Source organism: Paenibacillus sp. YAF4_2 (assembly GCF_052113225.1).
Taxonomy (GTDB): domain Bacteria; phylum Bacillota; class Bacilli; order Paenibacillales; family Paenibacillaceae; genus Pristimantibacillus.
The window spans coordinates 1-57671 of record NZ_JBFRCT010000010.1 but is presented as its reverse complement, the minus strand read 5'-3'; the positions used below and the strand labels follow the sequence as shown (position 1 = coordinate 57671).

Sequence of the window (57671 nt, the reverse complement as noted above, 5' to 3'; positions counted from 1 at the left end):
AAGGAGTCCATGAGCCACCGCCCCAAAAGCAACAATCTGGATCCCCAATTCCCTTGCAGTCGGTATAATCTCTTTTTCAATGCCTCGGTTAAAAAGCGAGTACTCGGACTCCACCAAGCTGATCGGATACGTCGCATGCGCTCTTCTCAACGTCTCTGCATCGACCTGGCTGACTCCAATTTCCTTGACATAGCCGGCCTTAACCAGTTCTGAAATGGCACCAATCGTTTCTTCGACAGGGATACCCAAATCGATTCTTGCGGGCTGATAAAGGTCAATATAGTCGAGATTGAGTCGTTTGAGCGAATAAGCAAGATAGTTCTTCACATGTTTGGGGGAGACGTCCAGTCCGTAAAGGGAGCCGTCAAGCGTGTTTAATGCTCCAAACTTTAGCGATATAAAATAGTCATCCCTTTTGTATCCCTTCAGCGCATCCGCGATGACCATCTCGCTTCGGCCTGCACCATAAAAATCCGCCGTGTTGAGATGATTGATTCCACTCTCGAAAGCGGCATGAATGGCGGCAATGCCTGCACTTTTGACAGCCTCATTGACATTTGACATATGACCGCAGCCGAGTCCAATTCTGGATAGCTCCAGTCCATTTCGTTGATTCTTCATTATCACAACCTCCTGACTATTATTTCGCTAAATGTGTAGCCGTCTACACATTTGTTTAAAAAAGAAAAACCTATGGCACATACATTACTCCAACAGCTGTTTTTCGACGTTTTCAAAAGCACGGGTCAGCAGAGAGGCAAACATGGCTTTTTCGGCATCAGACATCCCTTGCGTGATCAATTCTTCCGATTTCGAGAAGGCATCGCTTCTCCCGTTAATAAATTGTCTGGCTTTGGCCGTGACATCAATACGGAGGTTGCGTCCGTCGGTATGGTTGCTGCTGCGCGTGATAAATCCGGATTTTTCTAGACCGTTCAACAAATTTGTCACGGACGGACCGCTTAGAGCCATTGTTTGCTCAAGATACTTGCGGTTAATCTCGATTTGCTCCTCTAAGGATTGATGAATATGCGACAGAAGAATCGCTTGCGAGCTATTCAAGCCGTGTTCCTTCAGAAGCTGGTCGATGATCTCCCGAACCCTTTGCGCGATGACTTTAATGTATAGACTGTAGGGGTACTTGTCGAAAATGCTTGGCATAGGTTTCTCCTCAAAATCATGTAGATGTCTACACTATATGTTCGATTATCCGTTCTGTCAATGATGAGTTTCCAATTTTATACATTACTTGTGATATGGTTCACCGCGGTTAATCTTCACCGCGCGATACACTTGCTCGAGCAGCACCAGCCGCATCAGCTGATGCGGCAGTGTCATGCGCCCGAAGCTGAGCTTCTGCTGGGCGCGCTGCAGCACCGCGGGAGCTAGTCCCGTGCTCCCGCCAATAACAAATGCCACGTGGCTCTTGCCATACGTGGCCAGCTTATCGAGCTGGTCCGCGAGATCCTCGCTGGACCAGAGCTCGCCGCCAATCGCGAGCGCCACGACGTGGGCGTCCGGCTTCAGCTGCGCTAGAAGCCGCTCCCCCTCCCGCTCGCGCACCTGCGCTTCCTCCGCCGGACTCATCGTTTCCGGCGCTTTCTCATCGGGCACTTCCGTGAGTGTAAGCTTCACGTACGGCCCAAGCCGCTTGGCATATTCCGCTATGCCCTGCACCAAATATTTTTCCTTCAGCTTACCAACTGCCGCTATCTGTATATGCATGATTGTTCATCCCTTATGTAAGTTCAATTTCCCTTCAGCATAACAAAACTCACCCAAATGTGGAAAGGTCCTAGCCGATCAAATAAAAAAAGGCTGGCAACTCTCACCGGATATTCCGGTAGAGAGATGTCATCCTTCTTAGCGTTCACACGCAGCTATACCACTAGGAACTCAGCGGCTGCGTCTCCGCACAGATCACAGCTGCGCGGCGGATCCCAGTCCGCAAATTCCGTTTCCTTCAAGTCTACAATATCCGGTGCATCCTCATACTCGTCCACAAATTTATCAATCGCCAGTTCCACATGTTGTTTGCATACACAATACATTCGTAGTTCGCTTCCTCTTCAATGTTGTTTATTATAACTAGCATAGCAAACTAGCCAGCCGATGTGAAGCATCTTGTCCGATTCTCCCTTTCATTTCCTTCTGTGATCCATCCCGCTATAATAAATAACAAATCATTAATACCTTATTGAAAAAGGAGTATTTCCCTTGCTTATTGCACTTGTTCTTTTCCTGCTTGCCGGCCTTGCTGAGATCGGCGGTGGTTACCTTGTATGGCTATGGCTGCGTGAAGCGAAGCCAATCTGGTATGGCATTGTCGGCGGCATCATTCTGCTTGCCTACGGTATTATCCCAACCCTGCAAAGCTTTCCCTCCTTTGGCCGAGTTTACGCAGCTTACGGTGGTGTTTTTATCATCTTGGCCGTCCTATGGGGATGGCTCATCGACAAAAAAGCACCCGACCTCTATGACTGGATCGGTGCCGCCGTTTGTATCATTGGTGTAGCGATTATGCTTTACGCTCCTCGGAGCAGCTAGCCATCCCGCTACCAATAAGACCCCGGGACGGTCTTATCCGTTCTTTTCCCATGCCTGCGATGCCCAATAAGACCCCCAGAGGGTCTTATTACTTCCGCCGTTACCCGCCTTACCCGTCTACCAGGCAAAAAAAAGCCGCACGGTCAGTTATTCTGCCCGTGCGGCCTCACTTACTCGATTATGTTATGGCTGGGTCACCCGAATACTTCCGCTATCCGTGCGGACTTTGATCACTTCACTTGAAGTTCCTTTTGGATCCGGGGCATGCTTGGAGCCCGAATCGGATTTCAAGTCGTACGAGCCGCCAAACGCAGCCGGTACCTCAATTTTCACACTACCCGAATCACTCTTCACTTCAGCGCCAGACGTGTCGTCCTTCACAATCCGGATGGACCCGGAATCCGACCTCACTTCAGCAGCACCGCTCAGATGATCTACCGTAATACTGCCGGAGTCAGAAGATGCCTTCAGCTTTGCACGAACCGTTCCTGCGTGGATGCTTCCAGAATCCGAAGTCATGGACAGGTCGCTGCCTTCGAAGCTGTCGATCTTGATACTGCCCGAATCCGACTTCGCAGACAGCGTATTGCCTAGGAAACCGCTCAGCCTGATGCTGCCCGAGTCAGATTCTATCTCGCTATCCAATGCAGCTGCATCGTTCACTTTAATCGAACCCGAATCGCTGATGAGCTTGAACGATTCAAGCGATTTCTTCGTTTCCTCTGTCAGTGATACCGTCACAACCTGCTTATCGTTAAGGGAAGAGAAATCGAAAAATCCAATATGCCACTTCTCTTTCAAGTTGAGATTCAGCCGTCCATCTTCCGCTCTCGCATTCTTGATCTGATCGATAATCTCCTGCTTCGCTCTTCCTTCAAAGTGGATCGAATTGCTGCCATCCGTACTTGGAACAAAGTTAATCTCAAAACCCAGGCTGTCAGCCGAAATATGGAGTTCCTTAAGTTCATCCAGCTTCAGTGTATGTTCGTAATCCTTGCTTTTTGAACCTCCGAATTGATACTGGAATAACGCCATAATTCCGATCGCCACAAGAATCAGTCCAATCGTATTTCTTACCCATCCTCTATTCATAAGTGTTCTCTCCCTCTCTAAACCTCTCTGCTCCGTTTATCTTACCTTCAGTTTACAGCAGCATGGGATTACCATAAACCTTCCAGAGGATGGTTCGCGGGTTAGACTTTAGTCGGGGGCGGGCTACTTTTTGCATAGAAAAAAGCTGCACCAACAGTTTCCTGCCAGCACAGCCCTTCAGCCTCTATTCATCCTTCGTCTTCTCCTCAAGCTTGAACGATGTTGTCTTCAGCTTTCCGTCATGGTAGAAGGTTACTTTTATGTCGTCACCAATATGTTTTTGATCGTACAGATACTTACGAAGCTCCATTGTGCTGCCGATACTCTGCTCATCCAGCTTCACAATGACATCGTTAAGCGCTAGTCCCGCTTCCTTCGCTGGCCCAACCGCCTCGAGTACGATTACTCCATCAAGCACCTCATCAGGCAGCTTCAAATCTGGTAGATCCTGTACTTCAGCCGAATCCTCATCCGTTGAACCTGCACCTGTACCATCCTTCGTATCGCCGCCCTCTGGCTGATCTGTCATTTGCTGCTGGGCGAAATACTGCTCCAGATCAACCGTGTAAACACCAAGATAAGGACGGGATACATATCCCTTCTTCATCAGGCTGTCTACAATCGGCATCGCATTGTCAATCGGGATGGCGAAACCTAATCCTTCTACGCCAACCTCGGCTATCTTCATACTGTTTATGCCTACGACCTTGCCATCCATATCAATAAGCGGTCCACCACTATTGCCTTCGTTAATCGATACATTTACCTGAATCACTTCCTGCTGCCAGTCATACACGCCATCCTCGTTCAAGGACACCGGCACGATCCGATGCGTCTTACTCACGATGCCCATTGCCAGCGAGTCGCCAAGTCCAAGGGGATTACCGATCGCAAGTACGAATTCAGCTGGCTGCAGCTTCGACGATTTGCCGATCTCGGCTGCCGTCTTAATGTCCTTGCCATCCATCTCGAGCACCGCCAGATCTGTTATCTGGTCGCTGCCGACAATCTTCGCTTCCCGCTTCTCACCATTCACCAGCAGCACCTTCACAGACTCTGCATTCGCGATCACATGATGATTTGTGATGATGTACGCTTTACCATTCTCGAGCTTGAAAATGACACCAGAACCAACGCCCACTTCCTGCTTCGATCCCTGCACCTGGCCGTCATTCCCACTGCCTGTCCCATCCTGGCTGCTTCCCGTATCCGGCATTAGCCCATAGGGTACAGTCTGTTCATTAATGACACTGACAACGGCTGGACGAACCTTAGCCGAAGCTTGAATCGTTCTTTGCTCCAGTGATGTACTGCCCGAAGCCGATACGCTTGCCGGATGAGAGCCTGGTCCAAAGCCTCCCCCGCCAAAGACAAGCACGAACAGAAGTACGGCTGCCACAGCGCTAGTGAAAGAAGCCACGAACGCGACACGGACATTGGACCAGCTCCGCATATCTTTTTTATTAGAGAAGGCAAACTCATCTCTCGAAGAAGTGGTACGAACGCGCCTTGATACTTTTGTCGAATAGAAATCGTCATCAAACAATCCCATCGTTACCGCTCCTTTCGATGCTTGCCTTTGAAATTCAACAAGACTATTTTTTCATATTAAGAATGTTTTCGGAAGATTTGACTAAAATAATAATAGATTCCCTTTGCACTCCTCCATCATAACGAATAAGGAGCGAACCGTATCTATGAAAACAAAACCATTCTCCCCCTGGGAGCAAGTCCAATTAGCAGCCAAATTGGCTGATTTGAAGGAAGACCACTATCGCACCGTCCTCACCCTCAGCGCTATGCTTGAGCTTCTTGTGGACAAGGGCCTGCTTACCCGAGAAGAGCTGAATGCCAAAGCCGACGAGCTGGATAATCAGCTGGACTCATTTATTTCCGCCTCACTTCATCCCATGCAGTAGGTCTGTCATGGTAAGTCGCACGCAGCGGGTTTTCATCATTTTTGAAAAAGATTCCGTTATCTTCCAACACATTCCTCACCGTCAGCATCGCAAGATCCATCAAGTTATGATCGAGACTCAGATGGGCTAGATACACCCTCTTCGTCCGGTCCGTCAGAAGCTCGCATAACGCTTCACCAGCGGCGACATTCGACAAATGTCCGACATCGCTTAAGATCCGGCGCTTAATGTTCCACGGGTAACGTCCCATGCGGAGCATCTCCGTATCATGGTTCGACTCCAGGACAAGCACATCGGAATCGATAATTTCCCGCCTTACTTTATCACTCATATAACCAAGGTCGGTTGCAAGACTCAGCTTCTCTCCATTATCCACGAACGTATAGCCAACCGGCTCCGCCGCGTCATGAGAGATCGGAAAAGAACGTACTTCCATCGTGCCAAAGCTCAGCATCTCACCGGTCTCCATAATAACCCGCTTCTCTGGAGCAATCGTACCCACATGACGTTCCATACCGCCCCATGTTCCAACATTAGCGAAGATCGGCAGCTCGTACTTTCGTGCGAAGGCGCCAAGCCCTTTAATATGGTCCGAATGCTCATGTGTAACGAACAACGCATCCAGCTGATGACCAGCTACACCTTGCTCTCGCATAAGCTCATCTAGTCTTTTCATGCTTAGGCCGGCATCCACCAGCACCATTTTATCCCCGTTGCTTACAATCGTCGCATTGCCTGTAGATCCGCTTCCCAGCACCGTAAACGTAAGTCCCATCATTCTTCCCTTCCCCTGCTCCCATGAACACAAACCTCTATTTCAACCTGCACATCCGCGCCCTATACTAACGAACGTGGTCCTGCTGTACGTCTTCCTTCACCTGTGCGACTTCCCCGTTAATCGCATGGATATAATACTCGTTCCCGTCTTCCAGCAGCACCCGGTAATAAGGCGCTGATACTTGCGTTTCTGTATCAAACACTTGACCATGGTAACCAAGCTGAATGTCGGTAATTACTGCACCGTCCGGCAGGTTCCGCTCAATGAACGGCGCCATCGCCTTCGAGGCCGGCAGCACCATCTGTACCTTGGCTTCGCCTGGTCCGGTCAGATCGATCCGAACTTGACGAAATCCGGTTATTTTCTGATTGCTGTAGTACAGCTCCAGCTTTACATCGAACATCGGACGGTTATCGGCCATGCGATAGAGTACGAACACACCGTCTCTTGTCATCGCCGGGTCAAACTTATATTTATCGAGGTCAATAATCTGGCTGCCCAGCGTCTTGATCAAATCCTTCTCGGAGAAAATAATCCGGCTGTCCACCGGCGTATCCAGCTCCGTCTCCGGCAGCTCCTCAAAAGGGCCGCTGCGCAGCATATACGTCAAATCCCGCAGCTTTGGTGTCTCGACCGGCAGATTCGCGGACAGTTCGATTCCCTTCTGCTTCATAAAGGCGTATGTCTCGGTCGGCAGCTCCGCCGTATTCTTATTGGCATTGAGCTGCTCGCCGACGTTCGACCACACTTGATAGCCGAGCAATACGTTAAGCAGCAGAAACGATATAATAAGCACGCTTTTCGCCCTGCCCCAATCCACCTGATCTTTCGCCTCCGCTCGTGCAGACTTATTCCTTGCTACCCTTATCTGGTGCTATTGAATCCTGTAATTGATTCGAGCCCTCGAACAAGCTGTTGCTGTTACCATCCTTGGATGCTGTCTCTTGAGCCTTGGAATCAACCTCGTCCGTACCTGTCTCTTCCCCCGTATCAGACGTATTCCCTAAGTCAGTCAGGTTCTTCGCTTCTTGCGGGACAAAGCCAGTTGGATACGCCTCGGTCAGTATCTCCTGCGTACCATCCTCGAGCTGAACCGCCCAAACGGGGATAAACTTCAGTTCATTGTTCTCGAGCGGCACCGCCTTCAATGCAGGGAACAGACGAACAACCTCTGAACGACGGTCATAGTGTTCAAGCGTATTACGCAGCTGGGCTCCGCCCGGCAGCCATCTTGCTTCTCTTGATTTGGATTTCTCCGCAAGCGTAATCAAGGATCGGCTGTATTCCGTCACCACACCTTGCTGCAGCGTCAGCCGTATACTGCCATATTCGAAGTCTTTTGTTTCAATAATCGGTAAGTTATCTACATACTGCTGGAACTCTGCATATTTGCCAGTCTTGCTCTCTACGTTCATCACTGGATTGATGAAACGGTGTATACCGTCCCATCCGCCGTGATCGTTGATGAACTCAATCGAAGCGAACACGTTCTCACTGAGCAGATTCTCCTCACTTTGCGAGGCGGCCGGATTCGTATAGATCATCCACATGCCCTTCTGCTCAATCTGCAGACCACGTTTACCGTCCGTAAAAATCTGCGAGCCGCTTCGGTCATAAAGCGCCTTCGTAGTCGCCGGATCAAAGTACATCTGCTGCATCAGCTCGGAGGAGTAAATCTCATAAGGGAACACCATCTGCACGGATTGAATTGGCTGCTTCGGCAAATAAATGCCGTCCGTCGTCATCTGGTACTTCGGCTGATACTCACCAAAGCCAACATAGTCCTGAACATCGCGAACCGTGAGATCGGCCTGTGTCGATTCATATACCTTCTGCCCATCGCTGCTAAAGAAGAATGTTCTGACCTCCTCTGAATCGGTCGCCTTGAAGATCCAGATCCGGTCAATCATTTCACCTAGGAAGAGCAAATCTCCCTGCACCTTAAGCAGCTTCTTCAGCAGCTCTACCGGAATGCCATTCTGGAAGCGCAGCTCCACGCCAATATCGTTCTTCCGCACTTCATCCCAATTGAGTATATTAGCCGGATTCCGTTGGAAACCTTTAAATTCACGCCCCTGGATACGATCCTTCAAAATCATATTGTAAAACGTTGTTCCGGGGTATAACACGGTATGTTCGTTGCCGCCAAAGTGGAGGACGATCTCTTCTGGGAAAATAACATTTTCCACGCTTGTCTTTTTGCCCAGTGGATCCGCATTAACATAATCCTGATCCGTCTTAACCGTTGCGCCAAGACCTGGCATGCTGTAAGCGAGAATATACGATTGGATCAAGCTGAGAGTAACCAGCATAACGAGCAAGAGCGTCTTCGCTTTCTCCATCATGCGGTCTCACCTTCCTCTTGCAGCACAGGCAGCGTGAACGTCACCGTCGTGCCTTCGTTCAGCTCGGACTTCAGAGATATCGTGCCGCCATGCGCTTTAACGATTTCCCGGGCAATGGATAAGCCTAGGCCAGTGCCGCCCATATTACGTGATCGAGCCTTGTCCACCCGGTAAAAACGATCGAAAATACGGGATAAATCTTTTTTCGGAATACCAATACCTGTGTCCTTCACGCTGATCGCAATCGTACCGGCATCCTGCTTATGGGCGCTGAACTCAATCGCTCCACCTTCGAGTGTATATTTAATCGCATTGGATATTAAATTATCCAGCACTTGGTCTATCTGGTCGCGGTCAAGCCATGCCGACTTCAAATCGCGGTCGACAACAATCATCGCCCGAATGTTCTTCTGCCGCAGCTGGAAGGAGAATCGGTCCGTCACCTCATCCAGCATCTCATGGATGTTGGTCTTCCGCCGCCGGAGCGGCGCTTGGTTAGAATCAAGACGAGACAGATGCAGCAGATCGGTTACGAGCCTGATCATCCGTTCGGTCTCATTGCGGATAACCCCAACGAATCGCTCCGACAGCTCCCGCTCATCAAGTGCACCGTCGTTAAGCGCTTCGGCATAACTCTTAATCGTGGTGAGCGGCGTGCGCAGCTCATGCGAGACATTCGCAACGAACTGGCGGCGTGACTGCTCCAGCTTTTCCTGCTCGGTAACGTCTTGAAGCACCGCAATCGTCCCTGTAATCCCTTTGTCACGGCGGTGAATAGGCGTGAACGTCACGCGGAGGATGCCCTCCGCATCATCGTCACCTGGTTCTTCATCATCCTCGCGCGATAAGATGACGGTCTGCTCCCGCCCCTGCTGCAGCTCCTGGTACTTCTGCTCCGGCATGCCAAGCAGATCAGGCAGATTGCAGCCTTCGCAGGTGCGAACATCCAGCATCTCGAGTGATCGCCGGTTCCAGACGATCACCTTGCCATTCTCATCAGCCGCAATCACACCGTCGCTCATGTTCGACAGAATGGAGGCGAGCTTCTCATTCTCTTCCTCATTGACCGAGAGCGCCTCTTTCAGCCGAATGGTCATATCATTAAAGGCTAGACTAAGCCTGCCAATCTCATCATCACCAAGAACAGGCACCTGAAGATCAAACTTCCCATCCGCCACTGCGGCCGCCTGCCTCGTCAGCCCTTGAATTGGACTCGTAATGGTATGGGCCAGCAGAATGCCGAGAATACCGGTCAGGCCAAGCGCGATAAGCGTACCGGAGAAGAAAATCTGGTTAACTCTGTTCACTGTATCGTACAAGCTGTCCATTGATGCGACCATGTAGACCGCACCAACGACCTTATCGTTATCGTTATAAGTGACAGGAAGAGCGATAATTTTTTTGCGGATGCCGTTCTCATCAATAATCTCTTCTTCATTATCCGAAATACCGGTTAACGCGCGGCTTACCGCAAGTGACGTATTCTTCTTCCCAATATAGGATTCGGGCACCTGCAGCGATGTCGCGACGACACGTCCGTTCCCATCCAGCACCTGCACCTCCGTGCCGCTGATGCTGAATAGGTTACGGACGACAAGGCTCAGATTCTCTGTGCTCTCCGTATTGGCTTCACTGTCGCTTGTTGGCTTAACTGATAAATTAGGCGCTGCCAGCTTGGAGAGAATATCCGCCTGCTCCTTCATATTGGTCGTAAAGTTATCCGTTAGTGATGCTTTTACCGTACTGATGAAGTAAACGCCAATCAGCTGCATCGCGACCAGAATGAGCAGAAGATAAATAATAACCAGCTTTACTTGAATGGTGCGAAAAAACCGCCGACCGCTCATGCGTAGCCGAACCCTCCCGACTTCGGATTACGCATCATATAACCAAGGCCGCGGCGGGTCATAATATATTCGGGACGGCTCGGATCATCTTCGATCTTCTCCCGCAGCCGGCGAATGGTCACATCAACCGTACGCACATCACCGAAATATTCAAAGCCCCATACCGCTTGCAGCAAATGCTCGCGTGTCATTACTTTGCCGCTGTTGCGTGCCATGTAATAGACAAGCTCATACTCGCGATGCGTGAGGTCAAGCGGTTCATTGTCCTTATACACCACATACATATCCGTATCAATAAATAGATTAAACAGCTTAAGGCCCTGCTTTTCTTCCGCGGCACCTTGGCTGCCATCAGCAGAAGCGTTATCCGCAGAAGCAGCAGCTGCTTCTGTTGATTTCTGCTGCCGGCGCAGATGCGCTTTCACCCTTGCAAGCAGCTCGCGTGTGCTGAACGGCTTCGTGACATAATCATCGGCACCAAGCTCGAGGCCTAGCACCTTATCAATCTCTGTATCTTTGGCTGTAAGCATAATGATCGGCATATGCAGACGCGTCCGTACTTCACGGCATACGTCCATGCCATCTTTTACAGGCAGCATTAAATCGAGCAAAATCAAATCTGGCTGCTCTTCGAACGCAAGGCGTACCGCCTCACCACCGTCGAACGCACAGATTACCTGATGCCCTTCTTTTTCTAAGTTGAATTTCAATATATCTGCAATGGGCTGTTCGTCGTCGACCACTAATATTTTCCCGTGCATCGTTACACCCGCCTGTCACTCGTCCTATTTTTACTCTTTTATTTTACCATAGTCGGTTTGCAAGTTCCCAATTAAAGTTCGTTCAGCCACACTCCAATAATACTCATAATTGGAGAAGTCCAGTTATATAAGAAAGGAGGCTGTCCTCTAACGGACAGCCTCCTTGGAAAATATATATATTATAAGTACTTTAACGGATTTTGCAAAACACCGTTTTTCGTAATTTCAAAATGCAAATGCACGCCAGTCGATTCACCAGTGCTGCCCATAATGCCGAGCTGATCACCTTTTTCGACAATCTGGCCTTTCTTCACGCTAATGGACTTCAGATGTCCATATAACGTTTTGTAACCATTCTTATGATTCACAATAATACAATTGCCGTAACCGGTTTTCTGACCAACGAATTCAATGACTCCGTTATCAGCTGCCATAATCGTGCGGCCGCCCGTCATATCGATGCCCTTATGCATCCGGCCCCAACGCTGGCCAAACTTACTTGAAAGCGACCACCCGGATACCGGTGAGGCAAAGTGTCCTGTACCTTCGCCGAGAATAACCTTTGTTCCTCTCAGAACAACCTCTGCTACCGGCTTCACAACAACTTGACTGTCCACGAGCTCTTCCGTCATCACCTTACCGTTCTGCTTCACAATCCGGTATGTAAGAGTCTTCTTCCCGCTCTGGCCTTCTGTCAGCACCTTCGATTCTCCAAGCTTCATCGAATCGCTCTTCCGAATTTCTACTGGTGCATCATAAGAGATCGTCTCTGTTGAACGCTCTTCTGTCTTTACCGTCAGTCCCGGCTGAAGCACGGTCAGATCAAGAACATCGCCCTCTTTGATCATGTCCTGCTCAATCCAGCCGTTGTTATCATAAATAACCTGCTCGGAAATTTTGAACTTATCGGCAATACAGCCGATGCAGTCGCCTTTTTGCACCGTATATTTGGTTGGCTTGTAGTCGCCCTTCACCAGCTTCAGGTACAATTCATTCGCGTCCATAATTTTGCTAGGGTCCGTCGCGACTTCTTCCGTCTTGACTTCCTCAACGAATTTCACACCCGTTATCTTGTTGCCGCTATTCGTCTTCTTCTCGGCCGTTGACTTGGAGGTAGACGTTTTCGAATAGGACAAGGTGGATACTTCCGTAGACTTCTTGTTTGCAGCTAACTGTGGAGCATATTTGCTCTGCACCCTTGTCAGAATCGTATCGGCCGTTTCCTGGTCCTTCACGATGCCAACAACCTTACCGTCAATAACAAGCTCCACGCCTTCCGCATGCGACGTCAGCAAGCCCTTCAGTGCTGCTAATGTCTCTTCCGTCTCCGGCTCTGCTTTAAAGCCGCTTTCACCGCTGTAAGTAATCTCACCTGCATCCAAAACCATGTTAAGCTTCGGATTGGTTTGCTTCACTTCTTCGGTCTGTTCCTTGATCAACTGATCGACTTCCGCCGGATCGCTGACCGAGCCAACCACTTTACCATCTTTATATACGTTGTAATAATCGACTGTATTCGCTTGTACGTATCCGGTTCCACCGATACCGGCTGCTGCGAGGATTACCAGCACCCCTGCTGTTAGCATGACAGGCTTTCTCTTCCATACCGCAGTATGGGACTTCTCGCCTGGGGATGGAGGCTGCTTCTTGCCTTTCGAGTCTTGCGGATCGGTAGGCCGAAAGAACTGAACTGCTAGGTTCAAAGTCTTCCGAAATCGATCCTTGGGGCTGAAAACGGTCATGATAGTCTCCTTTTCGCACTTTTCCTGCATGAAATTACGGGTTCCGACATGAAAAAAGACGAATGTCCTGTCGGATCACTCGCCTTACTTTAACATATGCTTAATAAACGCGGCAACCATTCTTGTCAAGAGTCAATATTAATATTTTTTCAGAATTCCCATCATTTGTTCATATTGATCACGATCGAGGTACTGCGCCATTAGCTGCTGAACCTGCGTAAGCTCCTCATCTGTCAGTCCGTTTTCCATGTATCCAGAGATCGTCTGCATAGCCTCTTGCGGCAGCTTGCTTATTAATAATCCAAACAATTGATCCTTATCCGCATCACTCATTTGACCCTTTACTGCATTCATATCCTCGGTTGTAATGGCTGTTTCCGAACCATCGATCGATGGAGCCTCATCATCATCCGTCTGGGCACTGCCTTCCGTTGTGCCTTCTGTTGTCCCCGTACTCGATTGCCCGCTTGCACCGCCTTCAGCCTTCGTACCACCGCCAACACCAATATCCGTAAGCGGCGGATTAGATGGCTGGTCGCCAAAGGCATCCACCGCAACCTTATCACCATTCCCGGACTCGTCCGTGCCGGTTTTCTCAGTATCGTCCTTCTGGACCGGCTCAGCGCCCCACAGCTTGCCCCATACACCGGACATGGCCATTGGCTGTACCTCCAGCGGCAAATTATACTGTTTCAGCAGCGTCTCTACATAACTACTAACGATATAACCAGTTGTCCATATGGAGAGAAAGCTGACGATGAGTCCCGCCGCTACGATTTTTGCTATCCATACGGCCGCTTTTAACCACATTGTGCTCATCCCTTTCCTTCTTCTATCTACCATTATGGTCAAAGAATAGGGTTAGCATTCCTATGAAACAATCTGATACATTCTTAGAATGAAAACAAAAGAGGATAGCCCCCGGCAATTTGCCTTGGGCTATCCTCTTTATCCATATATTCTATTTGTAGATTGCACGAACCGGATTTGTTTGCTCACGGTTACGCCCTACCGAGAAGATTGCAATTGGAATACCTGTCAGCTCGGATACGCGGTTCAGGTAGTTCAGCGTGTTAACCGGCAAATCTTCCAGCGTCTTCGCTCCTGTAATATCCTCGCTCCAGCCTGGCATTTCTTCATATACTGCTTCGCATTCCGCCAGCATTTTCAGGCTTGCTGGGTAATGCTCAATGACTTCGCCGCGATATTTGTAAGCTGTACAGATTTTCACTGTATCAATACCGCTCAATACGTCAAGGGAGTTAAGGGAAAGACCTGTAATACCGCTGACACGGCGAGCATGGCGGACAACAACACTGTCAAACCAGCCAACACGACGCGGACGGCCAGTTACTGTACCGTACTCATGACCTTTATCACGGATCAAATCGCCGATTTCATTAATTTGCTCTGTAGGGAACGGGCCGTCGCCTACACGAGTTGTATAAGCTTTCGCTACTCCGATAACCTGTTGGATCTTGGATGGACCTACCCCAGATCCGATACATACGCCGCCAGCCGAAGGGTTGGAGGAAGTAACAAATGGATAAGTACCTTGGTCGATGTCAAGCATAACGCCTTGTGCGCCTTCGAACAGCACCTTTTTGTTTGCATCGATTGCATCGTTCAGAACAACCGAAGTGTCCGTTACGTAAGGACGAAGCGTCTCCGCATAGCCTAAGTATTCGGAAATAATCGCGTCAGCATCAAGCGGCTCTCCGCCGTATACTTGTTGGATTACTTGATTTTTCTCTGCCACCTGACGGCGAGTCTTTTCTTCGAACTCTTCTGCATCCAGAAGGTCGGCGATACGAATCCCGTTACGAGCGGCTTTGTCCATGTAGCATGGGCCGATACCTTTACGTGTTGTACCAATTTTGTTATCGCCTTTACGGTCTTCTTCAAGGCCGTCCAGCACGAGATGATAAGGCATAATGACATGGGCGCGGTCACTGATTTTCAGGTTTTCGCTCGAGAAGCCATTGTCATGAATATAGTTAATTTCGTCAATCAGCGCTTGAGGATTAATAACCATCCCGTTACCGATGACGCAAGTTTTATTTTGATTAAAAATACCCGATGGAATCATCGTCAATTTGTACTTTTTGTTGTCAATGAGAATAGTGTGTCCGGCATTGTTACCACCTTGGTAACGAGCGACGACGTCGGCCCCATCCGCCAAGTAATCGGTAATTTTGCCTTTCCCTTCGTCTCCCCACTGCGTACCGACAACAACAACCGTAGACATAATCATACCCCCGTCCGGTGATTTTGCACACCGAAAATTACCGTCTTATCATTCGCCGAATCCGTGTTTCTTACTCAGAAACAGTCGAATTCAACGCAAAAGACAGCAATAACAGTGTAGCAGTCCCGTATAGAGAAGTCAAACAAAAAACGAACAATTGCACAGTCGCCCATACAATTGTTCGGATATGATACATAAGTTATGATGCCTGCGATGGGTCTTCATGCGTGCGGTCTAAGCTTACGAATTTATTAAAGTTTTTCAAGAATACAAGCTCAACCGTACCTACCGGACCATTACGCTGTTTGGCAAGTATGATCTCGATAATGTTCTTCTTCTCGGATTCCTTATCATAGTAATCATCACGATACAAGAATCCAACGATATCGGCATCCTGCTCGATCGAACCCGATTCCCGAAGGTCAGACATCATCGGACGCTTGTCCTGACGCTGCTCGACACCACGGCTGAGCTGCGACAGTGCAATAACCGGCACTTCAAGCTCACGGGCAATTTGTTTCAGTGTACGAGAAATTTCTGATACTTCCTGCTGACGGTTCTCACCCGCTTTGCCGCGGCCTTGAATGAGCTGCAAGTAATCGATCAGAATCATACCGAGGCCTTTTTCTTTCTTCAGACGGCGGCATTTCGCACGGATATCGGCAACCGTAATACCTGGCGTATCATCGATAAAGATTTGAGCTTCTGACAAGGCGCCAATCGCCATCGTCAGCTTCTCCCAGTCATCTCCCTCAAGCTGACCAGTCCGCATCCGCGTCGCATCTACGTTCGACTCCGCACACACCATACGTTGAACCAGCTGAGCCGCGGACATCTCGAGTGAGAAGATTGCGACAGTCTCGCGGGCACGTACGCCTACGTTTTGCGCAATGTTCAGAGCAAAGGCTGTTTTACCTACGGAAGGACGTGCCGCTATGATGATCAAGTCACTTCGCTGGAAGCCGGCCGTCATTTTGTCCAAATCAACGAAGCCCGAAGGAATACCCGTGGTCCCCGCTCCCTTTGTATTGTAGAGCGTCTCGACCTTCTCAAATACCTCCATTAACACATCACGGATCGAGATAAAGCCGCTGCTTGAGCGACGGTTCGAAATTTCAAGGATTTTTCTCTCGGCATCACTTAGAAGAATGCCGACTTCATCCTCGTTAGCATAGCCGTCGGACACAATATTCGTTGCCGTCCGGATAAGCCGACGCAGCATCGATTTCTCTTCCACGATCTGTGCGTAGTAATCGACGTTCGCCGCCGTTGGCACCGCACTTGCCATTCTAGCCAAGTACGACACACCGCCGATTTCCTCAATCAGCTGCTTGTCCTGCAAATGGGCAGTTAACGTGATGAGATCGACGGGCTGTCCGCTTTCACCGAGATCAACCATTGCTTCATAAATATGTTGATGAGGAACGCTATAAAAGTCTTCGCTGCGCAGCCGCTCCATCGCGGTGATCAGCGCCTCCGACTGAAGCAGGATCGCGCCGATAACGGCTTGCTCCGCCTCCAAGTTTTGCGGCGGCACCCGATCAAACATCAGCTCTGTACTATTCATGCTCATGCTTATGTGATCCTCCCCAAGTGTAAACGGCTGTCCCTTCCTACAGGGGACAGCATTCGTTTCGCGAATGAAATATAAGCATAATATAAAGAAAAACTTATACTTCCTTATATATAAAAAAGAATTACTTCGTACTCATCGAATCCGAATCCATTAAGCTACAACGATCAGTGTAGCAGTTGCGAGCCACCGAAAGCTATGGTAACTGTCGGCAGTATCTCTTTATACAACAATAGCGATGCTGAACACATCGCCATTGCTTCATTGTATGATTACGTTACTTGTTAGATCTAAACTACTACTCTTCCGTAACATGAACATTCAGCTTCGCCTTCACATCAACATGCAGCTTAGCCGGCACCAGCGTTACGCCAAGGGTACGAATTGCATCCTCAAGCTCGATTTTCCGCTTGTCGATTTTAACGCCTGCTTGCGCAGCCAGCGCTTCCGCGATTTGCTTGCTAGTGATAGCACCGAACAATCGTCCGCCTTCGCCAGCTTTAGCTTTAATTACGATCTTCAGTTCTTCCAGGCGCTTGCCCAGTTCAACTGCATCCGCTTTTTCCTTCTCTTTGCGTTTCACTTCCGAAGCGTTCTGAACTTCGAGTGTCTTCAAGTTGCCGTCGGATGCCAGCTTGGCAAGTCCTTGCGGCAGTAGAAAATTACGTACATAACCTTCAGACAGTTCCTTCACATCGCCCTTTTTACCTTGGCCCTTTACATCTTTTAAGAAAATCACTTTCATTCAAATAACCCCTCTTCCGCTTCAATTTGTGCTAATACGTCCTTCAGCTTCACCGCTACTTCTTGAACGGTGCCCTCCAGCTGGGCCGCCGCGTTCGTCAAATGACCGCCGCCGCCCATTCGTTCCATCACAACCTGTACATTCATATGCCCGAGCGAGCGGGCACTAATGCCGATTAACCCGTCAGGCCTTTCCCCAATGACGAACGAAGCATATATATCCGTCATATTAAGCAGCGTATCAGCCGATTGCGCGATGAGGAGCTGTGCCACCTTCTGGCCCGGCTCCGTGACCGCAATCGCCACATGTTCATAGAACACTTCCGCATGCTTGATAATTTCTGCCTTACGTACATACTCCTCAAGATCTTCCTTCAGCATCCGCTGAATCATCATCGAATCAGCGCCGTTGCGCCGTAGGAACGAAGCCGCGTCAAACGTACGGGCGCCGGTCCTCAGCGAGAAGTTCTTCGTATCCACCGTAATCCCCGCAAGCAGCGCTGTTGCTTCACGTACATCGAGCAGCACACGATCGTGAATATACTGGAGCAGCTCAGTCACAAGCTCACAGGTAGATGAAGCGTATGGCTCCATGTAGACCAGAATCGCGTTCGAGATAAACTCCTCACCGCGGCGGTGATGGTCAATCACCACAATTTTATTCGTCTGTGCAAGGATGCGAGGCTCCTTCACCATCGATGCTTTATGTGTATCGACAACAACCGCTAGCGTGCGGCCATCCGTTATACCAAGCGCTTGCTCCGGTGTAATAAACCTTTTCGCAAACTTCTCATCCTCACGCAGCAGCTCCATCATTTTCTGAATCGCAGGATTAATGCCTTCCAACACGATAAAAGCTTCCTTGCCAAACATCTGCGCGGCCTTCAGCACGCCAATCGCAGCACCAATCGCATCCATGTCCGGCATTTTGTGGCCCATAATAACCACATTACCGCTCTCGCGAATCAAGTCGCGAAGCGCATGTGCCACTACACGAGCACGCACGCGGGTACGTTTCTCTACCGCATTCGTCTTGCCGCCGTAGAATGACTGTCTGCCGCCTACCTTCACAGAAGCCTGATCGCCGCCGCGTCCAAGTGCGATATCGAGACTGGACTGTGCCCATTGGCCAAGCTCTACAATGCTTTCTGCTCCAGCAGCGAAGCCGATACTGAGCGTAATCGGGATCTTCTGGTCACCGGTCATCTCCCGCACTTCATCCAGAATAACAAACCGGGATTGCTCCAGCTGCCTCAGTGTCTTCTGATCCGTAATAAGCAGGAACCTGTCCGAGGTGACCCGCTTCAGATACAGCTGATAACGCTGCGCCCATTCGGTAATTTCGGTCGTCACCTTCGACTGAAGCGAGCTTCGCTGATGGTCGTCCATCCCTTGCGTTACTTCCTCAAGGCTGTCGATCATCACTACGCCCATCGCAAGCTTTTCCTCGTCGTACCGTTTGTTTAGCTGCCACAGCAGCGTAATGTCCTGAACGTACAGAATCCGTTCCTTTTGCTTGAAGATCAGCTGATAGACATGTCCGCCTACCGCAGCTTCAACGGTCCCTTCCTTGTCTTTCACCTGTTGAAGGGCCGGGAACAGCTCTGTCAGCGGCATCCCGATCACGGATTCCTGTCCCATGATTTGCGAGATAAAGGGATTATGCCATTCCACTGCCCGATCTTCATTATACAAAATAACGCCAAACGGAAGCTCACCGATGACGTCATTTCCGACCTTTTTAACCCGGTAGGATAACGTCCCGAGATACGACTTCAAATCTTTGCGGAAGGCCCGCTCCGCGAGCACCGTATAAATGGCCGCAGCAATCGTTAGAAGAAGCGCGATTAGCCCAAGCACCCACCAATACCAGGTGAGCACAACGGTCATGAGAACCATTAATGCGATAGACCAGACCTGATGCATGCCATGCCATCGCGTGACAAGAAACTTCGGCATTTCCTATTCGCCCCTATAGCTTATGATGATTTCGAAAACGACTTACGGATCGGAAAAGCAGCATCGAGTACGCCAATCAAGCTAAGCGGCGGGAACAACAGAAGCGGTATAGCGATAATAACCGGAACCGCCTTGTTCCATTTACGCTGATGCGCAATGTAGAAGAAAAATCCGATCGCTTGAATCGTGAACGCATACCGCATAAGCGGTACCAAATTCATAAGCGCTACGGAGTAGAAGGAACTGCTGTCGCTGGATACGAACATATTCAGAATGTACACGATCAAATAATAGAAGACCATGATTCTTGGAAGCATCCAGTCTTTTGCTTGTGGCATCTTCGGAATATCTTCATTAGAAGCCGCAAGCACTTTGCGGGCGAAATATTGCGTAATGACGGCATACACGAAGGAGATCAGAATGATCGCCTGCGGAATCGAATGGATCATCATTCGAATGAGAGATTCCGTATAATCGCTGTCCCATTCCTTCGGGAGCACGCCCTCCGAGCTCAGGTCACTCACTAATGTACGAACAAATTCACCAATTTGATCAATAAAAGATTGATTCAATACCCCCTCGAAAATAAGGAGCTCTGCCAGCAGACAGAATAAAATCGTCAGTGTTGTACGCCTTAATATACGAGGCGCTGACGCCCGTTTCCGATACATCTGTCCCATCATCATGGCGGGGATTAAGAAAAATAACGCGATAATTAGAACAGACGGCCCTAGAATAACAGCCGCTATAATCCATACCGGTACAAGATGCAGTAAAAAGGACCGTGTCGACAGCGTCGTGTACAAAACAACATAAGGCACCATCAGCAGCATCATCGTAAGTATGTTAAATCCAGGTACTGCCAATGACAAAATAAGAAGCAGAGACGCACCGCTCCATAGAACTGCTTTCATACTGGGCTTACCTTTCAAGCCGTTCACCTCTTGCATACATAATCAATTTACAAACATTCCACATCCCATTATATCATAAAAGCAAAATAGAACACGAACATCCTTTAGTCCGGTACCCATCGCACTTACTTCAAGCCTTGCAGGATCGATAACGGTACAAACATCCGGCTGCCAATTGAAATAAGCGCCGTCTTCTTGCCCGCAGCTTCAAGCTGATAGCCTCGTTCCAGCATAAGCTGTCCCTCAGCAGGAGGAACCTCCGCACCGCTGATTGCGGGTGGCGTTTGATTGCTGCGCGTTGCTGTAACAACATGCGTGGCTTTATTCCAAGCCAGCTTGAAGCCATTCTGCTCCAAAGAGTGGACATCTACGTATGGGGTTCCTTTGTAATCGACAATAGCATATTGGCGGATCCCCCAGCTCCGTTTATCCGCCCCTCCATTAACCCGTACAAACTTGCTTCGAATCGGCTGACCGATATGAACCGATTTATTCAGCTTCCCCTTATCCATGGCAAGCTGTCCTCCGACCAGTACATAACGAATACCGCCTGACAACTGTTCAGGATGCTCAACGGTTGATCGGTCTGTAATCGTCTTGTAGTCAAAGATGACGATATCGGCATCCATTCCTTTGGCTATACGGCCTTTCTTGCGTAAAGCAGGGGCCTGCTTCTCGAGCCGCTGTGCAGGCATCAAGCTTATCTTCGTAAGAGCCTCCATCAAAGATACGACCCGCTTCTCTCTTGCGTACAACCCAATCGTCCTGGCAAAGGTGCCGGAAGCACGCGGGTGATTGTTATTGCCCGGTTCCAGAATCGCATCACTGCCAATCATGACGAATGGTGCCTTCAAGGCATCTACCACATCCTGCTCCGGAATCGCATAAGCAACGGCTAGCTTCCCCTCAGCCCGGTAACGCCCGAACGTCTCTTCGGTAAGACGATTATCCGTACCCGCAATTTGCAGATCCTTAAACGTGATTCGGAACCTCGATTGCCAGCCTTCATCAAACCTGGCCGAGTTCAGGAACGTTCCCCAGTAATCGTAAGGGTAGACGCAGGACGTTATGTCTAATCCCTGTTTGCGCGCAGCATCCAGCAAGGCTAATGACTGCTTCATCGAAAAAGTACCGCCCGTACTGTTAAGATGATCGATATGAACGGCCGCTCCTGTTTTCTTCGCATAACCGATCAATTCCTTAAGCGCATCTAAATTCGTACCCGGCTCCTCCATATCGGAGTAACGGGCATGGAAGTAGACAGGTACGTTATAGTCATATGCCAGCTTCATAAGCGGGAGAATCTCGTCTGCTGTTATCCCCGGTACATATTCGAGGCTGAACGAAATGCCTAATGCTCCGTTATTGAGCGCCTGCTCGGCCTGCTTGACAAGCTGAGCAATCTGCTCGGGAAGTGCACTGTCATAGCGGCTGAGCTGATAACGATTACGGGCCTGTGTGTAAAAGAACGATGCCCCGAAATGAACAGGTAGCTGCTTCTTTTCAAAATACCCGTACCACTCCTCCGGTGTTGAGGTACCCCCATGCATCGCAATATTCGTTGTTACTCCATCTGCGATTTTGTTCCAAATACCAAGTGGATTCGGATCGTAGGAGAGATTATCGATAAAACCAGGAGCCACAACAAGCCCAGAAGCATCTACAACTCGTTTACCCTTCAGCGGCTTTGGTGTAACAATGGCAATTTGACCACCGCTAATACCTACGTTCCAGCCCTTTTTGTCCAGGTTCGTTTCCGGATTCATGACCCTGCCTCCGGCGATAACCGTATCATAGACCTTCTCCAGCTCCACTCGATTGACTACTTGTGAGGCCTCCAGGCTCGCCATGGCTTGGTACCATCCAGGGCAGCAGGCAATAACAGCGATAATTAATAAAACAAAAAGACGGTACCGTTTACGGTTTCCGTCTTTTTGGTGCTCATTCCTATTCATAAGCGCCTCCTGATGTTAACCCTGTATACGGCTTTATTTTCACCTAAACTGTCTGAAAATATAGCCATCTACCGATAAGAACCATGAGAAGCTGATTTGTCCTATTCTAGTTGCTGCAAGGTTTACGCTTCAATAGCAAGCGATGGTGATCCCGGAATAAAAGTCTGGCAATAATCAATAATTTCACTTCTACGGACGATTCCAATGAAATGTCCCCGGTCATCTACAACAGGAACAAAGTTCTGTACTTTCGACAGTGCAATAAGATCCTTCATATCGGCATCGATCCGAACCGAACGGTTCTTCATCCGCAGCGGTACATCTATTAGAGATATCTTATGGGCATTCTCGAATGTTACACCTGGTGTATTCTTCATGTACCAGAGCAAATCACCTTCCGTTACCGTGCCGGCGTAGCCGCCTTCTTCATTAATAATCGGGACCGCCGAGTAGCGGTGATGCTCCATCTTCTCTAGGGTTTGCCTGAGCGTTGCATCTTGCGTTACCGTTACAACCTCCTGCTTAGGCAGCAGAAAAAACGCAATATTCATCCGTCATTCAACTCCAATCTTTCTTTTGGTTGGACCGTGAGCTGTTACTCCACTACTGTAGATTCAATAACTAAGCTGCAGGTTCCTTGTTTTTTGATTAAAAATACGTTTGACATATAACTTTTCGGACATGAATACAATCTTCTCGAGAGTCGATATAGAAAGGATGAGATTCGTTCATGTCCAGCGCTTCCTTCGAACCTGATCGTTCCTCAACAGGAATAGACCCGAAAGTAGCAGCACTGCTTGCTTATTTCCTTGGCTTTATTACCGGTATTATATTCTTGGTCGTGGAAAAACAGAGCCGCTTTGTAAAATTCCACGCGCTGCAGTCCATCGCTGTTTCAGTCGTATTTATCGTGCTTAATCTCATTCTAGGCTTCATTCCCATTATCGGCTGGCTTCTTGGTCTTATTGTGACCCCCGTAGGCTTTATTCTATGGATAGCCCTGATGCTTCTTGCCCTGCAGGGCAAGCGCTTCAAGCTGCCGTATATCGGCGACTGGGCAGAACAGCAATCAAGCAGGTTCTAAAGCGTCTGGGCAGTTTACCATATCGGTTGCTGCCTTTTTATACTTCCTATGTGTAGTGACCGTTTACGGGTTCAGGAACAAGGTAGCATGACAATACCGTTTGGCCAGCGAATGAAAGTAGGATGTCCTTATCGATATAGCTGCAATGAACAGGATATGGCGCAGCGCTTCGGTCTGCTCATCACTTAGATGGGGCAGTACCTTCAGGAACGGTTCAGAAGCTTCGTGAAGCATTTGCTCCATAACAGCCTCTTTGTCCCGCCTAGCTGAATCTGGACGAGCCATATCAAGCAGCCGGTAGCCGCTTGCCGCAAGCTCTTCAAACATGGTGGTGTAGGAATTGTACAGCTCCAGCGGACCGATCAGGTCATCGGTCTCATCCTCCGGTTTATTGAACAGCCGATCAAACAGCTTGCGAATAGAGCCGAAATCGAGACTCGACTTCAAATCATCGATAATAAACAGCAGCGCCGTTTGATTAAGCGAATATTTTTTACCGATTTTCGGGCAGTCGAAATATGGCCTGAAATCTCTTTTTACCCAATTTTGCATCGATGTAATCGACATTTGTGAAAATTCTATTAATCCGCCAAGCGCGGATATTTCCTGCAAAGAGAATCCTTTGACCTCTCGCCCTTTAATCAGCTTCACCAAGACTGGTGGAAGCTTCGTCGACAGGAACGCCGGCAAGGACGACCCCGTTTCATACGCATCAAGATGCGACTTTTTCCAGGCCTGCTGCAGAACTTGAAGCGGTTCACAGCAGTTTTGGCCATGCAGCGCGAGCAGCAGATCCGCCATCTCTTTGCGAGTAAGCGTAAAAGCTTCCATGCCGCTTACCTCCTCATCTAACCATGTAGCCTAATTACAAGCTCAACTGAACTTATCATACGCCCCTGTAGACAGCCTTGTAAAGACGAGGTATTTGCCAATAATGTCATGATAGCACCGTATTTTTCGGCATAATGGGGGGTATCGCCCCCGTAACGTAAAATAGCAAGTTTGCAACTGTTAGCTGAAGTTCGTTATAGTAGATCATAGGAACTTATAATATTTCATAAAGGATTGTGAAGAACCGAAATGGACAGTAGTATAGGATTTAATTTGTTTATGATTGCTGTATTAATTGTATTAACCGCCTTCTTCGTTGCAACGGAGTTCGCGATAATCCGCCTTCGTGCCAGCCGCGTCGATCAGCTCGTGCTCGAAGGAAAGAAAAACGCACTTTCCGTACAACGGGTGACAAGCAACCTTGACGCGTATTTGTCCGCTTGTCAGCTTGGTATTACGATTACCGCCCTCGGACTTGGTTGGCTAGGCGAGCCTACCGTTGAACGAATTATTCATCCGTTATTCGAGAATTTGGGCGTAAACAGCGATTTGAACCATATTATTTCCTTTGTTATAGCATTCGTTGCCGTTACATTCCTGCATGTTGTCATGGGTGAACTTGCCCCGAAGACATGGGCAATTCAGAAGGCTGAATTTATCAGCTTTGCCGTTGCCAAACCCATTATCTACTTCCACAAGATCATGTACCCTTTCATCTGGGTGCTGAACGGCTCTGCTACTTCCCTGATCCGTATGTTCGGACTCAAGGCCGTAAAAGATCATGAAGAGGCGCATAGTGAAGAAGAAATTCAGATTATTCTTAACGACAGTTACCAAAGCGGTAAAATCAATAACACCGAATATGGTTATGTGAGCCGGATCTTCGCCTTCGACGAAATGCTTGCGAAAGAAATCATGGTTCCACGTACCGATATGATTTGCTTATATACGAACAACTCATTAATTGACAATATGGATATTATCCGCAAAGAGCAGTATACCCGCTTCCCTGTTGCAACCGGCAGCAAAGACAATATCGTCGGCATGATCAACACGAAGCAGCTGTTCCTTGAGTTTCAGGAGAACAAGGAGTTTAACTTCCAGAAGCTCGTTCACCCAGTCCTTACCGTATCTGAGGTTTTGCCGGTTAAGACCTTGCTTAAGCGCATGCAGCAAGAACGTGTTCACATCGCTATCTTGATGGATGAGTACGGCGGTACATCTGGTATGATTACAATTGAAGATATCCTGGAAGAGATCGTTGGTGAGATCCGCGACGAATTCGACGAGGACGAACGGAAAGAAATCGAGAAGCTGGCTGATAACTGCTACCTGCTGGATGGCAAAGTATCGCTTGATCATATTACCGAACTTACCGGAGTTAACCTCGAGCAGGATGACGTCGACACGGTTGGCGGCTGGCTGTTCACTGAATTCCAAGATCCGAAGCCTGGCAAAGAGCTGCAGTATGAAAATCTGCGATTCATTATTCGTGAGATTGGTAAGCACCGCATTAAGAAGGTTGAATTGATTATTGAAGTTGAAGCAGATAGTGAAAGCAATCATGAAGCCGAAGTTGAAACGGCGTAATCATATAACACACAAAAGGCAGCCAAGAGGCTGCCTTTTGTTATGCCCGCTCCCGCTCATTGAAAGTAAGCTTGAGCAGCGGCGGTGTTATTAGCGTTGTCAGAATCACAACCAATACAACCGATGTGAAATATTGCTGCAGCAATAAGCCTGACTCCAACCCCGCTGCTGCAATAATGAGTGCCACTTCCCCGCGTGACACCATTCCTGCCCCAATCGCAATGGAACCACGTCGATCGAAGCCCGTCATACGCGCCCCTAGTCCACCACCTAACAGCTTGGTGATTGAAGCTACAAGGGTTACCAGCACAATGAAGAGAAGCTGCTCGCCTACCCCATCGAATGTAATATGAAGACCAATGCTGACGAAAAACACAGGTGCAAATAACGTATAGGCAATCGGCTCGATCTTCGATTCCACTTCATGCTTATAAGCAGTCTGCGATACCGCTATACCTGCAGCAAAGGCACCGATAATACCTGCGATGCCCATCTCCTCCGCAAAATAGGAAAAGGCAAAACAGATGATTAACCCCCCGCTCATGACCGCCTCTGTCACACGCAGCGGAGCGAACCATTTTAGGAAACGAGGCACTAATAGCCATCCTGCTGCAACAACTATGATAAAGAACAGCAGCTTCTTACCGATAAGTAGCCCAATCGATACATCTTGAGCAGGAACAAGAACGCTCATCATAACCGCCAGCAAGACGACTACGATGACATCATCTACAACTGCGGCACCTAGAATGGTCGTCCCCTCACGCGTCTGCAGCTTATTCATTTCCTTCAAGGTTTGCACCGAGATACTGACTGAAGTGGCGCAAAGCAGCAGCCCAAGGAATAATGCTTGATTATTCGACAAGCCAAACGCTGCGGCAATCGCATAACCGCCCACAAAGGGTAATATGATACCGCCAACAGCAACAGCAAACGAAGCCTTCCAATTGCTCCTCAGCTGCTCCAGATCGGTCTCAAGACCTGCTATAAACATGAGCAGCAATACACCAATTTCCGAGAAATGTCCGATAAAATCATCCGGCTGTATCCAGCCCAGTACAGCTGGGCCAATAATAATACCTGCGAGCAGCTTACCAAGTACAGCTGGCTGCCCCAATCGCACAGACAAGGCTCCCGCAACCTTGGTAGCGATCAATATAATGGCCAAATACAAAATGAATACCATTGTTACATGACGCCCCTTCCTTCTTGCATTTAAAAGCATAACAAAAGGAGCCTGCAACTATGCAGGCTCCCGAAAATAGACAGAAGGAGCCCGCTGTGGCAGGCTCCTCCAGGTAAAGCTTATTTAACTATTAATACGAGTGAACCAGCGAATGGTTCCTTTTCTCGAATAAACGATTACTTCAAGAACGAGAACAGACCATTAACATGAGTCAGATAACGAACGTTACTTGCTTCTTTCATCAATGTAGCTGCTGTACCTTTCAGTTTCAGCTGGCTAGCACCAATTGTACCGATTGCGTCTTTACGGCCAAGGCTCGCAAGAACACCGGAGTTAACGAACTCGAACGATTTCATCGGGATACCCTTACCCGATGCGAACAGGTTGTAACCGATGCACTCGCCCATTTGCCATGCGATTTGCGCACTTGGCGGGTAAGGACGGCCTTCTGGACCCATTACAAACGCGTTGTCGCCAGCAAGGAAGATATCCGAGTGGGAAGTCGATTGCAGGAATTCAGTAACCGAAGCACGGCCACGGTTCACTTCAATACCACAGTTCGCAACAACTGGGTTACCTGTAACACCGCCTGTCCAAACGAAAGTATTCGTTTCGATCGAGCTGCCGTCTTTCAGCATAACTGTGTTGCCTTGAACTTCGGTAACCGCAACACCCATAATCAGGTTAACGCCGCGGTCCGTCAAGCTGGATTTTGCACGCTCAAGCAGGTCAGCTGGGAAGCCCATCAGAATTGTTGGACCAGCTTCAATGTTGTACAGCGAGATTTCGCTGCGGTCTACACCGTGCTCTGCACACCATTTTGGTAGCATATCAACGATCTCGCCGATCAGCTCGATACCTGTCAGGCCGCCGCCGCCAACAACGATTGTTGCGTCTGCTTTGTTTTTGGATTGCGCATAAGCTGCGATGCGGTTTTGGATATGAGTGCTAACTGCCTTCGCTTCTTCAACTGATTTCAGCGTCAGACTGTTCTCTTCGAGACCAGGGATGCCAAAGAATGCTGTTTCGCCGCCCAGTGCGACTACCAGTTGATCATATTTCACTGTGCCGCTGCCAGCCAGTTTAACTTGTTTTTTCTCTGGATCGATGTTCTCAACTGTATCAATAACCAGATTAACCGATTTGCCTTTAAGCAGTTTATCCAAAGGAAGTGCTACGTTTCCTTCATTTACGCCGCTTACAGCCAGACGATGCAATTCCGTAATAATTTGGTGGTAAGGCGTTTTGTTAATTACCGTGATTTCTGCTTCTTCAGCAGAAATATATTTACGAGCCGTTAGTGCGCTCAACAGACCGCCGTAACCGCCGCCAAGAATTAAAATTTGCTTAGCCATGTTTACCCTCCGCTCTTGTATGATTCGAATTATACGTTCTTACGCTCAGCCAATACGTTCAGGAACGATTGAGCGAAACGAAGCGTTGCTTGTACTTGTGGATCCTTCAGCATTTTCAACATGCCAAAGAGACCAATTGTCGAGTTATCGGCTTGTGCACGATCGCCAGCTTCAACAGCTGCGTTAGCAATACCTTTAGTTTTATCAATGATTGGTTGAACGAATTCGCCAAAGCCATGAACCATGTCGTTCATCAGCACTTTGTCGTTTGCTACTGTAGTAGCTACATCATAAGCTTTAGTCATAAGAGTCACCAGTTCTGCCAGTTTAGGCAGGTGGTTCACCAGTTGAGTCAGCGATTGCTGAATTTCTGGTTGCAGCAGTTGCTCGAGAACGTCCAGTTCACGTACAGAGCCGGATTCTTCAGGTAATTTCGTTACGGTTTCAGACATACGAATGCATCCCTCTTTCCATCAGTAATCGATCAAATGATTTACTTGCATAAGTCGATATTCCACAACTGTAAATTTAAAGTGAAATTATTCACAATGAGGCTCTAACATCATCGCCGACTTGTATGCACGAACTACATCTTATTGTATTCCTCTTGCGCCAAATGATCAATTCCTATTTTTATGAAAACGCGAAAAAAGCCCATCAAGACGTTAGTCTCAATGGGCTTCTTACTACTTACTACTCAGTTGTGTACGGCAGCAATGCTACAGTACGTGCACGTTTGATAGCAACCGTCAGCAGACGTTGGTATTTCGCGCTAGTTCCAGTTACACGACGTGGCAAAATTTTGCCGCGCTCGCTGATAAACTTTTTGAGCAGATCAGTATCTTTATAGTCAATGTGAGCAATTTTGTTCACAGTGAAGAAACATACTTTACGGCGTTTGTTGCGTCCGCCTTTGCGGCCGCCGAATTTGCGTTCTGGACGCTCTCCGTCTCCGCCTTCTCTTTGCTTGAAGCTCATTCGAACCCATCCTTTCGATTAAAATGGCAAGTCATCTTCTGATATATCGATCGGTCGACCGTCATCCGAGAACGGATCACGACTGTTGTTGTTGTTACGTGGAGTACTAGGCCGGCTTCCGCCGCCGCCACCGTTACCGCCGCCATAAGGAGCGTTACCGCCGCCGCCGCTTAAAGAACCTCCGCTGTTGTTGTTGCTTCCGGCATAACTGCCACTTTCTTGCGGAGCTCCGCCTTCACGGTTAGATTCCAAGAAGCGAACGTTATCGGCAATAACTTCCGTCACATAGACGCGTTTACCTTCGTTGTTCTCGTAGTTACGCACCTGAATGCGTCCTTCTACCGCTGTTAAGCGACCTTTACGCAAGTAATTGGCGCATGTCTCAGCCAACTGCCGCCAAGTTACGACCGGAATGAAATCCGCTTCGCGCTCGCCCTGACCGCTCGTAAACGGCCGGTCTACTGCTATCGTAAATTGCGTAACTGCTACACCTGCTGGTGTATAACGCAATTCGGGGTCTCTTGTTAATCTGCCAATCAGTATTACACGATTCAACATCGCCTCTGCCTCCCAATCGAACATCTAGCGTGGATTAAGCAACGTCTCTGACGATCAAGCTACGGATAACTTCATCCGTAATTTTCATGATGCGGTCAAGTTCATTAACAACTTCTGTCGTTGCATTGAAATGAACCAGAACGTAGTAACCATCACGAATCTTATTGATCTCATACGCAAGACGACGTTTACCAATCACATCTTGCTTCGTGACTTCCCCGCCATTGTTAATGATGCCACTGAATTTGTCGACGATGGCTTGAACGTTTTCTTGCTCAACATCCGGACGAATGATGTACATCACTTCATATTTGCGCATTGTGTTTCACCTCCTTTTGGACTAACGGCCCCTTTAAGGGGCAAGGAGCGAGATTATTACTCGCATCTACACAGTATAGCAAATTGCCTATACCTTGACAAGTCATCCGGTCCTCCCGATTTCTGCCTTTCATGACCCTGCCCTATCCGGTTCATAATAAGAATCGGACAAGGAGGTGAACGAATATGGGTGAATGGACATTGTTTTCTCCCGGCGATCACGCGCCAAACGACGGCACCTATATAGAATCAGGCGTCAATTCCTACCACATGGGTATTAACAACCCAAAGAAGGTTGAGCTCAAACGTGGACAGCGATTCCCAGAGACATCAAACCATGAACGTAAATGGAAACGGATGGCTCACTAATTTTATTATTAGAGCTCGAATAAGAACTTTCAACTTCGGACATTCTAATTATCGACGGTGAAGAGAGGTGTGGTTCCATTGAACCTTTGTGGTGCAAGGGCTACTAGAGAATTTAACTACTCATTCACAAAAGAAGCGAGGCGTTGTGCTAAAGACACATTACTGTAAGTAGTCACGATCGGATAAGCGATGAAGCCTTAGTGGAATTGTGTACCGATCTGTGAGGATTACAACCTGGTTTTCTGCCGTATTGATGTGTGAATTCATCGAAACTTACAACACCGTCGGAAGAGGGACTCGCGAGAGTCCCTCTTTTAATGTTTAAGGGTCCGCTCCTTGCTAGCCAGTAGCCTTCCTACATACACTCCGCTTGCTGCCGCCTGAGATAAAGAATGAGTGGTGCCTGAGCAATCCCCTATCACATATAGTCCTCTGACCTTTGTCTCGAACCTGTCGTTTGTCTCAATGGCTGGTGAATACAGCTTCCCATCGATTGCATATAGAATCGTATCTTGGTCGATTGGCTCCTCGAGCAGCTTTTCCAGCGCTTCTAGGAATGCTAAAGTCACTGCAATATAACGTTTCGGAACCTCTTGCCTAAGATCTGCAAATTCCGCTTCCAGTGTTGGCCTGATTGTTCCACTGCTTGGTTCGTTATCCGCCATACTGCCTTCCCGAAGAGAGCCCAGTCTTTGAGCGGAAATTCGATTGCGATCACAATTAATTCGGCCGACTGTGTCGCGTAAATAGGCGTCAGCCTCTTCCAAAGTTGCAAATCGATTCGGAATAAACAGAGTGAAATTAAGGTTTGAAGAACCCTCTTCCTTTTCCCGGTAATTTTGTCCGTCTGGCATCGCCAGCCCCTCCTGGAGCTTTAATACAACCCTGCCCCGAGGATTCATACAATAGGTAGTGGCTGTATAATCTTCGCCTTCAAAGCTGAGCTTAGTCTCGAAGGATCGCTTCAATAAGCTATCCAGCTGGTTACCACGCATTTCAATTCGGAGTCCCAGATCTACTCTGGCCTCTCCCCGTCCAATCCCAAGAGACTGGCATTGCCTGGACAACCAGTCGTTCCCGCTTCTCCCGGTTGCGATAATAACCTGCTCCGAGTCAATAATGATTCCATCAGGTAACATAACAGCAAATCCACCGCCACCCTTCGGTGTGATGCTTGAAGGCTCCTCTTCATATTGCATGTCAATTCGGGTCTTTAGATAGTCATAAAGCTCATTTAAGACATGCTTTGATAATTTCGTCCCTAGGTGCCTGGTTTTGGTCGATAGAATCCCAAAGCCGGCCTCTGCCGCTCGGCTTGCAAGTTCAGGATCATAGGTATGATAAAGCTCGGCCGCACTTCCTCCGTGCCTGCATAATATAGCATCTACATCTTCCATTAGCTGCAGAGCAGCGTCATAGCCTGTTTTCCGCTCCAGCTCTCCACCAAAGTCATTCGTGAAGTTATACTTGCCTTCTGACAAGCCTAAACCGCCAAAGCCTATATAGCTGTCGCTTCGCTCCTCTAATTTCTTGCCCTTATCAAGCATCAATATCCGCAGTCCGCTGGCGGCAAGCTCATACGCAGCAAAGATTCCGCTGACACCTGCTCCGATAATAATCACATCATAACGAGTCATTGTATCACCCTAATATGTTAACTTATTTTTATTATTTTGGTTAACATATTATCATATCTGCTCCTCTTTTGAATAGAAAAGAACATAAAAAAAGCCCCTACGTTTATCGTAGGAGCCTCTTTACTATGTAACCGCCGTAGCGTTGTTTACGTTGTATGGCGGAGAAGGTGGGATTCGAACCCACGCACGCTTTGACACGCCTAGCTGATTTCGAGTCAGCCCCCTTGGGCCTCTTGGGTACCTCTCCGCGAGTGTCAAGCAAAAACTATATTATCACATGACTTGTCCCAATGCAACAGTTTCAAGAAAATATTTTCAGGCCTGCTCATTCTGTCCTGAATCAGCAGTTGATCGCAGCACTTTCTTCATGTTCTTCTCAAATTTGGCTCGCGGGATTAGGACACTATGCTTGCACCCTACGCATTTGATACGAATATCCATCCCCATTCGAATAATCTCCATTTCGTTGGAGCCACAGGGATGCTGCTTCTTCATTTGAACGATATCGCCAAGCTCGAATTGTTTACGCTCCATTCGGATCGCTGCCCCTTTCATTGCGATGATACGTTACCATTCGTGGATACGGGATGTCAATCCCATGATCGTCCAGCACTTTTTTAATGTACGCATTAAGTGATCTTGCGACTACCCCATTCATATTCGGCAGGCATTCTGCCGTAATACGCACCTTGACCTCTGTAGAGAGCATGGTCTGGATACCAAGCACGTCTGGACGTTTCACAAGGTTATCATCCTCAAACCGCTCCAATTCCCTGCGGATGATCATAATCGCACGTTCCGCATCTTCTTCATACCCAATAGATACATCGATAAAGGCTATGGAGTTATGCATGGAGAAGTTGGTTACCTCATTTATCATTCCGTTCGGAATAATATGTACCTCTCCTGTCCAGCTATGGATCCGTGTTGCCCGAAGGCCGATGACCTCAACCGTCCCTTTGAAAGTCCCGGTTTGAATGACATCGCCTACAGCAAATTGATCTTCAAATATGATAAAGAATCCTGTAATAATATCTTTCACCAAGCTTTGTGCGCCAAAGCCAATAGCCAGACCAATAACTCCTGCCCCAGCTAGAAGAGGCGCAAGCTGGACGCCAAACTCATCAAGTACAAGCATTCCGATAATGAAATAGCCAGCGTATGAGATAATATTTTTGATCAACTTGCCGACAGTGGTCATTCTTCTTGTCTGCATAACCAGTCGGCTCTCATTCCGGTTTAATACGACCCGATCAATCGTTTTGTTCGCGAGCCATATACTAACCTGCCCAATGATGATAATAACCGCAATGCGAAAGAGTGATTGTCCAAAACCTTCCCAAGTTGTCTCGTTTGTTAGCCATGCTGCAAAATCATCAAAGTAGGCTTGAATATTCATTGTCTCTTACCTCGCTTACAGTATGACTTCTTCATACCCTGCTGCAGCCGGCTTAAAGACTCCCCGGATCGCTACGTCTTCCGTTTCAATTACATGCTTTACCGTATGCAGATCCTCTTCTGGAAAATGAATCGATAACGCGCAGCCCGCTGTAATTTCTTTTGGCGTCGGGCATATATCGATCTCAATCTCTGCATATTCCAGCAGCATTTCTGCGCGAAGCGCTTGCTGCGTCGAATCGAAAGCGATTAACATCGCGTATTTCTCCTCTCCCTCACCTTAAACAACGAAACTATTGGCTTCGCAACGTATAAAATGGTTGTCCTATCCATATACTAGTATCATATTGGCATTTACGGAGGGGATTCTATGAAACTATCATTTTTGAAGGATGTACCATTGAAGGTGCCTCACACGGAAGCGAATGCTGTAGGCCAGATCGTTAATCGGTTATCTCTGATGCTTGATGAAATGTCTGCAGGACGACCGATTGTCATTGTCTGCGTCGGAACGGACCGCTCTACCGGTGATTCCCTTGGCCCTCTGATCGGCACGACACTTTCCAAATACCAGAGTCCTCACTTTTCCCTATACGGCACTCTAGAAGAGCCTGTACATGCCATGAACCTCGAAGAAATACTCCATCAGATCAATCGCACCTATCACAGACCTTTTGTCATCGGTATTGACGCCTGTCTTGGACAAGTGGCAAGCATCGGATCCATTCAAGTCGGTACAGGTCCTGTAAGGCCAGGTGCTGGTGTGAACAAAGAACTTCCGCCTGTAGGTGATATCCATATTACCGGCATCGTAAATGTCGGCGGCTTTATGGAATATTTCGTCCTCCAGAATACCCGTCTTCACCTCGTTATGAAGATGGCAGATATCATTGCTTCGAGCTTATTCTCCTCCATCATGAACAGCATTCATGTTTCTTCCCGATCCAGAGAACAGGCAGCCGCTTTGGAACATCCCAATACCAATTAAACTATTTTGCTTCGGCAATCGCCTTGCGCTCTTCTGGTGTAAGCGTATAGTTCGAATCACCTTTGTTTATTGGCTTGGCATACACATACGTGTTGTCCCTGCTATGCAATCCCGAGATCACAACCCCATCCTGCGATGCATTCACGACTGCAATTGAGAAGCTTAGATCACTACCCTGATCAGAGAATGCATTGTAGCGAAGTACACCTACACGTCCCTTTTCCTGTTGTTGCACATCCTTCACTTGTTCCAGCTGTTTTTGAAGTTTTTCGCTTTGCAGCTCTTGTGCTGTAATTGACTGCTTCAGATCGATAATAACGTCCTCTAAATTCGTGATTCCTGTGTTGCCCATCACTTCCACATACTGCTTTCTAAGCTTCTTCATTCTTCTGCTAACGATTGAAACTCTAATAAATAACACGATGACCAGCAATGCCAGTACAACCGTAACCCCGTTCATCGGGTTATTTGTCCACTCATCCATTCGAACTTCCGCCCCCAGAAAATTATGCTAAGAGTATTGCTTCCGTATTTCTTTCACTGCTGTAACAAGGGCATCCGCTTCTTGCTCTGTTGTAAAACAACCTACACTCGCTCGTACTGCGCCTGTTCCTGTCGTTCCTGCGCAGGCATGGGCCAGAGGTGAGCAGTGGAAACCTGCCCGCACCGCGATTTGATAATGCTGATCGAGAATAAAAGACATCTCCGACGGATCGATTCCTTGAGCAACAAATGCGACGATTCCTGTTCTCTCTTCGCCTAATTTCGGCCCAAGAATTCTAACTCCATTAATCGGCAAAAGCCCTTCCATGATTCGTTGGGTTAACGCCCATTCCTTAGTATGGATGTTATGTACCGTCTCATGCAGGACATATTGGACACCCGCTTTCAGCCCTGCTAGGCCGGGTGTATTTTGCGTTCCCGCCTCATACCTATCCGGACGTACGTCAGGCTGCTCAGGAGCCTCAGATTGGCTTCCTGTCCCGCCATGCAACTGTGGCACGAGATCTAAGTTAGGGTGGATGTACAAGCCTCCTGTGCCTTGTGGACCAAGCAGACCTTTATGCCCTGGGAATGCCAGCATATCGATGCCCATTGCCTCAACATCGATATCCAATATACCAGCGCTCTGAGCAGCATCAACCAACAGCTTAATCCCTCTGTTTCTCGCAAGTTCACCAATCTGTGCAACCGGCGCGATCGTACCGAGCAGATTCGAGCTATGATTAACAATAATTAATGAAGTTTGTGCATTTATGGCTTCTGCAATTCGATCAACTTCAACATGCCCTTCTTCATCTGACTCTACATAGGTTACATGGATACCTAGTGCATGCTTCAAATACTCAAGAGGCCGTCTCACCGAATTATGTTCAACTGAAGTCGCAATAACATGATCACCGGTTTTGACCCAGCCTTTTATAGCCATATTCAGTGCTGCAGTCGTATTTGAAGTAAATGCTATATCATTCGGATTCTTAATCCGAAACAATTTGCTCAACTGCTTCCTTGTATCAAACAATACACGGCTTGCTTGGACCGCCATCCGGTGGCTGCCGCGCCCTGGATTAGCTGCTTCGTGAAGCATCGCATACTGCATCGCTTCGATTACGCTTGGTGGTTTAGGCCATGAGGTGGCCGCATGATCCAAGTAAATAATTTCTTCCATTATTTTTCTCCTCCTTTCTTTACTCCCCTATTTCCAAATCTAAGAATTGATAGGTTCTCCTGTTATAAATCTACTTAGATTGTCCCGGAATAAAACGTTCTACGCTGCAAAATAACAGTGATTAAAGACATAACAATAGCATACCTTAGTTTAATCTTTCGTTTCAAAGATTACAACTTTGGTATGCTAGATTTATACATGTGTTAAGCCATATTTTGGAGGATCTCGAGAAGCCGTTCCAGATCTTGTTTATTGTAATATTGGAGCTCGATTTTCCCTTTTTCTTTTTGCTGTTTAATTTTAACAGTTGTTTTAAATCGGTCTCTCAAAGACTCTTCCAGACTTTCAATATAAGGGTCACGCTTCTTCGATTTAGCTTTCGCTTTTGTCGCTTCCGCAGCCTCTTTTACTTCAAGCTTCTGGATCGCTTCCTCGAGATCACGAACACTCCATCCCAGGCTGACCGTCCGATCGGCCATTTCCTTTTGGACAACTGCATCTTTAATACCGACCAATGCTCTGGCATGCCCCATCGATATTGTTCCACGTGAAACATTGTCTTTAATCTCTGTCGGCAAAGCGAGAAGACGCAAGAAGTTAGCAATATGTGAACGCGATTTGCCAACCTTCATGGATAGTTCTTCCTGGGTTAGCTTGAACTTATCCATCAAACCTTGATAAGCCATTGCTGTTTCAATTGCATTTAAATCCTCACGCTGCAGGTTCTCAATTAAAGCAATCTCCATAACCTGTTGATCAGAGAACGATCGAACGACTGCTGGAACCGTTGGATTACCGCAAAGCTGAGAAGCACGGAAACGTCTTTCCCCTGCAATAATCTCATAGCCTTTCAGTACGGTACGAACGATAATCGGCTGAATGACGCCATGTTGTTTAATCGATTCTGCTAATTCCCTAATGGAATCATCGTCAAAGGTCTTACGTGGTTGATACGGGTTTGGACGTAATTGCGTCAATTGAATCTCAATAACTTTATCGTCTTCGCTTACCGAAAGCGATGGAATAAGCGCATCAAGTCCTCTACCTAGCCGCTTGCTCATACATGATCACTTCCTTAGCAAGTTCAAGATATACTTCAGCACCTTTAGATCTTGGGTCATACGTAATAATAGCCTCACCATGTGATGGAGCCTCACTCAAACGAACATTACGTGGAATAATCGTTTGGTACACCTTTTGTTGGAAATATTTCTTAACTTCTTCGATAACTTGAATACCAAGATTCGTCCGAGCATCAAGCATCGTTAATAGAACACCCTCAATTTGAAGGCTTGTATTAAGATGTTTTTGAACGAGTCTTACTGTATTTAAAAGCTGGCTTAAACCTTCCAGCGCGTAATATTCGCATTGAATAGGGATGATCACCGAATCAGCTGCAGTCAGCGAATTAATCGTCAACAGACCAAGCGATGGCGGACAATCAATTAGAATGTAATCAAATTGATCCTTCACCAAGTGCAATGCCTTCTTCAAACGAAGCTCCCGCGAGATCGTTGGTACCATCTCAATCTCCGCACCCGCTAATTGAATAGTAGCTGGAATGATTTTAAGCCCTTCAATCTTCGTTTCAAACATCGCATCCTTTGGATGGACATCATTAATCAGAATATCGTAAATACAATTATTTACATCCGCTTTGTTAATACCAATACCACTTGTTGTGTTGCCCTGAGGATCTATATCGACTAACAGCACTCGTTTCCCGAGTGTTGCAAGACATGCCCCTAAGTTCACTGACGTTGTTGTTTTACCAACACCGCCCTTTTGGTTGGCTATTGCAATAATCTTAGACAAACTTGTTCACCTCTATGTCTCCAAACTTTTATTCCCATGATGACGATTACGCTAACGGTGAAACGTACCGATATAAACGGTTTTGCCGCCCTCATAGAGGACGGCCCAGAGAAGTACTATTACGTTGATCATAAATGACTACGCAAAGCTAACTTTTCGGTATATGAATAGTAATTTCATAGAAATCGCCAAGATCTTTTTCGTCTGCCTTAATTTCCATTCCCGTGCTCGAAACCATTTGTACAGCTTGGCGAATAGTGTTAAAGGCCAGTCGAGTGTTTTTCGGCATAGCAAAACGTTTGGTTTGCTTTGGTTTAGGTTCTTCCTTCAGGGAGGCAATACGATTCTCCGTCTGTTTGACGTTTAATTCCTTCGTAATGATCTCTTCAAGCACCTGATTCTGCAGTTCTTCCGTATCCAGCGACAACAGTGCTCTAGCATGACGCTCTGATATTTTCCGACCTGCAAGCGCATTCTTAACCGTTTCGTTTAACCCGAGCAAACGCAGTTTATTTGCAATTGTGGATTGGCTTTTGCCTAAACGTTGAGCTAAACTTTCCTGCGTCAACTCATGAAGCTCAATCAGCTTTTGGTAGGCAATCGCTTCCTCAATAGCCGTCAGATTCTCACGCTGAAGATTCTCGATCAGTGCAATGGATGCCGTCTGCGAATCATTAAATTCGCGAATAATAGCCGGAATAGTTTCGAAACCAAGCTTCGTAACCGCACGCCAGCGGCGCTCCCCTGCGATAATCTCATATCTGCCATTTCTAGCGCGAACGACAATAGGCTGAATAATACCATGCGTTTTGATCGTTTGGCACAACTCATCGATACGTTCATCATCGAAGATTGTCCTTGGTTGGAACGGACTCGTATCAATATCTTGAATTGGAATTTGCCGAATCTCTTCTTGACCGCTCCGCTGATCACTTAAACCGAACAACCGGGAAAATGATTCTTTCATATTATCTACTCTACCACCCGATCAAGAAACCAGTTGCCGTAAAACGGGTTGGTTTCCAAGATGTGCTGCTATGCATTAACGGCAATTGGTTTTCTTACCGCTACTACCATTTTATCTTTATTCCGTATTACAGACAACCTCGTTTAATAGACTGATCGCGATACCCAGTCTTAACCTTCTATACTATGTGCCGGGTCTCATCTATAAATCTAATATTTCGACTTCAAGTAGACAATTTCCTGCTTGATCTTTTTATAATTTCCTATGTACACAAATAGCTCTCCGTATGTTTCACGTGAAACATACGGAGAGCTATAATCATTTAAATAAGTGGTTCTTTAAGAGGTGTCCCCGCTTTGCGCGGATATTTTTTAGGCGTAGAGTCTGTTTTTTCAATCAGAACGATATGTCGTTCCGATTGCTCAAATGGCAGCTTGAAGGCATGCTCTGCACGAACCTTCCCTCTTAGCTCTCGAAGGCTTACTCCCGCTTCCTTAACTTCCTCAACACTTTGCGAACCTTTCATCGCAGCGAACAACCCATTCTTACGGGTAAAAGGTAAACAAAATTCATTTAGAACATTAAGGCGAGCAACTGCTCTTGCTGTAACGAGATCGAAAGTATCCCGATATTCCGGCATTCTTGCAATATCTTCTGCACGCCCATGAACACAATTTACATCTTCAAGTCCGAGCTCCGTAACCAGTTGATTCAAGAATTGAATCCGTTTATTTAACGAATCTACAATTACGACCTTCAGATGTGGAAAACAGATTTTTAACGGAATACTTGGAAATCCTGCTCCTGAACCGATATCAGCAATTTTCCGAACGTCTTTCATATTCACGAAGAACGAGAGCGAGAGCGAATCGAAGAAATGCTTCTCAAAAACGGCATCCCGCTCTGTAATCCCCGTTAAGTTCATCCGTTCATTCCACTCTACTAGCAAGCGGTGATACGTATCAAATTGTTCAAGCTGCTTAGGAGATAAAGATATCTCATTCTCCCCCATCAGCTTTTCAAACCATACATGCGTCTCTGTCATTAGGATCCTCTCGCTGCCGTCACACGATTATAGTGTTCCAAATATACGAGCAGAATGGAAATGTCAGCTGGAGTTACACCTGCAATCCGTGATGCTTGCCCGATCGACAATGGACGAATATCGGCCAATTTTTGTTTGGCCTCAGATGCCAAGCCATGTACTTCGCTATATACGATGTCATCCGGAATTTTCTTCTTCTCCATCTTGTTCATTCGCTCTACTTGGTGCAATTGTTTTTCAATGTAACCAGCGTATTTAATTTGAATTTCCGCCTGCTCCTTCATTTCCTCTGTCAGAGGAAGATCGGAAGGTGCAATGGTTTCGATCATCGCATGCGTCAGTTCAGGACGTCGAAGCAGCGACAAAGCATCCATGCTAAATGCGATAGGTGCGGAACCAGCTGCCTCCAGCATTGGCAACGCTACTTCGGGACGAATCTTCGTTGTGCTAAGACGTTCAATCTCCTGTGCAACAAGGTCTTTCTTATTAAGGAAGGTTTGGTAACGCTCTTCCGAAATAAGTCCGATTTCATAACCAGTTGGAGTCAACCGAAGATCAGCATTATCATGACGGAGCAGCAAACGATATTCTGCACGTGACGTAAGCAAACGGTATGGATCATTTGTTCCTTTTGTTACAAGGTCATCAATCATAACCCCGATATACCCTTGCGAACGATCAATGATAACCGGCTCTTTACCTTGTACTTTACGCGCCGCATTGATACCGGCAATAATTCCTTGACCTGCAGCCTCTTCATAACCTGAAGTGCCGTTGATTTGTCCAGCTGTGAATAATCCGTCGACCAGCTTTGTCTCCAAGGATGGCCAAAGCTGTGTTGGAACAACTGCATCATATTCAATTGCGTAACCATTACGCATCATCTCAACTTTTTCCAAACCTGGAATAGAACGTAAAATTCCAAGCTGCACATCTTCCGGCATACTAGTTGAGAGTCCTTGTACATAATACTCCGAAGTATGCTTGCCTTCTGGCTCTAAGAAAATTTGATGCTTCGGCTTATCAGCGAAACGAACAATTTTATCTTCAATAGAAGGACAATAACGAGGACCTGTACCTTCAATGGCTCCTGAGAACATTGGCGCACGGTGCAGGTTGTCGTTAATAATTTTATGGGTAGCTTCCGACGTATAAGTCAGCCAGCAAGGCAGCTGCTCATTATCGGATGACTCTGTCTCATACGAGAAAAACTTCGGTTTATCATCACCAGGTTGAATTTCCGTTTTGCTAAAATCGATCGTATCCTTATGCACACGCGGCGGTGTACCCGTCTTAAAGCGAGCCAATTTAAAGCCCAGTTCCTTCAGGCTAGCTGACAGCTTCACCGAGGGCTGCTGATTATTTGGACCACTCTCATACATCAATTCACCCATAATAATCTTGCCGCGTAAGTAGGTACCGGTTGTAATAACAACCGATTTTGCTCGATAGATGGCACCCGTTTTTGTAACAATCCCCACTATTTTGCCATCTTCTACGATCAGATCCTCTGCCATCCCTTGTCGAAGCGTTAGATGGTCCGTCTCCTCGATGGTCTTCTTCATCGTGTGCTGATAAGAGAACTTATCGGCCTGCGCACGCAGCGCATGAACGGCAGGACCTTTGCCCGTATTCAGCATCCGCATTTGGATAAACGTTTTATCGATATTGCGCCCCATCTCGCCGCCTAGTGCATCAATCTCACGCACCACATGCCCTTTCGCAGGTCCCCCGATCGATGGATTACATGGCATAAATGCCACCATATCCAGATTGATCGTCAGCAGCAGCGTCTCGCAGCCCATTCTCGCAGAAGCAAGCGCCGATTCACAGCCAGCATGACCCGCTCCTATGACAATGACTTCATATTGCCCAGCTTCATATGTCACTTTAATACCCTCCAATTCACTTTACTTCCCTAAACAGAACTGCGAAAAAATTTGATCTATTAATGAATCGCCAACCTCATCGCCCAAAATCTCACCAAGCGATTCCCACGCATCACGCACATCGATCTGAATCAGATCGATTGGAATGCCAACATTCGACGCTTCTATTGCATCAAGCAGTGATTGCTGTGCCCGCTTCAGCAGAGAAATATGCCGAACATTGCTGACATATGTCAAATCTCCTGAATCAAGCTGCCCTTCGAAAAATAACTTACTGATCGCTTTCTCCAATTGATCGAGTCCTTCTTCTTCAAGAACCGACATACGTACGATTCTTTCCTCACTAACAAGCTCTTCAATCTCAGACATATCCAGCTTTGAATCCAAATCCGATTTATTAATAACGAGAATAAGCTGGCGATCCTTCACCTTTTCAAGCAGCGCCCGGTCATCCTCATGCAAGCTTTCATTGTTATTAAGTACAAACAAGATTAGATCCGCTTCTTCAAGCGCGTTATGCGACCGTTCCACACCAATTTTCTCAACAATATCACTTGTTTCGCGGATACCCGCCGTATCAAGCAGCCTGAGCGGAATATGATTCAAGGTGACATACTCCTCAATGACATCTCGGGTTGTACCAGGAATATCTGTTACAATCGCTTTATTTTCTTGCGCCAGCATATTAAGCAGTGAAGACTTCCCTACATTCGGGCGTCCGACAATTGCCGTCATAATACCCTCACGTAATATCTTTCCTTCGTTCGCCGTTTTTAACAGCTTGGCAATCTCCTCAAGTGCAGATCCGCTCTGTTCACGAATGTACGCACTTGTCAGATCCTCAACATCATGTTCAGGGTAGTCGATATTTACTTCGATGTGTGCGAGCAGCTCAATCACCGTCTGACGGAGTGCTTTAATCCGCTTCGACAATGTTCCTTCTGCCTGTTTGCGAGCTACCGAGAACGCACGATCCGACTTCGAACGAATCAGGTCGATAACCGCTTCGGCCTGCATCAAATCAATCCGACCATTTAGAAATGCCCTCTTGGTAAACTCGCCTGGCTCCGCAATTCTGAAACCATCCTGCAGCAGTACCTGATCAAGAACCTTCTTAACAGCAACCACGCCGCCATGGGCATTAATCTCAACAACATCCTCCGCTGTGAATGAGCGTGGTCCACGCATCACCGTAACGATAACTTCCTCAACTTGCTCCCCAGTCCTGGGATCTATAATATGACCGTAATGAACAGTATGCGTTGCCACATCCGTTAGATCGGTCCGTGAACGAAAAATCCGGGCAGTCCCTTCAATTGCATCGGGACCACTGACGCGAATAATCGCAATGCCGCCTTCTCCAACTGCCGTTGAAATCGCCGCAATAGTATCGTGCACCATAGCTGTCAGCACCTCTCAAATGGAAAAACAGCAATGACCACGGGAGCCATTGCTGCGAATTCATAAATCTATAGATCTAACCTTACATCTGCTTTTCCTTCAAAGCAATAACAACGCGCCGATTCGGCTCGTCGCCTTTGCTATAAGTTTTCACCCTTGGGTGATTCTGAAGCTGGGAATGAATCACTTTGCGTTCATGCGACGACATCGGCTCCAGCACAACCTCTTTCTTTGTGCGTATAACCCTGCCGGCAAGGCGTTCCGATAATTCCTCCAGCGTCTTGCGGCGACGCTCGCGAAAATCTTCTGCATCAAGTACGATCCGAAGATGGCTGTCCGAGTATCGATTTGCCACTATGTTAACCAAATACTGCAGCGCGTCAAGTGTTTGTCCGCGCCGGCCAATCAGCATGCCGATGTCCCCACCGCCCGATACGGACAGATAAGTTGCATCTCTCGTTTGTTTCCGCTCGATGGCAACAGTTAAACCCATTGCCTCTGCCACATCACGAAGAAATTGCTCTGCTTCAATTGTTGGATCCGGGATGAGCTCCAGCTCAACCTTTGCTGCTTTTACGCCAATGAGTCCGAACAACCCTTTGGAAGGCTGCTCCATTACAAGCACTTTGACGCGATCCTTGGTTACATTTAATTGTGTCAAACCGCTCTGTACAGCATCATCAATCGTTTTCCCTGATGCTAGAATTTTCTTCATTTCGCGAGGGCCTCCTTACCCTTGTTGGATGAACGAACGTACAGGAAGTAGTTTTGAACTATCGTGTAAATATTACTGAAAATCCAGTACAAAGGAAGAGCCGACGGGAAGTTCAGCGCCATAACGAAGATCAGGACTGGGAAGATCATAAGCATCGCACCCATACCTGGCATCGCTTGTGTTTGCTGCTTCTGCATCATCTTCGATTGAACGAATGTAGTTGCTGCTGCAATTAGCGGCAGGAAGTACCATGGTCCCGGCTCACCAAGCTGCAATCCGAGGAATTCATGCGTACGAACCTCAGGATTTCGGTAAATCGAGTTATAAAGTGCCATAAACACAGGCATTTGTACGATAAGCGGCAAGCATCCAGCCATTGGATTGACTTTGTTTGCTTGGAACAGCTTCATCGTTTCTTCCTGCTGTTTCTGCGGGTTGTCTTTATGTTTCTTCTTGATTTCGGCCATTTGCGGCTGAATCGCCTGCATCGCCTTCGAGCTGCGATACTGCTTCAGTGTTAACGGCAAAATTGCTGTTCTTACAATAACCGTAATGAGCAGGATTGCTAGTCCATATGAACCGTGGAACCAGTCAGCAAATGTATCCAGCGTCAGGGAAAAATAATAAACTACGTTTTTCTCCCAGAAGTTGCCGTGCTGTAAATCTGCTGTACTCGTCGTGTTATTGATCTGCTGACCGCATCCGGAGAGCAATGCTACCATCAGCACCAGACCCAGTACGAGCAGCCACTTGCGGTTTTTTCTTAAAACCAACGTGAAATCTCCTCTCTGAACACTCCAAACTAAGCATTATTGTCTAAACTATACCATAAATAATAGGACAAAGAAACAAGTTGGAAATGCTGTCCACTTTTGCTAAAAACGAGCTTCTTTCTTCAGCAAAGCAGCCTTCCTAAGTACGTGCATAATGCTCTTCTCCAGCTGCTTCGTCTCCATCTCAACCGCAGGTTTTCTTACTATTAATATAAAATCAATGTTCGGGACGATTTTCGCTCCGTTCAAACGGATAATTTCCTTAATAACGCGTCTCATCCGATTACGCACAACAGCATTGCCGATTTTCTTACTGGCAGATACGCCTAACCGGAATGGTTCCGCAACTGGCTGCCTCGACCAATAGACGACAAACTGCCCATTCGCAAATGATTTGCCATAACGATAGATCCGATTGAAGTCAGCGCGGTTACGCAGACGCAGTTTTCTTTGCACGACCAGGTTCACCGTTCTTTCTTCATTTAATAAACCTCTATGTATGATTTACCCCGCGAAACCGATCCTTTACCTATCAGTATCGCCCGCAGGGCAAAAAAAAAGACCACCCGACGTGGTCTTTTGCTTATGCGCTAAGAACTTTTCTGCCTTTTTGACGACGCGCTGCCAAAACTTTACGTCCGTTTTTCGAGCTCATCCGTTTGCGGAAGCCATGTACTTTTGCTCGTTTGCTTACATTCGGTTTAAATGTAGGTCTCATCTGAACTGCACCTCCCGTATATCAAATACTGAAACAGTATCGCATATTATCGATCTGCTTATTCTTTGTAAACAACTGTTTTTTTGAAACACGCTTTTTTTATTAAACCATGCTGGCCCCGAAAAGTCAATTAAAAACGAGCTCACCCAAATATTGTGGATAAATGAATGGAATACAGTACTTTGTCGGAAAACTAATAACATGTGCATAATTTTTCGGGACTTTGCACGAACTTTGTCGAAATGGTAACAAGATATTAACAATATGTAGTGGTGTCTATAACTTTTATGCACAAGCTATAGAATTTGTGGATAAAATCTCACAATTCGTTGAAATACAAGGGATCTTTTGCTATGATTATTATGTTTTCGGTGTGTATACCTCATCGATCAGCTACTCTTATCAACAACCTGTGGATAACATTGTGAACAAACTCATCCCCTATTTATAACTCATGTTCCCTTTATTCTTCATATTGTGGATGTATTCGTAATAAACACCATTCATTCGACATGATTTGGCTTAATTGCGCCGTTTTGGCGATTTTTGATAAGGAGTGACGTCTGTGGACAGCCATACCTATGATTTATGGCAGCAAGTGTTGTCAATCATTCAGACGAAACTAAGCAAACCCAGTTTCGATACCTGGTTTAAAGCGACCAAGGCTTCCTTCGTGAATGATTCTTTGCTGGAAGTGACGGCGCCGACAACATTTGCGGCTGAATGGCTGGAAGGCCGATATACCAAATTAATTCGTAATACCTTGTTTGAGTTTCTCGGCAGACAGGTCGATGTCCGATTTTCAATTGAAGAGGCCAAAACAGCCGAGCCCGTGCCCGCTGTGCAGCCAAGATCAGTCGAAGCACCAATCGTTCATGAAGAGACATTCAATCATATGCTCAACCCGAAATATACATTTGATACCTTCGTCATCGGCGCAAATAACCGGTTTGCTCATGCTGCTTCGCTAGCTGTTGCAGAAGCACCGGCTAAAGCGTACAATCCGCTCTTTTTATATGGCGGTGTAGGTCTTGGCAAGACGCATTTAATGCATGCGATTGGCCACTACATTATGGATCACAATCCAAGCACGAAGATTATGTATATCTCATCTGAGAAGTTTACGAACGAGTTCATTAATGCAATCCGCGATAACCGTGGCGAGAGCTTCCGGAACAAATATCGCAATATTGACGTGCTTCTCATTGACGATATTCAGTTTTTGGCGGGTAAGGATGGGACGCAAGAGGAGTTCTTCCATACCTTTAATGCGCTGCATGAAGAGCGGAAGCAAATCGTGATTTCCAGTGACCGTACGCCAAAGGAGATCCCGACTTTAGAGGAAAGGCTGCGTTCACGGTTTGAGTGGGGATTGATTACGGACATTCAAGCGCCAGATTTGGAGACGAGGATCGCCATTTTGCGTAAAAAGGCGAAAGCGGAGAACCTTGATATTCCCAATGAAGCTATGGTCTACATTGCTAACCAGATTGATACGAATATTCGTGAGCTGGAAGGCGCTTTAATCCGTGTAGTTGCTTATTCTTCGCTTATTAATCAGGATATTACATCCCATCTGGCAGCTGAGGCATTAAAGGATATTATTCCTTCCAGCCGTCCGAAGATGATCACCATGAACGATATTCAGCAGAAGGTTGGCGAATTCTACGGTTTGCGTCTTGAGGAATTCAAAGCGCGTAAACGGACCAAAGCTGTCGCTTATCCTCGTCAAATTGCGATGTATCTTTCCCGTGAGCTCACTGATTATTCGCTTCCGAAGATCGGTGAAGCATTTGGCGGCCGTGATCATACTACCGTCATCCATGCGCACGAGAAAATATCGCAGCAGCTAAAGGTAGATCAGGACTTGTACAAGATTTTGCAAAACCTGACCGAAAAGATCAAAAATCACACGTAAAAGTTATTCACTTCTATATGAACAACCAAGCAAGCCTATGCACAAGCTATACACATGTGGATAGGCTTGCTTTATCCGTGTTTTAGACGGTTATCCACATATTCAGGCCGCCTACTACTACGACTACTAATATTTTTAAAAAAAACATCATCAAAATAGGGCGAAAACGCCCATTACGGCTCCGCCGATTTTTAAACCCATTTTTAAACCACAAAACATCGATCCGAAACGGACTTAGGAGTGAAACCATGAAACTTTCGATTTCCAAACATGAACTGAACGAAGCCATCCAACAGGTTGCAAAAGCGGCTTCTTCCCGTCCGACAATCCCTATTCTCGGCGGCATCAAGATTGAAGTTACCCATCAAGGGGTTACCTTAACGGCTAGTGATACCGATATATCTATTCAAAGCTTTATCCCTGTAGAACGAGATAATCTCGTTATTGCACATGTGGATAAACCAGGTAATGTCGTTCTCCCCGCCAAATTCTTTGTCGAGATAGTTAAGAAACTTCCTTCTGACAATGTTGAAATTGAAGTAGGTGCTCATTTCCAAACCCTTATTCGTTCCGGTTCAACAGATATCCAGATGGTAGGCCTGGACCCTGAGGAATTCCCGGTTCTGCCTTCCATTGAGCAAAATGAGCTGTTCCAAATGCCTGGTGATCTGCTAAAGGCGATGATTCGTCAGACTGTACTTGCAGCATCCGTGAATGAGCAAACACCAATTCTGACCGGTGTACTCTGGAGCCTTCAAGATAAACAGCTGAAATTTGTGGCGACCGACCGCCACCGCTTGGCAAGCCGTGTCGCTCAAGCTGAGACAGCCATGGAGTACCGGTTTAATAATGTCGTTATTGCTGCCAAAACATTAGTGGAGCTGTCGAAGCTGGTTCCGGATCAGCACGGCCTCGTTGATATTGTGGTTGCGGACAACCAGGTATTATTCAAGATCGGCAACGTCCTCTTCTATACACGCATATTAGACGGGACTTATCCGGATACATCTAAAATTATTCCGAGCATGTTCAAAACAGAACTTGTACTCGATACAAAAAATTTGACGGATGCAATTGACCGCGCGTACCTAATGTCGAGAGAAGAGAAGACCAACATCGTTCGACTCACGACGCTTGATAATGGGGTCATAGAGATTTCATCCAGCTCCACTGAAGTGGGCCGCGTAACGGAGCAGCTTGATGCAAAAAAATTCGATGGTGAGCCGCTGCGGATCGCCTTCAACTCCAAATATATGCTTGATGTGCTTAAAGTCATTGACAGCGAGCAGATTTTTATCGGCTTTACCGGGGCGATGAGCCCAATTGTTATTCGTCCGACGGATCATTCATACAACACGTATGTCATCCTGCCTTATCGAACAACGAATTAAGGCTGCATGGGTAAGATAAGGTGAAAGGAAGGGAACTTGCGATGAAGGAAGTTGCTATTCGTACGGAATATATTACGCTTGGACAGTTTTTAAAGCTGGCGGATTGTATATCCACAGGTGGACACGCGAAATTTTTCTTGCAGGAAAACGAGGTTCATATAAACGGAGATGTGGATAACCGTCGTGGCAGAAAACTGTACGTCGGTGACCGTGTTGAAGTAGAGGGCTGCGGCGTCTTTACGGTAACCGGGGCTTAAGCCCATACCAGGCCGGGAGGACAAATAAACGTGTTTTTAAATAGCATTCAATTGCACAATTATCGCAATTACAAAGAACTTGAGCTTAAGACAGATAATCAAGTGAATTTGTTTGTCGGGCCAAATGCGCAGGGTAAGACAAATTTGCTTGAGGCGATCTTCGCCCTCGCCCTAACCAAATCACACCGTACATCCAAGGATAAAGAGCTGATCGGCTGGGAAGCCGATTCCGCTCGGATCCACGGTGAGGTGGAGAAGCGGTACGGGATGGTTAAACTCGACTTGATGTATTCGACGCAAGGGAAAAAAGCAAAGATCAACGGTTTAGAGCAGCGTAAGCTGAGTGATTTTATTGGATCGCTTAACGTCGTCATGTTCGCACCAGAAGATCTTGAGATTGTAAAAGGAACGCCGGGCATACGAAGACGGTTTCTCGATATGGAAATCGGACAAGTACAGCCCGGTTATTTGCATACGTTGACGCAGTACACAAAAGTGCTGGCACAGCGGAACAATTTTCTAAAGACCACCACTCCCGGCAGCTCGCAGCTGGCTATGCTTGATATATGGAACATGCAGCTTGCTGAGCATGGTGTTAAAATTATGAAAAAAAGGAAACACTTTATACATAAATTACAACGGTGGGCGGAGCAGATCCATTCCGGTATAACGGCGGGTGGCGAGCACCTCACCATTGAGTACCGTCCATCCTTTGACGGCGGCGCCTCCGAAGATGAAACTGTTTTATTTGAGCAATTTATGTTAAAGTTATCACAGGTGAAGGATCAGGAGATTCGCAGAGGAATGTCTCTTGTTGGACCGCATCGCGACGACATGGCGTTCTTTATCAATGGCAAGGAAGCGGCCGTATACGGCTCGCAGGGTCAGCAGCGCACAACGGCGCTGTCGCTTAAGCTTGCCGAAATTGAGTTAATCTGCGAGGAGATTGGGGAATACCCGTTATTACTGCTTGATGATGTGTTGTCTGAGCTCGACCAGAATCGTCAGACACAGCTTATCGAGACATTTCAAAGCAAAGTTCAGACGTTTATTACAACGACCGGACTCGAGAGCGTAAATGTGAGCAAGCTCCAAGACGCCGGTATCTACGATGTGCGGGAAGGCCGAGTGACGCGCTGATCACCAGCGTATATACGGGAGGCGGAGGACATGTATATCCATTTGGGCGGCGAGAAAATTATTCGGGCTGCTGAGTTGGTAGCCATTTTTGATATATCGATAGAGCAATCCTCCAAGCTATCCAAGCAGTTTGTAGCAGGAGCCCGCAAGCGCAAGGATGTAGAGACAATTGGTGAGGAAGAGCCCAAATCGATTGTTGTGACCAAGCAGAAAATCTATTATTCGCCGATTTCATCCTCTACTTTGAAGAAACGGGCCCATCATTTTGCGGCGAACGGCTAGAAGCAGCCAAGGCGAACAGGTATGAGAGGAGCAGTGAGCAGTTGAATCAGCAAAATACGTACGATGAGAGTCAGATACAGGTCCTCGAAGGTTTGGAAGCAGTTCGCAAGCGTCCAGGGATGTATATCGGTTCTACTAGCGGGAAAGGCCTTCACCATCTCGTATGGGAGGTTGTCGATAATAGTATCGATGAGGCGCTGGCAGGTTACTGTACGAAGATTCAAGTCATCGTCCACGAGGATAACAGCATTACCGTAATTGACAACGGTCGTGGTATCCCTGTCGGGGAGAACGCAAAGCTTAAGAAATCAACCCTTGAAGTCGTTATGACTGTCTTGCACGCAGGCGGTAAATTCGGCGGCGAGGGCTATAAAGTATCAGGCGGATTGCACGGGGTAGGTGTATCCGTCGTTAATGCGTTGTCAGAACATGTAACGGTTACAGTTAAGCTCCATGGTAACGTCTACCAACAAGAATACCGCCGTGGTGCACCGCAGTATGACGTCAAGATTATCGGGGAATCGGACGAGACCGGTACGACGGTTAGATTCAAGCCGGACCCTGAGATTTTTACCGATACCACTGTTTACGAATATGAGACGCTCCAATCGCGGATCCGCGAGCTTGCGTTTTTGAATAAAGGCCTTGAGATCGAATTGATGGATGAGCGTACTGGCGCTTCGAATACGTTTAAATACGATGGCGGTATTATCGAGTTCGTGAGACACTTGAACCGCAACAAAGAAGTTATGCACGAAGATCCGATTTATGTTGAAGGTTCGAAAGATCATATTCAGGTCGAAGTGTCTTTGCAATATAATGACGGCTACACGGAGAATATTCATTCCTTCGCGAATAATATCAATACACATGAGGGCGGTACACATGAATCCGGCTTTAAGAGTGCGTTGACGCGGATTATCAATGATTACGCCCGCAAGACGAACTTGATTAAAGATAATGACTCCAATTTCTCCGGCGATGATGTGCGTGAAGGTCTAACAGCGATCATTTCTGTGAAGATCCCAGAGCCGCAGTTTGAGGGACAAACAAAAACGAAGCTCGGCAACAGCGAAGTGCGCGGTATTGTCGAATCGTTCTTTGCTGAGAAGCTGCAGGAGTTCCTGGATGAGAATCCGTCGGTCTCCCGTAAAATCGTGGAGAAGGGCCTGCAAGCGGCTAGAGCCCGTGAAGCAGCACGTAAAGCACGCGAACTTACAAGACGTAAGAGCGCGCTAGAAGTAAGCTCATTGCCAGGTAAACTGGCTGACTGCTCTTCGAAGGATGCCTCAATCAGTGAGTTGTACATTGTCGAAGGCGACTCGGCGGGTGGATCAGCGAAACAAGGCCGTGACCGTCACTTCCAGGCTATTTTACCGCTTCGTGGTAAAATTCTGAACGTGGAACGGGCAAGGCTCGATCGTATTCTTGGTAATGCTGAGATTCGCGCGATCATTACGGCGCTTGGTACTGGAATTGGTGACGACTTCGATTTGGCAAAGGCACGTTACCACAAAGTCATTATTATGACGGATGCCGACGTTGACGGTGCCCATATTCGGACACTGATGCTGACGTTCTTCTTCCGTTACATGCGGAAGATTCTTGAGGCGGGCTATATCTATATTGCACAACCGCCGCTGTTTAAGATCGAACGTAACAAAGTGATTCGCTACGCACAATCCGAGAAGGAACGCGATGATATTATCGCTGAGTTCGGAGAAGGCGTGAAAGTGAATGTACAACGTTATAAAGGTCTTGGCGAGATGAATGCAACGCAGTTGTGGGAGACAACGATGGATCCGGAAAGCAGAACAATGCTCCAGGTATCTATCGAAGACGCCATTGAAGCGGACACTATTTTCGATACGCTGATGGGCGATAACGTAGAACCACGCCGTGATTTCATTCATCAGTTTGCGAAAGACGTTAAGAACTTGGATATCTAGTACAATAATATAAAGATAGCCGTCCTTATGGGCGGCTATTTCTTTTTATATCGCCCGTAAGATACCGCATACCGATAAATTTTACGGAATATGGTTTTATCTTCGAGCTTGCGGAATATAAAGGCGTCAGGCTTGGTGTTAACCTCAAGGATCCAAGGGCGCATCTGCTGGTCAATGGCAATGTCAATGCCGAGTTCCTTGATGCCCGGATAATGCTTTTCCAGCTCCTTGGCGATATCAAGACTGATCTGTTTAAGACGGATGGCGTACACCATTTTTTGCGTAGGAGATTGATGAGTAGACATTAGACGGTCAAAGGACATCGGAGTTCCGCCATTATGATAGTTGGTAACGACTTTAGCAGGATGAGCAAGCCGGCCGATAATACCGGTAGCCTCCCAATGGTTGTTATCATTACGTTGTATCATGACACGGATATCGAAGCGTCGTTTTTTATGGCGAAGCAGATCGATCCCCCGTTGGACCAGATATCGTCTGCCATTAATTTTTTTAACCAAGCTTTGGTACAGCAGCTCGAAGGTAGGAAAAGTTCTAATGGTGGTATTTAATTGATATTTGTAGCCTTTACTTGCCGACTTCAGTTTTTCTACACGCATGACTCCCTTGCCGAAGGTTCCGTTCACTGGTTTAACGTATACCATGCCGTATTCAGTTAACATCAGCATAAGATTCTCATGGCCAAAGAGCTTGGTCGCAGGAATGTATTCACGGAGAGCCGATGAATGTAGAAGGACATTTGTTTTCTCCCACTTGCTGTATACATACTGGATAGACAAAGTGGTTGCTCCTTTCCGGATGGACCCTGTCAGAATGATGGATGAATGCACAATCAAGAAGAAGACAGAGATTGGAATGAGTGGTATAATGTAATTTGGGTCTGTTTATTTTATGGCGGCACTGGAACGAAAGAAAACGGTTATTTGCCTATTTTTTTCGTTTTTTGTAGGCAATTTTTCTGTTTTATCGTTGAAACGTAGAAAAGGTGTTTAGCCGCGCCTTTTTTGTGAAAGTAATATAATGGTTATCATGAAGATGAGTTAGGCAGATCAATGACGTCAGGGAGGTAAAACATGGCGGAAGAACAACAGCATTCGCAAATTAAAGACCGTGACATCGGTATAGAAATGCGCGATTCTTTTATGGACTATGCGATGAGTATTATCGTGAGCCGCGCACTGCCCGATGTAAGGGACGGTCTTAAACCGGTGCATCGTCGTATTTTATATGCAATGTCGGAGCTGGGCATGTCCTCGGACAAGCCGTATAAGAAGTCTGCGAGGATCGTAGGTGAAGTTATCGGCAAGTATCATCCGCACGGCGACTCGTCGGTATATGAAGCGATGGTACGGATGGCACAAGATTTCTCGATGCGATACATGCTTATTGATGGGCATGGCAACTTCGGCTCAGTTGACGGAGATATGGCGGCGGCGATGCGGTATACCGAAGCGCGTTTGTCCAAGATCGCCATGGAAATGCTTCGCGATTTAAATAAAGATACAGTTAATTTTGTTCCGAACTATGACGGTGAGGAGAAAGAGCCGGCGGTTCTGCCGTCACGATTCCCGAACCTGCTCGTAAACGGGGTAACAGGTATTGCTGTAGGTATGGCAACAAACATTCCCCCGCATAACTTGAACGAAGTAATCGACGGCATCCAAGCGCTGATTCAAAATCCGGAAATAACGCCGCTTGAGCTGATTGATTATGTAAAAGGTCCTGACTTCCCGACAGCGGGTATTGTGATGGGACTTAGCGGGATTCGTAATGCCTATTTGACTGGTCGTGGCACTGTCACGATGAGAGCTCGGGCTAACATTGAAGAGAATGGTAATAAAGCTCGTATTATTGTCTATGAGCTGCCTTACCAAGTGAATAAAGCGCGTCTGGTTGAGAAGATTGCTGAACTCGTTCGTGAGAAAAAAATCGAGGGCATCACAGACCTTCGTGATGAATCCGATCGTAACGGCATGCGGATCGTCATTGAGCTTCGCCGTGACGTGACGCCAAGCGTTGTACTGAACAATCTATATAAGCAGACGCAAATGCAATCGAACTTCGGTATTAACATGCTAGCACTTGTTAATGGTGAGCCGAAGACGTTGAACTTGCGGGAAATGCTCTATTACTACCTGCAGCATCAGATCGAAGTAATTCGTCGTCGTACAGAGTATGACCTGAAGAAAGCAGAAGCTAGAGCTCATATCCTCGAAGGCTTGCGTATTGCTCTTGATCATCTGGATGAAGTCATTGCGCTTATCCGGGCATCACAAACGGCGGATATTGCCCGTGAAGGCTTGATTGAGCGTTTTGCTCTAAGCTATGAGCAAGCACAAGCTATTCTCGATATGCGTCTACAAAGGCTGACTGGTCTCGAACGCGACAAGATTGAAGCTGAGTATGAGGAACTGATGAAGAAGATCGCTGAATACAAAGCGATTCTTGCTGATGAGCAGCTTGTGCTCAACATCATTAGTGAAGAGCTTAATGAGATCAAAGAGCGTTTCGGTGACGAGCGTCGCACAGAGATTACGGTAAGCGATGAAGAGATCCTTGATGAGGATTTAATCCCGCGTGAGGATGTTATCATCTCTATTACGCATACCGGTTATATCAAACGTCTTCCGGTATCGACTTACCGCAGTCAGAAGCGCGGCGGTAAAGGCGTAGTGGGCATGGATACGAAGGAGCATGACTTTGTCGAGCATCTATTTGTATCGAATACTCATCATTACCTCCTGTTCTTCTCGAATAAGGGCAAGGTATACCGTTTGAAAGCCTACGAGATTCCAGATCTTAGCCGGACAGCTAGAGGGACGCCGATCATTAACCTGATTCAGATTGAGCAAGGTGAGACGATCAACGCGGTTATTCCTGTAGAAGGCTTCGATTCAGAACAATACCTGTTCTTTGCTACACGACAAGGTATTGTGAAAAAGACTCCGCTTGACGATTATATAAATATTCGTAAAGTCGGGCTTATCGCGATTTCGATTCGTGAGGATGACGAACTTATCGGTGTGAAGCTGACAGATGGCAACCAAGAGATCGTAATGGGTACAGCGCAAGGGATGTCCATTCGCTTCTCCGAGCAGGATGTACGGTCAATGGGCCGATCTGCAACTGGCGTAAAAGGCATTCAGTTGGATGATGAAGATGTGGTTATCGACATGGACGTTGTTGTTCCGGATAATGACGTTCTTATCGTTACAGCAAAAGGTTACGGCAAACGGACACCGATGAGCGAATACCGGATTCAGAATCGTGGCGGTAAAGGGATTAAGACCCTTAACGTTACGGATAAGAACGGACCGATTGTTAGCTTGAAAGTTGTTCTAAATGATGAGGACCTGATGATTATGACCGCCCTAGGCACATTGATTCGGATGAGCATGGAAGGCATCTCGACGATGGGCCGTAATACGCAAGGCGTGAAATTGATCAATACACGTGAAGACGACACGGTATCTACGGTAACCCGTGTAGCTCGCAACGAAGATAGCGATGATTCCCTTGAAGAAGGCGAAGAATTCGAAGAAGGAACGGCGGAAGCTGGTTCCGAACCCACAGAAGAGTAATAAGTGAACGCATAAGATAGGCATACATCGGGAGGGGACCGTTGTGGCAACAGTGGCTTTATCACAAGTGAAATTAGGCGACAAAATCAGCGATGATGTCCTCACCCCGCTTGGCGGAGTGCTGCTCCAGAAGGGGAAAGTAGTTACCCCTAGGGAGTTAGACATTATGCGTGCATTTCTGGTTCCACAAGTAAAGATTGAAATGCCGGCTAATCAGGCAGAAAAAGTGCAGGAGAATGTCAAACAGGAACCGGTTGTTCCTAGCTTGTCTGCAACGCCGCTGCATGATGAATATGATCAAATGATTGTTCTGCTGAAGCGGGTTATCAATGAGATCAGATCAGGACAACCGATTCCCGTTATGGATATGAGGACACAGCTCGAGAAGATGCTGCAGCACGAGAATATGTATCAGGTACTTACTTTCACACCAAGACACTTTATAGAACGTGAATACTTGCTGCATAACAGTGTATTGGTTTCTCTGACCTCCTATCGCATTGCCCAGTGGTGTGGTCTTCCTCGAAAGGATTGGATACCCATAGCTCTGGCCGGTTTGCTGCACGATATAGGGAACGTGAAGATTGATCAGGCTATTCTGGCCAAGCCTTCAACCCTAACAACAGCGGAGAATGAGGAAATGAAGCGTCACACAGTTCTTGGTTACCAGCTGCTGAAAAATATCGCCTCTTTAAACGAAGGGGTGAAATTATCGGCGCTTCAGCATCATGAGCGAATAGACGGCAGCGGTTATCCGTTAGCAATCGATTCGACCAAGATTCATCCTTACGCCAAAATTGTAGCCATTGCTGATATCTATCATGCGATGACCCTTAATCGTTATTACCGTAAGGCAGCTTCTCCATATTTCGTTTTAGAACAGATTCAGAGCGATGCCTTCGGGAAGCTGGAGCCTGGATATGTAAGGGTGTTTGTTGAAAAAGTAACGCAGTTCCATAACGGGAATATCGTGAAGCTTAGCGATGATCGTGTAGGAGAGATTGTGTTTACGGATTCTATTCATCCGACAAGACCGTGGGTATCCATTAATGGCACAATCATTAACCTTACGGTAGATAGACATCTGCATATAAAAGAAGTAATGGGATAAAATAAAAGATATCGTCCTTATTTAGGGCGATATCTTTTATTGTTTTTAATGATTTAATGCGTAATTTTGAGATGTAAATGATAATAATTATGTTTTAGCAAATTAGTTTAAAAAAGTACTTGCAATCCAATAGGCGCACATGATATATTATCTAAGTCGCCGCTGAAACAAACGGTCGACAAACGAAAGAAAATTGTTCTTTGAAAACTGAACAACGAGCAAAACTGCCCCGTTAGAAATAACGGAAAAAGCGATGTATTGATCTCTATCGAAGTAACTCAGTGATGAGCGACCGCGATTAGAGGTTGATCAAAAC

58 protein-coding genes and 1 tRNA gene (1 of these 59 running past the window's edge) are annotated in these 57671 nt (G+C 47.1%); 14 read left to right on the top strand and 45 right to left on the bottom strand.

The window, feature by feature from the left end:
- From AB4Y93_RS22015 to AB4Y93_RS22000, 4 genes are all read right to left on the bottom strand, one after another.
- On the bottom strand, positions 1-621 hold the 5' portion of the coding sequence (locus tag AB4Y93_RS22015; protein ID WP_441895086.1) for an aldo/keto reductase. It extends 360 nt beyond the left edge of the window; 621 of the gene's 981 nt are visible here — the first part of the coding sequence; it begins with the start codon at positions 619-621; its stop codon lies beyond the left edge, outside the window.
- A gap of 84 nt (positions 622-705) precedes the next feature.
- Positions 706-1161 (bottom strand): MarR family winged helix-turn-helix transcriptional regulator, encoded by a 456-nt coding sequence (locus AB4Y93_RS22010; RefSeq protein WP_441895084.1) that lies wholly within the window; start codon positions 1159-1161, stop codon positions 706-708.
- Positions 1162-1245: 84 nt separating this feature from the next.
- Positions 1246-1725 carry a 23S rRNA (pseudouridine(1915)-N(3))-methyltransferase RlmH gene (gene rlmH / locus AB4Y93_RS22005; RefSeq protein WP_167281277.1) on the bottom strand — a complete coding sequence of 160 codons (480 nt, stop codon included), beginning with the start codon at positions 1723-1725 and terminating at the stop codon, positions 1246-1248.
- Between the two features lie 155 nt (positions 1726-1880).
- Positions 1881-2051 carry a CxxH/CxxC protein gene (locus AB4Y93_RS22000; RefSeq protein WP_167281275.1) on the bottom strand — a complete coding sequence of 57 codons (171 nt, stop codon included), beginning with the start codon at positions 2049-2051 and terminating at the stop codon, positions 1881-1883.
- A gap of 166 nt (positions 2052-2217) precedes the next feature.
- On the opposite strand from AB4Y93_RS22000, the gene AB4Y93_RS21995 reads away from it, so the two are divergent.
- Entirely contained in the window at positions 2218-2547 is a 330-nt protein-coding gene (locus AB4Y93_RS21995) for a YnfA family protein (RefSeq protein ID WP_441895082.1), read from the top strand.
- 183 nt (positions 2548-2730) lie between these two features.
- On the opposite strand, the gene AB4Y93_RS21990 is transcribed toward AB4Y93_RS21995, so the two are convergent.
- Together AB4Y93_RS21990 and AB4Y93_RS21985 are read right to left on the bottom strand one after the other, a co-directional pair.
- On the bottom strand, positions 2731-3639 hold the full coding sequence (locus AB4Y93_RS21990; RefSeq protein ID WP_441895081.1) for a DUF4097 family beta strand repeat-containing protein: 909 nt from the start codon (positions 3637-3639) through the stop codon (positions 2731-2733).
- A 184-nt stretch (positions 3640-3823) separates the two neighbouring features.
- Positions 3824-5191 (bottom strand): S1C family serine protease, encoded by a 1368-nt coding sequence (locus tag AB4Y93_RS21985; protein WP_441895079.1) that lies wholly within the window; start codon positions 5189-5191, stop codon positions 3824-3826.
- Between the two features lie 145 nt (positions 5192-5336).
- Between AB4Y93_RS21985 and AB4Y93_RS21980 the strand changes: the two genes are divergently transcribed.
- Complete coding sequence (locus AB4Y93_RS21980) at positions 5337-5558, top strand: hypothetical protein (RefSeq protein ID WP_167281266.1); 222 nt, start codon at positions 5337-5339, stop codon at positions 5556-5558.
- Here the strand turns inward: AB4Y93_RS21980 and AB4Y93_RS21975 are convergent.
- From AB4Y93_RS21975 to AB4Y93_RS21910, 14 genes are all read right to left on the bottom strand, one after another.
- On the bottom strand, positions 5527-6333 hold the full coding sequence (locus tag AB4Y93_RS21975; RefSeq protein WP_441895505.1) for an MBL fold metallo-hydrolase: 807 nt from the start codon (positions 6331-6333) through the stop codon (positions 5527-5529). The genes AB4Y93_RS21980 and AB4Y93_RS21975 overlap by 32 nt on opposite strands.
- A 67-nt stretch (positions 6334-6400) precedes the next feature.
- Positions 6401-7156, bottom strand: a complete 756-nt coding sequence (gene yycI, locus AB4Y93_RS21970) for a two-component system regulatory protein YycI (protein ID WP_441895077.1) — start codon at positions 7154-7156, stop codon at positions 6401-6403.
- A 28-nt stretch (positions 7157-7184) separates the two neighbouring features.
- Positions 7185-8681, bottom strand: coding sequence for a two-component system activity regulator YycH (gene yycH, locus AB4Y93_RS21965; protein WP_441895075.1), 1497 nt, complete (start codon positions 8679-8681; stop codon positions 7185-7187).
- Positions 8678-10528: a cell wall metabolism sensor histidine kinase WalK gene (gene walK, locus AB4Y93_RS21960; RefSeq protein WP_441895073.1), complete on the bottom strand. Its 1851-nt coding sequence runs from the start codon at positions 10526-10528 to the stop codon at positions 8678-8680. The genes yycH and walK overlap by 4 nt, the downstream gene beginning before the upstream one ends.
- A complete protein-coding gene (gene yycF, locus AB4Y93_RS21955) occupies positions 10525-11289 on the bottom strand; it encodes a response regulator YycF (protein ID WP_441895071.1) in 765 nt (254 codons plus the stop codon). The genes walK and yycF overlap by 4 nt, the downstream gene beginning before the upstream one ends.
- A 179-nt stretch (positions 11290-11468) precedes the next feature.
- Entirely contained in the window at positions 11469-13031 is a 1563-nt protein-coding gene (locus tag AB4Y93_RS21950) for a peptidoglycan DD-metalloendopeptidase family protein (RefSeq protein WP_441895069.1), read from the bottom strand.
- 138 nt (positions 13032-13169) lie between these two features.
- Positions 13170-13850, bottom strand: coding sequence for a hypothetical protein (locus AB4Y93_RS21945; protein ID WP_441895067.1), 681 nt, complete (start codon positions 13848-13850; stop codon positions 13170-13172).
- 142 nt (positions 13851-13992) lie between these two features.
- On the bottom strand, positions 13993-15279 hold the full coding sequence (locus tag AB4Y93_RS21940) for an adenylosuccinate synthase (protein ID WP_441895065.1): 1287 nt from the start codon (positions 15277-15279) through the stop codon (positions 13993-13995).
- A gap of 199 nt (positions 15280-15478) precedes the next feature.
- Positions 15479-16852 carry a replicative DNA helicase gene (gene dnaB / locus AB4Y93_RS21935; RefSeq protein ID WP_441895063.1) on the bottom strand — a complete coding sequence of 458 codons (1374 nt, stop codon included), beginning with the start codon at positions 16850-16852 and terminating at the stop codon, positions 15479-15481.
- A gap of 298 nt (positions 16853-17150) precedes the next feature.
- Positions 17151-17597 (bottom strand): 50S ribosomal protein L9, encoded by a 447-nt coding sequence (gene rplI / locus AB4Y93_RS21930; RefSeq protein ID WP_167281248.1) that lies wholly within the window; start codon positions 17595-17597, stop codon positions 17151-17153.
- Entirely contained in the window at positions 17594-19555 is a 1962-nt protein-coding gene (locus AB4Y93_RS21925) for a DHH family phosphoesterase (RefSeq protein WP_441895061.1), read from the bottom strand. The genes rplI and AB4Y93_RS21925 overlap by 4 nt, the downstream gene beginning before the upstream one ends.
- A gap of 20 nt (positions 19556-19575) precedes the next feature.
- Positions 19576-20496, bottom strand: a complete 921-nt coding sequence (locus AB4Y93_RS21920; RefSeq protein WP_441895503.1) for a DUF2232 domain-containing protein — start codon at positions 20494-20496, stop codon at positions 19576-19578.
- Positions 20497-20594: 98 nt separating this feature from the next.
- Positions 20595-22424: an amidohydrolase family protein gene (locus AB4Y93_RS21915; RefSeq protein WP_441895059.1), complete on the bottom strand. Its 1830-nt coding sequence runs from the start codon at positions 22422-22424 to the stop codon at positions 20595-20597.
- Between the two features lie 122 nt (positions 22425-22546).
- On the bottom strand, positions 22547-22975 hold the full coding sequence (locus AB4Y93_RS21910) for a CBS domain-containing protein (RefSeq protein ID WP_441895057.1): 429 nt from the start codon (positions 22973-22975) through the stop codon (positions 22547-22549).
- A gap of 179 nt (positions 22976-23154) precedes the next feature.
- Between AB4Y93_RS21910 and AB4Y93_RS21905 the strand changes: the two genes are divergently transcribed.
- Entirely contained in the window at positions 23155-23508 is a 354-nt protein-coding gene (locus tag AB4Y93_RS21905; RefSeq protein ID WP_441895055.1) for a DUF4870 domain-containing protein, read from the top strand.
- A 63-nt stretch (positions 23509-23571) separates the two neighbouring features.
- On the opposite strand, the gene AB4Y93_RS21900 is transcribed toward AB4Y93_RS21905, so the two are convergent.
- Entirely contained in the window at positions 23572-24339 is a 768-nt protein-coding gene (locus AB4Y93_RS21900; protein ID WP_441895053.1) for a DUF1836 domain-containing protein, read from the bottom strand.
- Positions 24340-24588: 249 nt separating this feature from the next.
- On the opposite strand from AB4Y93_RS21900, the gene AB4Y93_RS21895 reads away from it, so the two are divergent.
- Positions 24589-25929 carry a hemolysin family protein gene (locus AB4Y93_RS21895; protein ID WP_441895051.1) on the top strand — a complete coding sequence of 447 codons (1341 nt, stop codon included), beginning with the start codon at positions 24589-24591 and terminating at the stop codon, positions 25927-25929.
- Between the two features lie 40 nt (positions 25930-25969).
- Here AB4Y93_RS21895 and AB4Y93_RS21890 read toward each other — a convergent pair whose 3' ends face one another.
- From AB4Y93_RS21890 to rpsF, 6 genes are all read right to left on the bottom strand, one after another.
- Positions 25970-27115, bottom strand: a complete 1146-nt coding sequence (locus AB4Y93_RS21890) for a cation:proton antiporter (protein WP_441895049.1) — start codon at positions 27113-27115, stop codon at positions 25970-25972.
- Positions 27116-27291: 176 nt separating this feature from the next.
- Entirely contained in the window at positions 27292-28470 is a 1179-nt protein-coding gene (locus AB4Y93_RS21885; RefSeq protein WP_441895047.1) for an NAD(P)/FAD-dependent oxidoreductase, read from the bottom strand.
- Positions 28471-28499: 29 nt separating this feature from the next.
- Positions 28500-28922, bottom strand: a complete 423-nt coding sequence (locus tag AB4Y93_RS21880; RefSeq protein WP_441895046.1) for a DUF1641 domain-containing protein — start codon at positions 28920-28922, stop codon at positions 28500-28502.
- A 241-nt stretch (positions 28923-29163) separates the two neighbouring features.
- Positions 29164-29448 carry a 30S ribosomal protein S18 gene (gene rpsR / locus AB4Y93_RS21875; protein ID WP_167281237.1) on the bottom strand — a complete coding sequence of 95 codons (285 nt, stop codon included), beginning with the start codon at positions 29446-29448 and terminating at the stop codon, positions 29164-29166.
- A gap of 18 nt (positions 29449-29466) precedes the next feature.
- A complete protein-coding gene (ssb, locus tag AB4Y93_RS21870; RefSeq protein WP_167281236.1) occupies positions 29467-30006 on the bottom strand; it encodes a single-stranded DNA-binding protein in 540 nt (179 codons plus the stop codon).
- A gap of 34 nt (positions 30007-30040) precedes the next feature.
- On the bottom strand, positions 30041-30325 hold the full coding sequence (gene rpsF / locus AB4Y93_RS21865) for a 30S ribosomal protein S6 (protein WP_015847812.1): 285 nt from the start codon (positions 30323-30325) through the stop codon (positions 30041-30043).
- A gap of 185 nt (positions 30326-30510) precedes the next feature.
- On the opposite strand from rpsF, the gene AB4Y93_RS21860 reads away from it, so the two are divergent.
- Positions 30511-30693, top strand: coding sequence for a YjzC family protein (locus AB4Y93_RS21860; RefSeq protein WP_167281235.1), 183 nt, complete (start codon positions 30511-30513; stop codon positions 30691-30693).
- A gap of 314 nt (positions 30694-31007) precedes the next feature.
- Here AB4Y93_RS21860 and AB4Y93_RS21855 read toward each other — a convergent pair whose 3' ends face one another.
- The 5 genes from AB4Y93_RS21855 to AB4Y93_RS21835 all read right to left on the bottom strand — a co-directional run bounded on the left by AB4Y93_RS21855 (position 31008) and on the right by AB4Y93_RS21835 (position 33984).
- Complete coding sequence (locus AB4Y93_RS21855; protein ID WP_441895044.1) at positions 31008-32330, bottom strand: NAD(P)/FAD-dependent oxidoreductase; 1323 nt, start codon at positions 32328-32330, stop codon at positions 31008-31010.
- A 156-nt stretch (positions 32331-32486) separates the two neighbouring features.
- Positions 32487-32577 (bottom strand) — tRNA-Ser (locus AB4Y93_RS21850).
- Between the two features lie 68 nt (positions 32578-32645).
- Positions 32646-32864, bottom strand: a complete 219-nt coding sequence (locus AB4Y93_RS21845; RefSeq protein WP_167281233.1) for a DUF951 domain-containing protein — start codon at positions 32862-32864, stop codon at positions 32646-32648.
- On the bottom strand, positions 32854-33729 hold the full coding sequence (locus AB4Y93_RS21840) for a mechanosensitive ion channel family protein (protein WP_441895043.1): 876 nt from the start codon (positions 33727-33729) through the stop codon (positions 32854-32856). The genes AB4Y93_RS21845 and AB4Y93_RS21840 overlap by 11 nt, the downstream gene beginning before the upstream one ends.
- Positions 33730-33744: 15 nt before the next feature.
- Complete coding sequence (locus AB4Y93_RS21835; RefSeq protein WP_167281232.1) at positions 33745-33984, bottom strand: DUF3343 domain-containing protein; 240 nt, start codon at positions 33982-33984, stop codon at positions 33745-33747.
- Positions 33985-34098: 114 nt separating this feature from the next.
- Here AB4Y93_RS21835 and yyaC point away from each other — a divergent pair, with 114 nt between their 5' ends.
- Complete coding sequence (gene yyaC, locus AB4Y93_RS21830) at positions 34099-34716, top strand: spore protease YyaC (RefSeq protein WP_441895041.1); 618 nt, start codon at positions 34099-34101, stop codon at positions 34714-34716.
- Between the two features lies 1 nt (position 34717).
- Here yyaC and AB4Y93_RS21825 read toward each other — a convergent pair whose 3' ends face one another.
- The 12 genes from AB4Y93_RS21825 to rpmH all read right to left on the bottom strand — a co-directional run bounded on the left by AB4Y93_RS21825 (position 34718) and on the right by rpmH (position 45708).
- Positions 34718-35200 (bottom strand): DUF4446 family protein, encoded by a 483-nt coding sequence (locus tag AB4Y93_RS21825; protein WP_441895040.1) that lies wholly within the window; start codon positions 35198-35200, stop codon positions 34718-34720.
- Between the two features lie 27 nt (positions 35201-35227).
- A complete protein-coding gene (locus AB4Y93_RS21820) occupies positions 35228-36385 on the bottom strand; it encodes an aminotransferase class V-fold PLP-dependent enzyme (protein WP_441895038.1) in 1158 nt (385 codons plus the stop codon).
- A 203-nt stretch (positions 36386-36588) separates the two neighbouring features.
- Positions 36589-37446 (bottom strand): ParB/RepB/Spo0J family partition protein, encoded by an 858-nt coding sequence (locus AB4Y93_RS21815; protein ID WP_441895036.1) that lies wholly within the window; start codon positions 37444-37446, stop codon positions 36589-36591.
- On the bottom strand, positions 37427-38200 hold the full coding sequence (locus tag AB4Y93_RS21810; RefSeq protein WP_441895034.1) for a ParA family protein: 774 nt from the start codon (positions 38198-38200) through the stop codon (positions 37427-37429). The genes AB4Y93_RS21815 and AB4Y93_RS21810 overlap by 20 nt, the downstream gene beginning before the upstream one ends.
- Positions 38201-38348: 148 nt before the next feature.
- Complete coding sequence (gene noc, locus AB4Y93_RS21805; RefSeq protein ID WP_441895033.1) at positions 38349-39167, bottom strand: nucleoid occlusion protein; 819 nt, start codon at positions 39165-39167, stop codon at positions 38349-38351.
- Between the two features lie 322 nt (positions 39168-39489).
- Complete coding sequence (gene rsmG / locus AB4Y93_RS21800) at positions 39490-40212, bottom strand: 16S rRNA (guanine(527)-N(7))-methyltransferase RsmG (RefSeq protein ID WP_441895031.1); 723 nt, start codon at positions 40210-40212, stop codon at positions 39490-39492.
- The gene (gene mnmG / locus AB4Y93_RS21795; RefSeq protein WP_441895030.1) at positions 40212-42101 is read right to left on the bottom strand and encodes a tRNA uridine-5-carboxymethylaminomethyl(34) synthesis enzyme MnmG; all 1890 of its coding nucleotides are present in this window, start codon (positions 42099-42101) and stop codon (positions 40212-40214) included. Before mnmG ends, rsmG begins: the two co-directional genes overlap by 1 nt.
- 21 nt (positions 42102-42122) lie before the next feature.
- The gene (gene mnmE / locus AB4Y93_RS21790; RefSeq protein ID WP_441895028.1) at positions 42123-43502 is read right to left on the bottom strand and encodes a tRNA uridine-5-carboxymethylaminomethyl(34) synthesis GTPase MnmE; all 1380 of its coding nucleotides are present in this window, start codon (positions 43500-43502) and stop codon (positions 42123-42125) included.
- 82 nt (positions 43503-43584) lie between these two features.
- A complete protein-coding gene (jag, locus tag AB4Y93_RS21785; RefSeq protein WP_441895026.1) occupies positions 43585-44217 on the bottom strand; it encodes an RNA-binding cell elongation regulator Jag/EloR in 633 nt (210 codons plus the stop codon).
- Positions 44214-44939 carry a YidC/Oxa1 family membrane protein insertase gene (locus tag AB4Y93_RS21780; RefSeq protein WP_167281672.1) on the bottom strand — a complete coding sequence of 242 codons (726 nt, stop codon included), beginning with the start codon at positions 44937-44939 and terminating at the stop codon, positions 44214-44216. Before AB4Y93_RS21780 ends, jag begins: the two co-directional genes overlap by 4 nt.
- Before the next feature lie 153 nt (positions 44940-45092).
- Positions 45093-45446 (bottom strand): ribonuclease P protein component, encoded by a 354-nt coding sequence (rnpA, locus tag AB4Y93_RS21775; protein ID WP_441895024.1) that lies wholly within the window; start codon positions 45444-45446, stop codon positions 45093-45095.
- Positions 45447-45573: 127 nt separating this feature from the next.
- Positions 45574-45708, bottom strand: coding sequence for a 50S ribosomal protein L34 (gene rpmH, locus AB4Y93_RS21770; protein WP_068681599.1), 135 nt, complete (start codon positions 45706-45708; stop codon positions 45574-45576).
- 565 nt (positions 45709-46273) lie between these two features.
- Between rpmH and dnaA the strand changes: the two genes are divergently transcribed.
- The 6 genes from dnaA (at position 46274) to gyrB (ending at position 52645) form a co-directional block, all read left to right on the top strand.
- On the top strand, positions 46274-47626 hold the full coding sequence (gene dnaA / locus AB4Y93_RS21765; RefSeq protein ID WP_167281220.1) for a chromosomal replication initiator protein DnaA: 1353 nt from the start codon (positions 46274-46276) through the stop codon (positions 47624-47626).
- Positions 47627-47874: 248 nt separating this feature from the next.
- Positions 47875-49017: a DNA polymerase III subunit beta gene (gene dnaN / locus AB4Y93_RS21760; protein ID WP_441895022.1), complete on the top strand. Its 1143-nt coding sequence runs from the start codon at positions 47875-47877 to the stop codon at positions 49015-49017.
- Positions 49018-49058: 41 nt separating this feature from the next.
- Positions 49059-49274 carry a S4 domain-containing protein YaaA gene (gene yaaA / locus AB4Y93_RS21755; RefSeq protein WP_167281218.1) on the top strand — a complete coding sequence of 72 codons (216 nt, stop codon included), beginning with the start codon at positions 49059-49061 and terminating at the stop codon, positions 49272-49274.
- Positions 49275-49304: 30 nt separating this feature from the next.
- A complete protein-coding gene (gene recF / locus AB4Y93_RS21750; RefSeq protein WP_167281217.1) occupies positions 49305-50414 on the top strand; it encodes a DNA replication/repair protein RecF in 1110 nt (369 codons plus the stop codon).
- A gap of 30 nt (positions 50415-50444) precedes the next feature.
- Entirely contained in the window at positions 50445-50696 is a 252-nt protein-coding gene (gene remB / locus AB4Y93_RS21745; protein ID WP_012772007.1) for an extracellular matrix regulator RemB, read from the top strand.
- 41 nt (positions 50697-50737) lie between these two features.
- Positions 50738-52645, top strand: a complete 1908-nt coding sequence (gene gyrB, locus AB4Y93_RS21740; RefSeq protein WP_441895020.1) for a DNA topoisomerase (ATP-hydrolyzing) subunit B — start codon at positions 50738-50740, stop codon at positions 52643-52645.
- Between the two features lie 35 nt (positions 52646-52680).
- Here gyrB and AB4Y93_RS21735 read toward each other — a convergent pair whose 3' ends face one another.
- Positions 52681-53442, bottom strand: coding sequence for a YheC/YheD family protein (locus tag AB4Y93_RS21735; RefSeq protein ID WP_441895018.1), 762 nt, complete (start codon positions 53440-53442; stop codon positions 52681-52683).
- A 294-nt stretch (positions 53443-53736) separates the two neighbouring features.
- On the opposite strand from AB4Y93_RS21735, the gene gyrA reads away from it, so the two are divergent.
- Entirely contained in the window at positions 53737-56244 is a 2508-nt protein-coding gene (gene gyrA / locus AB4Y93_RS21730; RefSeq protein WP_441895017.1) for a DNA gyrase subunit A, read from the top strand.
- A gap of 43 nt (positions 56245-56287) precedes the next feature.
- Positions 56288-57355 (top strand): HD-GYP domain-containing protein, encoded by a 1068-nt coding sequence (locus AB4Y93_RS21725; protein ID WP_441895015.1) that lies wholly within the window; start codon positions 56288-56290, stop codon positions 57353-57355.
- The last annotated feature ends 316 nt before the right edge of the window (positions 57356-57671 follow it).

Excerpts from the sequence above, each read along its gene's own strand:
- AB4Y93_RS22010 (WP_441895084.1), bottom strand. The coding sequence starts at position 1,161 with ATGCCAAGCATTTTCGACAAGTACCCCTACAGTCTATACATTAAAGTC.
- rlmH (WP_167281277.1), bottom strand. The coding sequence starts at position 1,725 with ATGCATATACAGATAGCGGCAGTTGGTAAGCTGAAGGAAAAATATTTG.
- AB4Y93_RS22000 (WP_167281275.1), bottom strand. The coding sequence starts at position 2,051 with ATGTATTGTGTATGCAAACAACATGTGGAACTGGCGATTGATAAATTT.
- AB4Y93_RS21990 (WP_441895081.1), bottom strand. The coding sequence starts at position 3,639 with ATGAATAGAGGATGGGTAAGAAATACGATTGGACTGATTCTTGTGGCG.
- AB4Y93_RS21985 (WP_441895079.1), bottom strand. The coding sequence starts at position 5,191 with ATGGGATTGTTTGATGACGATTTCTATTCGACAAAAGTATCAAGGCGC.
- AB4Y93_RS21980 (WP_167281266.1), top strand. The coding sequence starts at position 5,337 with ATGAAAACAAAACCATTCTCCCCCTGGGAGCAAGTCCAATTAGCAGCC.
- AB4Y93_RS21975 (WP_441895505.1), bottom strand. The coding sequence starts at position 6,333 with ATGGGACTTACGTTTACGGTGCTGGGAAGCGGATCTACAGGCAATGCG.
- yycH (WP_441895075.1), bottom strand. The coding sequence starts at position 8,681 with ATGATGGAGAAAGCGAAGACGCTCTTGCTCGTTATGCTGGTTACTCTC.
- walK (WP_441895073.1), bottom strand. The coding sequence starts at position 10,528 with ATGAGCGGTCGGCGGTTTTTTCGCACCATTCAAGTAAAGCTGGTTATT.
- yycF (WP_441895071.1), bottom strand. The coding sequence starts at position 11,289 with ATGCACGGGAAAATATTAGTGGTCGACGACGAACAGCCCATTGCAGAT.
- AB4Y93_RS21950 (WP_441895069.1), bottom strand. The coding sequence starts at position 13,031 with ATGACCGTTTTCAGCCCCAAGGATCGATTTCGGAAGACTTTGAACCTA.
- AB4Y93_RS21945 (WP_441895067.1), bottom strand. The coding sequence starts at position 13,850 with ATGAGCACAATGTGGTTAAAAGCGGCCGTATGGATAGCAAAAATCGTA.
- AB4Y93_RS21940 (WP_441895065.1), bottom strand. The coding sequence starts at position 15,279 with ATGTCTACGGTTGTTGTTGTCGGTACGCAGTGGGGAGACGAAGGGAAA.
- dnaB (WP_441895063.1), bottom strand. The coding sequence starts at position 16,852 with ATGAGCATGAATAGTACAGAGCTGATGTTTGATCGGGTGCCGCCGCAA.
- rplI (WP_167281248.1), bottom strand. The coding sequence starts at position 17,597 with ATGAAAGTGATTTTCTTAAAAGATGTAAAGGGCCAAGGTAAAAAGGGC.
- AB4Y93_RS21925 (WP_441895061.1), bottom strand. The coding sequence starts at position 19,555 with ATGCCGAAGTTTCTTGTCACGCGATGGCATGGCATGCATCAGGTCTGG.
- AB4Y93_RS21915 (WP_441895059.1), bottom strand. The coding sequence starts at position 22,424 with ATGAATAGGAATGAGCACCAAAAAGACGGAAACCGTAAACGGTACCGT.
- AB4Y93_RS21910 (WP_441895057.1), bottom strand. The coding sequence starts at position 22,975 with ATGAATATTGCGTTTTTTCTGCTGCCTAAGCAGGAGGTTGTAACGGTA.
- AB4Y93_RS21905 (WP_441895055.1), top strand. The coding sequence starts at position 23,155 with ATGTCCAGCGCTTCCTTCGAACCTGATCGTTCCTCAACAGGAATAGAC.
- AB4Y93_RS21900 (WP_441895053.1), bottom strand. The coding sequence starts at position 24,339 with ATGGAAGCTTTTACGCTTACTCGCAAAGAGATGGCGGATCTGCTGCTC.
- AB4Y93_RS21895 (WP_441895051.1), top strand. The coding sequence starts at position 24,589 with ATGGACAGTAGTATAGGATTTAATTTGTTTATGATTGCTGTATTAATT.
- AB4Y93_RS21890 (WP_441895049.1), bottom strand. The coding sequence starts at position 27,115 with ATGGTATTCATTTTGTATTTGGCCATTATATTGATCGCTACCAAGGTT.
- AB4Y93_RS21885 (WP_441895047.1), bottom strand. The coding sequence starts at position 28,470 with ATGGCTAAGCAAATTTTAATTCTTGGCGGCGGTTACGGCGGTCTGTTG.
- AB4Y93_RS21880 (WP_441895046.1), bottom strand. The coding sequence starts at position 28,922 with ATGTCTGAAACCGTAACGAAATTACCTGAAGAATCCGGCTCTGTACGT.
- rpsR (WP_167281237.1), bottom strand. The coding sequence starts at position 29,448 with ATGAGCTTCAAGCAAAGAGAAGGCGGAGACGGAGAGCGTCCAGAACGC.
- ssb (WP_167281236.1), bottom strand. The coding sequence starts at position 30,006 with ATGTTGAATCGTGTAATACTGATTGGCAGATTAACAAGAGACCCCGAA.
- rpsF (WP_015847812.1), bottom strand. The coding sequence starts at position 30,325 with ATGCGCAAATATGAAGTGATGTACATCATTCGTCCGGATGTTGAGCAA.
- AB4Y93_RS21860 (WP_167281235.1), top strand. The coding sequence starts at position 30,511 with ATGGGTGAATGGACATTGTTTTCTCCCGGCGATCACGCGCCAAACGAC.
- AB4Y93_RS21855 (WP_441895044.1), bottom strand. The coding sequence starts at position 32,330 with ATGACTCGTTATGATGTGATTATTATCGGAGCAGGTGTCAGCGGAATC.
- AB4Y93_RS21845 (WP_167281233.1), bottom strand. The coding sequence starts at position 32,864 with ATGGAGCGTAAACAATTCGAGCTTGGCGATATCGTTCAAATGAAGAAG.
- AB4Y93_RS21840 (WP_441895043.1), bottom strand. The coding sequence starts at position 33,729 with ATGAATATTCAAGCCTACTTTGATGATTTTGCAGCATGGCTAACAAAC.
- AB4Y93_RS21835 (WP_167281232.1), bottom strand. The coding sequence starts at position 33,984 with ATGTTAATCGCTTTCGATTCGACGCAGCAAGCGCTTCGCGCAGAAATG.
- yyaC (WP_441895041.1), top strand. The coding sequence starts at position 34,099 with ATGAAACTATCATTTTTGAAGGATGTACCATTGAAGGTGCCTCACACG.
- AB4Y93_RS21825 (WP_441895040.1), bottom strand. The coding sequence starts at position 35,200 with ATGGATGAGTGGACAAATAACCCGATGAACGGGGTTACGGTTGTACTG.
- AB4Y93_RS21820 (WP_441895038.1), bottom strand. The coding sequence starts at position 36,385 with ATGGAAGAAATTATTTACTTGGATCATGCGGCCACCTCATGGCCTAAA.
- AB4Y93_RS21815 (WP_441895036.1), bottom strand. The coding sequence starts at position 37,446 with ATGAGCAAGCGGCTAGGTAGAGGACTTGATGCGCTTATTCCATCGCTT.
- noc (WP_441895033.1), bottom strand. The coding sequence starts at position 39,167 with ATGAAAGAATCATTTTCCCGGTTGTTCGGTTTAAGTGATCAGCGGAGC.
- rsmG (WP_441895031.1), bottom strand. The coding sequence starts at position 40,212 with ATGACAGAGACGCATGTATGGTTTGAAAAGCTGATGGGGGAGAATGAG.
- mnmE (WP_441895028.1), bottom strand. The coding sequence starts at position 43,502 with ATGGTGCACGATACTATTGCGGCGATTTCAACGGCAGTTGGAGAAGGC.
- jag (WP_441895026.1), bottom strand. The coding sequence starts at position 44,217 with ATGAAGAAAATTCTAGCATCAGGGAAAACGATTGATGATGCTGTACAG.
- AB4Y93_RS21780 (WP_167281672.1), bottom strand. The coding sequence starts at position 44,939 with ATGGTAGCATTGCTCTCCGGATGCGGTCAGCAGATCAATAACACGACG.
- rpmH (WP_068681599.1), bottom strand. The coding sequence starts at position 45,708 with ATGAGACCTACATTTAAACCGAATGTAAGCAAACGAGCAAAAGTACAT.
- dnaN (WP_441895022.1), top strand. The coding sequence starts at position 47,875 with ATGAAACTTTCGATTTCCAAACATGAACTGAACGAAGCCATCCAACAG.
- yaaA (WP_167281218.1), top strand. The coding sequence starts at position 49,059 with ATGAAGGAAGTTGCTATTCGTACGGAATATATTACGCTTGGACAGTTT.
- remB (WP_012772007.1), top strand. The coding sequence starts at position 50,445 with ATGTATATCCATTTGGGCGGCGAGAAAATTATTCGGGCTGCTGAGTTG.
- gyrA (WP_441895017.1), top strand. The coding sequence starts at position 53,737 with ATGGCGGAAGAACAACAGCATTCGCAAATTAAAGACCGTGACATCGGT.